47 protein-coding genes and 1 CRISPR repeat array are annotated in these 54722 nt (G+C 36.3%); of the genes, 18 read left to right on the forward strand and 29 right to left on the reverse strand.

Features of this window, described 5'->3' with window-relative positions; translation table 11 throughout:
* Positions 1 to 30: 30 nt before the first annotated feature.
* Positions 31 to 266: a CRISPR direct-repeat array (repeat unit 38 nt; unit sequence GAGCTATGTTTTGAGGGAAGTGCTCGCTCTGCTATAAT).
* 50 nt (positions 267 to 316) lie between these two features.
* From cas2 to cas9, 3 genes are all read right to left on the reverse strand, one after another.
* On the reverse strand, positions 317 to 676 hold the full coding sequence (gene cas2 / locus PLJ10_08465) for a CRISPR-associated endonuclease Cas2 (protein ID HOK09677.1): 360 nt from the start codon (positions 674 to 676) through the stop codon (positions 317 to 319).
* A 90-nt stretch (positions 677 to 766) separates the two neighbouring features.
* On the reverse strand, positions 767 to 1660 hold the full coding sequence (gene cas1 / locus PLJ10_08470) for a type II CRISPR-associated endonuclease Cas1 (protein HOK09678.1): 894 nt from the start codon (positions 1658 to 1660) through the stop codon (positions 767 to 769).
* Positions 1653 to 4835, reverse strand: a complete 3183-nt coding sequence (cas9, locus tag PLJ10_08475) for a type II CRISPR RNA-guided endonuclease Cas9 (GenBank protein HOK09679.1) — start codon at positions 4833 to 4835, stop codon at positions 1653 to 1655. The genes cas1 and cas9 overlap by 8 nt, the downstream gene beginning before the upstream one ends.
* A gap of 424 nt (positions 4836 to 5259) precedes the next feature.
* Here cas9 and gltX point away from each other — a divergent pair, with 424 nt between their 5' ends.
* Genes gltX through PLJ10_08490 form a run of 3 tightly spaced genes read left to right on the forward strand, consistent with a single transcriptional unit; the run spans position 5260 to position 8733 of the window.
* Positions 5260 to 6729: a glutamate--tRNA ligase gene (gene gltX / locus PLJ10_08480; protein HOK09680.1), complete on the forward strand. Its 1470-nt coding sequence runs from the start codon at positions 5260 to 5262 to the stop codon at positions 6727 to 6729.
* Complete coding sequence (locus tag PLJ10_08485) at positions 6722 to 7699, forward strand: ROK family glucokinase (GenBank protein ID HOK09681.1); 978 nt, start codon at positions 6722 to 6724, stop codon at positions 7697 to 7699. Before gltX ends, PLJ10_08485 begins: the two co-directional genes overlap by 8 nt.
* 8 nt (positions 7700 to 7707) lie before the next feature.
* On the forward strand, positions 7708 to 8733 hold the full coding sequence (locus PLJ10_08490; GenBank protein HOK09682.1) for a 1-phosphofructokinase family hexose kinase: 1026 nt from the start codon (positions 7708 to 7710) through the stop codon (positions 8731 to 8733).
* Here PLJ10_08490 and lpxK read toward each other — a convergent pair.
* Both lpxK and ilvC read right to left on the reverse strand, forming a co-directional pair.
* A complete protein-coding gene (lpxK, locus tag PLJ10_08495) occupies positions 8645 to 9715 on the reverse strand; it encodes a tetraacyldisaccharide 4'-kinase (protein HOK09683.1) in 1071 nt (356 codons plus the stop codon). The genes PLJ10_08490 and lpxK overlap by 89 nt on opposite strands.
* Positions 9716 to 9786: 71 nt before the next feature.
* Positions 9787 to 10884 (reverse strand): ketol-acid reductoisomerase, encoded by a 1098-nt coding sequence (gene ilvC, locus PLJ10_08500; protein ID HOK09684.1) that lies wholly within the window; start codon positions 10882 to 10884, stop codon positions 9787 to 9789.
* Between the two features lie 119 nt (positions 10885 to 11003).
* On the opposite strand from ilvC, the gene PLJ10_08505 reads away from it, so the two are divergent.
* The 3 genes from PLJ10_08505 to PLJ10_08515 are packed head-to-tail and all read left to right on the forward strand — an operon-like array spanning position 11004 to position 13516.
* Positions 11004 to 12167, forward strand: coding sequence for a glycosyltransferase family 1 protein (locus PLJ10_08505; GenBank protein HOK09685.1), 1164 nt, complete (start codon positions 11004 to 11006; stop codon positions 12165 to 12167).
* Positions 12167 to 13267: a glycosyltransferase family 1 protein gene (locus tag PLJ10_08510; GenBank protein ID HOK09686.1), complete on the forward strand. Its 1101-nt coding sequence runs from the start codon at positions 12167 to 12169 to the stop codon at positions 13265 to 13267. Before PLJ10_08505 ends, PLJ10_08510 begins: the two co-directional genes overlap by 1 nt.
* 12 nt (positions 13268 to 13279) lie before the next feature.
* Positions 13280 to 13516, forward strand: coding sequence for a DUF2905 family protein (locus PLJ10_08515; GenBank protein HOK09687.1), 237 nt, complete (start codon positions 13280 to 13282; stop codon positions 13514 to 13516).
* Here the strand turns inward: PLJ10_08515 and PLJ10_08520 are convergent.
* The 12 genes from PLJ10_08520 to PLJ10_08575 form a co-directional block, all read right to left on the reverse strand.
* On the reverse strand, positions 13502 to 14182 hold the full coding sequence (locus tag PLJ10_08520) for an HAD family phosphatase (GenBank protein HOK09688.1): 681 nt from the start codon (positions 14180 to 14182) through the stop codon (positions 13502 to 13504). The two genes, PLJ10_08515 and PLJ10_08520, sit on opposite strands and share 15 nt — an antisense overlap.
* A gap of 57 nt (positions 14183 to 14239) precedes the next feature.
* The gene (gene priA, locus PLJ10_08525; protein ID HOK09689.1) at positions 14240 to 16714 is read right to left on the reverse strand and encodes a primosomal protein N'; all 2475 of its coding nucleotides are present in this window, start codon (positions 16712 to 16714) and stop codon (positions 14240 to 14242) included.
* 65 nt (positions 16715 to 16779) lie between these two features.
* Entirely contained in the window at positions 16780 to 17382 is a 603-nt protein-coding gene (locus PLJ10_08530) for an HNH endonuclease (GenBank protein ID HOK09690.1), read from the reverse strand.
* A gap of 89 nt (positions 17383 to 17471) precedes the next feature.
* Entirely contained in the window at positions 17472 to 17876 is a 405-nt protein-coding gene (rplS, locus tag PLJ10_08535) for a 50S ribosomal protein L19 (GenBank protein HOK09691.1), read from the reverse strand.
* A gap of 36 nt (positions 17877 to 17912) precedes the next feature.
* Positions 17913 to 18653 (reverse strand): tRNA (guanosine(37)-N1)-methyltransferase TrmD, encoded by a 741-nt coding sequence (gene trmD, locus PLJ10_08540; protein ID HOK09692.1) that lies wholly within the window; start codon positions 18651 to 18653, stop codon positions 17913 to 17915.
* A gap of 31 nt (positions 18654 to 18684) precedes the next feature.
* Complete coding sequence (locus tag PLJ10_08545) at positions 18685 to 18915, reverse strand: KH domain-containing protein (protein HOK09693.1); 231 nt, start codon at positions 18913 to 18915, stop codon at positions 18685 to 18687.
* A 21-nt stretch (positions 18916 to 18936) separates the two neighbouring features.
* Positions 18937 to 19206 carry a 30S ribosomal protein S16 gene (gene rpsP / locus PLJ10_08550; GenBank protein ID HOK09694.1) on the reverse strand — a complete coding sequence of 90 codons (270 nt, stop codon included), beginning with the start codon at positions 19204 to 19206 and terminating at the stop codon, positions 18937 to 18939.
* Between the two features lie 53 nt (positions 19207 to 19259).
* Entirely contained in the window at positions 19260 to 20609 is a 1350-nt protein-coding gene (gene ffh, locus PLJ10_08555) for a signal recognition particle protein (protein HOK09695.1), read from the reverse strand.
* Between the two features lie 132 nt (positions 20610 to 20741).
* Positions 20742 to 21809 carry a hypothetical protein gene (locus PLJ10_08560; protein HOK09696.1) on the reverse strand — a complete coding sequence of 356 codons (1068 nt, stop codon included), beginning with the start codon at positions 21807 to 21809 and terminating at the stop codon, positions 20742 to 20744.
* Positions 21773 to 23194, reverse strand: coding sequence for a GTPase HflX (gene hflX / locus PLJ10_08565; GenBank protein ID HOK09697.1), 1422 nt, complete (start codon positions 23192 to 23194; stop codon positions 21773 to 21775). The genes PLJ10_08560 and hflX overlap by 37 nt, the downstream gene beginning before the upstream one ends.
* Positions 23195 to 23536: 342 nt before the next feature.
* Entirely contained in the window at positions 23537 to 24205 is a 669-nt protein-coding gene (locus PLJ10_08570) for a M23 family metallopeptidase (protein HOK09698.1), read from the reverse strand.
* A 4-nt stretch (positions 24206 to 24209) separates the two neighbouring features.
* Positions 24210 to 25172, reverse strand: coding sequence for a sugar phosphate isomerase/epimerase (locus PLJ10_08575; GenBank protein HOK09699.1), 963 nt, complete (start codon positions 25170 to 25172; stop codon positions 24210 to 24212).
* A 163-nt stretch (positions 25173 to 25335) separates the two neighbouring features.
* On the opposite strand from PLJ10_08575, the gene PLJ10_08580 reads away from it, so the two are divergent.
* The gene (locus tag PLJ10_08580) at positions 25336 to 26583 is read left to right on the forward strand and encodes a PmoA family protein (GenBank protein HOK09700.1); all 1248 of its coding nucleotides are present in this window, start codon (positions 25336 to 25338) and stop codon (positions 26581 to 26583) included.
* A gap of 68 nt (positions 26584 to 26651) precedes the next feature.
* Here the strand turns inward: PLJ10_08580 and PLJ10_08585 are convergent, their stop codons facing one another.
* The 9 genes from PLJ10_08585 to PLJ10_08625 form a co-directional block, all read right to left on the reverse strand.
* On the reverse strand, positions 26652 to 27284 hold the full coding sequence (locus tag PLJ10_08585) for a V-type ATP synthase subunit D (protein HOK09701.1): 633 nt from the start codon (positions 27282 to 27284) through the stop codon (positions 26652 to 26654).
* A gap of 21 nt (positions 27285 to 27305) precedes the next feature.
* Positions 27306 to 28682: a V-type ATP synthase subunit B gene (locus PLJ10_08590; GenBank protein HOK09702.1), complete on the reverse strand. Its 1377-nt coding sequence runs from the start codon at positions 28680 to 28682 to the stop codon at positions 27306 to 27308.
* Between the two features lie 43 nt (positions 28683 to 28725).
* Positions 28726 to 30486, reverse strand: a complete 1761-nt coding sequence (locus PLJ10_08595) for a V-type ATP synthase subunit A (protein ID HOK09703.1) — start codon at positions 30484 to 30486, stop codon at positions 28726 to 28728.
* Positions 30487 to 30562: 76 nt separating this feature from the next.
* Positions 30563 to 30892 carry a V-type ATP synthase subunit F gene (locus PLJ10_08600; GenBank protein ID HOK09704.1) on the reverse strand — a complete coding sequence of 110 codons (330 nt, stop codon included), beginning with the start codon at positions 30890 to 30892 and terminating at the stop codon, positions 30563 to 30565.
* Positions 30885 to 31877: a V-type ATPase subunit gene (locus PLJ10_08605; GenBank protein ID HOK09705.1), complete on the reverse strand. Its 993-nt coding sequence runs from the start codon at positions 31875 to 31877 to the stop codon at positions 30885 to 30887. The genes PLJ10_08600 and PLJ10_08605 overlap by 8 nt, the downstream gene beginning before the upstream one ends.
* 26 nt (positions 31878 to 31903) lie before the next feature.
* On the reverse strand, positions 31904 to 32500 hold the full coding sequence (locus PLJ10_08610) for a V-type ATP synthase subunit E family protein (GenBank protein HOK09706.1): 597 nt from the start codon (positions 32498 to 32500) through the stop codon (positions 31904 to 31906).
* Positions 32501 to 32538: 38 nt separating this feature from the next.
* Positions 32539 to 33060, reverse strand: a complete 522-nt coding sequence (locus tag PLJ10_08615; GenBank protein ID HOK09707.1) for a V-type ATP synthase subunit K — start codon at positions 33058 to 33060, stop codon at positions 32539 to 32541.
* A gap of 62 nt (positions 33061 to 33122) precedes the next feature.
* Entirely contained in the window at positions 33123 to 35195 is a 2073-nt protein-coding gene (locus tag PLJ10_08620; protein ID HOK09708.1) for a V-type ATP synthase subunit I, read from the reverse strand.
* 18 nt (positions 35196 to 35213) lie between these two features.
* Entirely contained in the window at positions 35214 to 35525 is a 312-nt protein-coding gene (locus PLJ10_08625; GenBank protein HOK09709.1) for a V-type ATPase subunit subunit G family protein, read from the reverse strand.
* Between the two features lie 178 nt (positions 35526 to 35703).
* Between PLJ10_08625 and PLJ10_08630 the strand changes: the two genes are divergently transcribed.
* The 8 genes from PLJ10_08630 to PLJ10_08665 all read left to right on the forward strand — a co-directional run bounded on the left by PLJ10_08630 (position 35704) and on the right by PLJ10_08665 (position 50104).
* On the forward strand, positions 35704 to 36843 hold the full coding sequence (locus tag PLJ10_08630; protein ID HOK09710.1) for an exo-alpha-sialidase: 1140 nt from the start codon (positions 35704 to 35706) through the stop codon (positions 36841 to 36843).
* A 42-nt stretch (positions 36844 to 36885) separates the two neighbouring features.
* Positions 36886 to 37320, forward strand: coding sequence for an arsenate reductase ArsC (locus PLJ10_08635; GenBank protein ID HOK09711.1), 435 nt, complete (start codon positions 36886 to 36888; stop codon positions 37318 to 37320).
* Between the two features lie 290 nt (positions 37321 to 37610).
* On the forward strand, positions 37611 to 41141 hold the full coding sequence (locus PLJ10_08640) for a PhnD/SsuA/transferrin family substrate-binding protein (protein ID HOK09712.1): 3531 nt from the start codon (positions 37611 to 37613) through the stop codon (positions 41139 to 41141).
* A gap of 44 nt (positions 41142 to 41185) precedes the next feature.
* Positions 41186 to 42292: an acyltransferase family protein gene (locus PLJ10_08645; protein HOK09713.1), complete on the forward strand. Its 1107-nt coding sequence runs from the start codon at positions 41186 to 41188 to the stop codon at positions 42290 to 42292.
* Between the two features lie 18 nt (positions 42293 to 42310).
* Positions 42311 to 46864, forward strand: a complete 4554-nt coding sequence (locus PLJ10_08650; protein HOK09714.1) for a response regulator — start codon at positions 42311 to 42313, stop codon at positions 46862 to 46864.
* Positions 46857 to 47792 (forward strand): diguanylate cyclase, encoded by a 936-nt coding sequence (locus PLJ10_08655; protein ID HOK09715.1) that lies wholly within the window; start codon positions 46857 to 46859, stop codon positions 47790 to 47792. Before PLJ10_08650 ends, PLJ10_08655 begins: the two co-directional genes overlap by 8 nt.
* Complete coding sequence (locus PLJ10_08660; GenBank protein HOK09716.1) at positions 47785 to 49191, forward strand: PAS domain-containing protein; 1407 nt, start codon at positions 47785 to 47787, stop codon at positions 49189 to 49191. Before PLJ10_08655 ends, PLJ10_08660 begins: the two co-directional genes overlap by 8 nt.
* Entirely contained in the window at positions 49184 to 50104 is a 921-nt protein-coding gene (locus PLJ10_08665; GenBank protein HOK09717.1) for an ATP-binding protein, read from the forward strand. Before PLJ10_08660 ends, PLJ10_08665 begins: the two co-directional genes overlap by 8 nt.
* 150 nt (positions 50105 to 50254) lie before the next feature.
* Here the strand turns inward: PLJ10_08665 and PLJ10_08670 are convergent, their stop codons facing one another.
* The 3 genes from PLJ10_08670 to PLJ10_08680 are packed head-to-tail and all read right to left on the reverse strand — an operon-like array spanning position 50255 to position 51753.
* Positions 50255 to 50947: an aromatic aminobenezylarsenical efflux permease ArsG family transporter gene (locus tag PLJ10_08670; GenBank protein ID HOK09718.1), complete on the reverse strand. Its 693-nt coding sequence runs from the start codon at positions 50945 to 50947 to the stop codon at positions 50255 to 50257.
* 7 nt (positions 50948 to 50954) lie between these two features.
* Entirely contained in the window at positions 50955 to 51473 is a 519-nt protein-coding gene (locus PLJ10_08675) for a nitrophenyl compound nitroreductase subunit ArsF family protein (protein HOK09719.1), read from the reverse strand.
* Between the two features lie 43 nt (positions 51474 to 51516).
* Positions 51517 to 51753 (reverse strand): thioredoxin family protein, encoded by a 237-nt coding sequence (locus PLJ10_08680; protein ID HOK09720.1) that lies wholly within the window; start codon positions 51751 to 51753, stop codon positions 51517 to 51519.
* A 214-nt stretch (positions 51754 to 51967) separates the two neighbouring features.
* Here PLJ10_08680 and PLJ10_08685 point away from each other — a divergent pair, with 214 nt between their 5' ends.
* Genes PLJ10_08685 through arsB form a run of 3 tightly spaced genes read left to right on the forward strand, consistent with a single transcriptional unit; the run spans position 51968 to position 54710 of the window.
* The gene (locus PLJ10_08685; GenBank protein ID HOK09721.1) at positions 51968 to 52300 is read left to right on the forward strand and encodes a metalloregulator ArsR/SmtB family transcription factor; all 333 of its coding nucleotides are present in this window, start codon (positions 51968 to 51970) and stop codon (positions 52298 to 52300) included.
* A gap of 38 nt (positions 52301 to 52338) precedes the next feature.
* A complete protein-coding gene (locus PLJ10_08690; GenBank protein ID HOK09722.1) occupies positions 52339 to 53637 on the forward strand; it encodes a permease in 1299 nt (432 codons plus the stop codon).
* A gap of 23 nt (positions 53638 to 53660) precedes the next feature.
* A complete protein-coding gene (arsB, locus tag PLJ10_08695) occupies positions 53661 to 54710 on the forward strand; it encodes an ACR3 family arsenite efflux transporter (protein HOK09723.1) in 1050 nt (349 codons plus the stop codon).
* Positions 54711 to 54722: the final 12 nt, after the last annotated feature.

Genomic DNA, 54722 nt, shown 5'->3' on the forward strand with positions numbered 1-54722 from the left:
ATTCATTGTTAATGAAGGTGGGCTTTGAATGAGCTATGTTTTGAGGGAAGTGCTCGCTCTGCTATAATCAAACAATTTGTTTTATGTTAACATCAATAGCTATGTTTTGAGGGAAGTGCTCGCTCTGCTATAATTAATCCGTTCTCATCCGCAGTGCCTTGTGCGCTATGTTTTGAGGGAAGTGCTCGCTCTGCTATAATATCCTCTTTAACGCATCAAGAGTAGATGGAGCTATGTTTTGAGGGAAGTGCTCGCTCTGCTATAATCTAACATTTATAAATCCCTCAAACATAAAGAAAAAGGGAGGATTTTTTTATTAAAAAAGGAGCAATTGAGGGGTAGGTTCTTCTGTTTTTCGTTTCTTTTTTGACATAAAGATTTCCATTTTTTCAAATTGTTTATCGGTAATATAAAGTAGACGGACCTCTCCTTTTGGAGGTATTCCCTGTTTGATTCGTTTTTTATAGGGTTCGCTTGATTCTTCACTGGGGAAATATCTACCGTAAACAGAGAATTGTAGCATAGAGAAACCTTCACGCAAAAGCATATTTCGGAATTGAGATGCATGCTTTCTGTCTTCTGATGTTTCTACTGGCAAATCAAACATAGCAATCATCCACATAGCTTTATACCCTGATATTGCTGGTTCTTTTTTGATGTCTCTTTTCTTGCTCATGTTGTATCTATATCCTAAATAGTTTTTTTTATTCGTGAATTTGTGGTCTTTTTACGTGCCACGGTTGATACACGAATTATTACGATTTATTTATACAATTTCAGGGAGAATAAGTGATTTCCTTTTTCCTTCAAACATTTGAGCAAGGGATACCGCAGTTCGAAAAGTAATATCAAACAGGTTTCGTTCTTCATCATCCATTTTATATTTTTTCATCAAATTTTGTATCAGGAATTGTTTCGCTTCTTTATTCAGTTCTACAAAGGCATCTTTCCCTTTCATAAACTTTACCACTGTATAATCCACAATTGGACGATAAGGCTCCATTAAATCATCTGCAAGACAAAATGGGTTATATCGGTTATGATGATGGATACCGATACATGGGTTTAATCCTGCACTAACGATGGCTCTTGCGGTAATCCCTCGCAATACTGCATACCCATAATTAAGAAGGGCATTAATTCCTCCTGCTTCTGGATTTCTGTGGAATTCAAATTCGGGTGGAAATAAAGAATTCCAATATTTCCTGCTTGCCAGCCCTTCTACATTATCCGGGTCACCGGATTGCACCCGTTCTGCCAGAGGGATTAATCCTCTATCGTCCCCGTAAAGTTCCAGTAATAATCTGCCCTGTGCTCGAATTTTAACTTTAATTATTTGTTGCCACGCCCGTTTTCGAACAGGTAAGGAAGATTCTATCTGATATTGTAATCGTTCCATTTGTAAATGATGTCCCACTAATGGATACATCATACCGATAGGCATTCGTTTCTCATCACAGGTGATAAAGACTGCTCCATGTTTCATCAAACCGGAGAGAACCGGTTGTGTCAAACTTACTGCGGGATGGGAAATAATTACCACAGCCACTTCCGCTAATGGAATATAAAGTTCCTTGTCCCCCTGTGTTATTGCTAATCGTTCCAAATCAATATTTAACCGTCCACCTTCTTCGGACAGGTCTATAATATGTTCAGTCATGTGCTATTTGCACTTCTCCTAATACATTAATAGAACATTTCTTTGCTTCTGATATTTGCAGTGTAGTAGGATATCTTGTCAATCCAACCCAAGACTTAGGTCTTTTAGCTACGAAATGTTGTATAAAAAACATAACCTTTGAACCAGATGCATATTCAGAAACTGTAACTACTGTATAGTATTCGAACTCACCATCACTGTTTTTCATATATACCATATCCCCTTTGCAGAGGCTAAATAGGAATTTTGCATCTTCAACGACTTTTCCGTCTCGGATAAGTTTTCGTTGGATAATTTCCTCTCCGCGTCTTTTCCGTTGCATAGCGGTATACATGCTAACTACATTGGCATCCCAGATGGTTCTCCCTTTTTTGTCTTTCGTTTCGAATATTTCTATATGGTGATTTTCATCGGTTGCGACATAGCGAACCCGTTCATTTTTTCCTACTGGAAATACACTCAATTTCTTTCGAACCCGCACATGGCGGATAGGTATATGCAGTCCCTTTTTATTCGGCATTAGAGGATAATTCGCCGGGTCATTAAATGCTTTTTTCGGGTCTCCTCCTAACTCCTCTAACGTCTTTTTTACAACATCTCGAACAATGGGGTCAACAATTTCTTCTATTTCGCCTTTGGTAATAGAGGCTAATGCTTTTCGCACATGCACTACGGTTTCGCCATTTTTATCCCCAGGTTTAGGTGGGCTGTAGTTTGTTTCTTCATGAAGTCGTCCGCTCACCTTTCGTTCAGGGCGATGTGAGACAATAATATTTAAAACTTTCTCATGTGCTTCGTTAAAAATCGTGTTCCAGGGGGGAGTAATAAACCTCCACCAACGGTCATGTTTGCGAGTGTCTTTTGGTATTTTTTCTGCTTGCTCAGAAATGCTTTTTATCATAGCGGGTGACGTCAGGGCTATAACAATAGCATCAATGGCATGTTGGCGGTGGTCTTCCCTATTTTTCTCCGGACTACCTAAAATTTTATTTAAATCCCACATGCGACGGATAATTGCGGTTGTGGGACCGGAAACAGTAAAGACATGTTTTCTATATTCTTTCCCATAAAGCAAAGCACAGTATAACCTTGCTTCTTTTGCAGAATAACGGGTGTCATTTAACTGTGAACTGGAAAAATTATCAATGAATTCATCCAATTCTTCACCGTGCATTTTAAACCGTCGTAGTTTTTCTGCCACATACCTGGAATTGAATTTTTCAACTCTTCTTAGAATTTCATCCCATTGTGTTTCATTGGTGCCATAGACCTCAAAAGGGGTTCGGTTATGTTTTCTATTTCGATTTTCTTCGTGATAACATAATGTTTTATTTTTGAATGAATTATCGAGACAACGACTAAGTGGAATTATATGCTCTATATCGAATTGAGATTCTTCGAACAAGGCATGGAAACTGATAGACCTGCCCGTATAAGGACAAACCCAATTACATTCCTCTGCTAACATATATCTTTCAATATCATCATTTGTAGGATTGGAAATGCCCTTGCTTATCAGGTCTTTTTTTATTTTTGCACGAACCTCTTCTAATTCTCGATTATTTTTCCATATCTTCTCTCGTTCTTTCTTTGTATTTCTTAAATCTCGGGCTGTTTCAATACGAATATATTTTGGTTTTCCGTATCGTTTTACCAATTCGTTAACAATTTTTCTCATTTCAGACAATGTTCGGGTTACTGTCGGATTCCGAATTTCACCAATAGGTGCGGATTCTAACGGTGGTAGCAGTTCAACTGTTGTATCTATATCATCCATACCATAAATCTCTTTGACTAATGTGGAATATGGTGTTCCGGATTCTAATCCTGGTAGGAATTTATCAATTGCCTGACGGGAAAGATTACAGTATCCATCTTCGATACCCATATCTGACAATTTTTCTGCTTGTTCTTCTGTAAACTTCCAATGATTTATTAATCGTTTCTTTAGTGCTTTATTACTAACAATGGAATATATATCCTCAACAAGTTTATCTTTCGATTCCGCAGACATATTATCCCAAAGGTCACCTATAACTGCTCGAATAGCACCTGCTGTCCTATTTCCGGGAATTTTCTTTTCACCTCCTTCTTCCAGATTGAATTTTATCGTTTTGGGCAATTTCAAAAGTTTCTTCAATTCAGCAAATGTAGCATCTCCATTTTTCTCTAAATAATCTATAACTAATGTTCTCTCATCCTCTGTTAATGCTCGTTTAGTAAATTTATTTTCTATAATTAACAAATCATTCAGTTTTTGCAGGAGGCGGAAGCGTTGTGCTTTGAGAATTACCCATGGAGCACGGCGACGGTTGCGTTGAGCACCACGAGCAATACATTCAAACTGGCAATAGCCAATCTTCTCTTTTTGGGATTTCAAAGGTCGTTGATAAAATATTACATGGAAAACTTGTTTTTTATTTGTATCGTTGAGTATTTCGGGATAATACTTAGATTGGTGTTCCCAGATAGCATAGAATTCCTGTTCATACATATCGCGAGCAGTCCACCTCCCGCGTATTCGTTTTTCAACTGGGTCAATTTTGGCAAAGTACCTACCTAATGTTTCTGCTCCTAATTTTTCCATCTCCTGACGAATTTCAGCGATTCCTTGCTTAACTTTACCCCGTTCTTCATCATCTTGTTTTTGCCCGCGACGATTACTTAAAAAGCCACGTCTCTGTCCTAAATGATACAAGACACGACCTAATGCATACGGTTCTAATTCTTGTTCTACTGCTAAAGAACGAAGGTAGTAAATAAATATTTGATTTAGACGATTTTTTTCTGATTCGGGAAGGTTAGCATCAATATATTTTGAACGCAATTCTTTATCTAAATTGTCCAGAATATTTTGTCTTTCCAAACTATTATTCATATTCCCATCGGGGAGTAATCCTATTTTCTGAAGTAAATTTGCTAATTTCCGATACCTACGAGAACGTCGTTCTATTTGACGTCGAACTAAACGGGCTTCACGTCGCTTTTTATTTCGTGATTCTTCCTTTCCACTTTCATATTGCCCTTCCATTCCTGCTTCAAACACCCGAACCCCTACTTTTTCAATTCCACATAGATTGTCGTTCTCATCCAATTTAATCATTGCCCATCCGATAGAATTAGAACCTAAATCAAGACCCAATACATACGGATTGAAGTTGTTTGAGGTATCCATAATTTTTCTCCATTTTCCGGGTTTAGTTAACAAATAATTAATTGTCAACAATAATCCTTATAATGTACTAAATTCTACTTGACATTTCAAGTTTTTTTTGATATAATTAAATTAGATTATAGCAGAGTGAGCATTTCTCCTCTTAACATAGTAAGGAGTTATGCTCCGTGCGTGTAGCCGTTAAGGTTAAGCGAAGCGCCTCCCAGTGGGGCGCATTAATTTTTTAAACTGCATTATTTTTTAATAAAGAAAAACTAAGGTTTATTAATTTATTCAGCAAAGATTGAGACTCTTTTAGAAGATGGGGAGTATATTGACTTTCTGTTGGGATGTTGTATAGTTATGTGAAAAATTGAGTATGTTCATGGTATTATAAAATCTCTTTATTCTATAAATATAATTGTAAATTGTAGTAAGGAATTCTATGGTTCGAACACGAATAGCTCCTTCTCCCTCAGGTTTTCTACATATAGGAACAGCCAAAACTGCATTGTATAATTGGCTTTTTGCACGAAAGAATAAGGGAACATTTATATTAAGATTGGAAGACACCGATGCGGAGCGAACAGATGAACAGTATGTTCTCGGGATGTGTGAGGGGTTTAAGTGGTTAGGGATAGATTGGGATGAGGGACCTCCCTTTGGTGATGTTCCTGAAAAAGGGAATTATGGTCCATATCGTCAAAGTCAGCGAAAAGAACTTTATCAAAGGATGGCATATCAACTTTTAGAACAGGGTAAGGCTTATAAGTGCTTTTGTTCAAAGGAAAGTCTGGAATCATATAAAGATGATACGGGGAATCTTTACTATCCAGGATTCTGCAGAAATCTCACACCGGAACAAATTCGTGAAAAAGGGGATGCCTCTTATGTGCTTCGTTTCCGTGTGCCTGAAGGGGAAACGGTTGTAAATGACCTTATTCAAGGAACGGTTGTATTTAAAAATAGCCAGTATGATGATTTCATTATTCTTCGTGCTAATGGGGACCCTGTTTTTCATCTTGCAGTTGTAGTAGATGATATTACCATGAAAATAACGCATGTTATCCGTGGTGATGACCATTTAACAAATACTCCCCGTCATATTATGCTATTTAATGCTTTAGGGGCACCTATTCCCCATTATGCTCATCACCCGCTGGTACATGATGAACAGGGCAGAAAGTTCAGTAAAAGACTGCATGGAGCGAATGTTTTGGATTGGCGTGAGGATGGTTATCTCCCTGAAGCAATAGTGAATTATGTGGCTTTATTGGGATGGACATCGGAAGAGGAGAATCGTGAGTTTTTTACCTTACCTGACCTTATTGAACATTTCTCAATCGAACGAATTAACAAATCAGCTGCACGATTTGACCGTAAAAAATTGGAATGGCTCAATGGGTTGCATATCCGTAACTTATCGGTTGAAAATCTCCGAGACCGACTTATACCTATTCTCGAGAAACATGGTTTTGACACATCTTCGAAAAGCAAAGAATGGCTAACTAAACTTGCACAAATTTGTCAGGAAAAATTGCCTACACTTAATCGGATTGTATTCCTCTCCGATTTCTTTTTCAAAGATTTTGATACTTATGAAGCAGAGGCAGAAACAAAACTATGGAAAACACCAGAAACTGTAATTGTGTATCTTCAGAATATTCGTGACAAATTATTCTCTGTATCTACATGGGAACACGATTCATTAAAACATGTTTTTGAAGAGGCATGCACCGAACTTAATGTTAAATTAGGTGCTTTGGTAAATCCTGCCAGACTTGCACTTACGGGGAAATCGGTAGGACCTGGCTTCTTTGAACTTGTTGAATTGTTAGGAAAAGAAAAAACACTGGAACGACTTTCCAGAGCCATTGAATATTTACATAACAAAGGAGGTATAAACCGTGAGTAAATATATTGTCGGTGTTGATTTAGGTGGCACAAACATAAAGTCAGCCATCGTCTCTGAAGAAAAGAAGATTATAGTAAAGACGAGTGTTCCTACCCCTACACAGGAAGGACCTGTAGCCATAATGGATGCTATGGCAAATGTCGTGCATGACCTCATGAATAAGGAAGGTCTTACTACAAAAGATATTCTTGCAGTCGGTATAGGTGCACCAGGACCTATGAATTGGCAAACTGGAGTCGTGTATAGCCCTCCTAATTTGCCAGGTTGGCATAATGTCCCACTGGCAGATAAAATGCAAAAACGATTGAATGTCCCATGTTATATCGAGAATGATGCCAATGCGGCGTGTTTCGGTGAATACTGGTTAGGTGCTGGACAGGGCTGTGATTGTATTGCGGTGCTTACATTAGGCACAGGTGTTGGAGGTGGAATTGTCGTCTTTAAGAAATTGTTACGCGGTATTGATGGGACTGCGGGTGAATTAGGGCATTTGAAAGTCCAGAGAGACGGTAGATTGTGTGGTTGCGGGTCAAAAGGTTGTTTGGAGGCATACGCTTCCGTAACAGGGATGGTCCGAACTGCACAGGAAAAAATTGAAAAAGGTGAGAAAACTATCCTAACTGAAATGTGCAATAATAATATACAAAATATTACGGGAAAAATGATTTTTCAGGCAGTAGAGAAAGGTGATGCTATCGCTAAAGAAGTATTTCATGAAACTGCGGTATGGCTTGGTTTGGGAATTGCCAGCATTGTAAACATGCTAAATCCTGAACGGGTTATTCTTTGCGGGGGAATGATATCTGCAGGAGATGTATTATTTACCCCTGTTCGTGAAACCGTTATGAAAAATGCCTTTGAAGTACCTGCTAAACGATGTGAGATTGTTCCTGCCGGTTTAGGAGAAGATAGTGGTGTTTTTGGCTGTGCTGGTTGTGCCTTAACACGGTATTATGAAGCACACAAATAATTTCGCTTATGTTTCTTACCGTCACACCAAATCCGTGCATTGATAAAACAATCTTTATTCCTAAATTCAAGCCTGGCGATAGAGTTCGCTCGGGCAAGTATACACAAATCTCAGGCGGAAAAGGGAATAATGTCGCACGTGTTTTGGTAACACTTGGTTTTAATGCAGGTGCTTTACTATGGGTAGGTGGTTATACGGGGAAACAAGTAGTCAAAATGCTTCGCGAGAATGATAAGGTTCGATGTTTTCCTGTATGGACAGCAACGGCTACAAGAACAATTACCACCATCCTTGAAGAAGAATATGGTAGGCAAACTGCCTTTTTTGAACCTGGACCCCTAATATCCAACCAAGAATATAGTCATTTTATCGAAAAATTTAATAAAATCATATCTTCTTATAAAGTACCAATAGTTGTTTTATCAGGAACAGTTCCCGACCCTAATGTAGCCTTTTTATATCGAGATTTAATTAAAATAGCAAATGAGAGAAGAATTAAAGTTATCCTTGACACCTATGGAACTGAATTTTCGGAGGGGATTAAAAGCAATCCCTACATGGTAAAACCCAACGTAGAGGAACTATCTAAATTTTTGAATACACCCTTAAAAGATATGAAATTGCGAATAGAAGCGGTTCAATATCTACATAAAAAACATAAAATAACCTTAGTAGTATTATCTATGGGACGAGAAGGAGCACTTGTTTGTTGGAATAACACATATATTCACATAATTCCACCGAAAATAAAAGAAATAAATCCCGTAGGGTCGGGTGATGCTCTTGTTGCTGGTTTTGTAGTTGGTTTATATAAAGGTTTTTCTATAGAAGATACAGGGAGATTAGGTGTCGCATTAGGTACTGCGAATGCTATGAAGTGGGACATCGGTAAATTTAATATAAGAGATTTAATCAATATTTATGAACAGGTAAAGAGTTTTAGAATTAATCCCATAAATAATCGGAAAGTCCAATACAAAGAGCATACACCTCTGCCTGCTCTTCTTCCAAAGTTAAAAGATTCTTCTCCGTAGTTAAAATAATCCTTTTCCCCTTTAATATTTTATTTGGGATTGGGGTATGGTCTCGATATACATAAGTATTTTTCACATTTATTTCTTGCTGTTTCAACACATTTAAAAAAGATTTAGGATTCCCTATCGCACAAAAAGCATCTACCTCTCTTCCCTTAAAATACTCCACGGGGTACCGAATAGTAGAATTTAATCTTGTCCAATATAACGGTTTATGGTATGTCCAACGTATTTTCTTCTCAGGATAAGTACTCATTAGAAAGCTTCTTAATTTCTCCAACAATTCATTGGATACCTGGTCACAGTGGGTTATCCATATTTCTGTTGCTCTATGTATGGCATTCAAAGGTTCTCGTAAGATACCAGCAGGGAAAATAAGTCCATTCCCCCATGGATTTAGGGCACTTATTAATAATATATTTTCATTACGTCCTAACATTAAATACTGATAAGCATCATCCAGAATGACAACATCAAATCCTCTTCGCTCTACCCATTTTACCGCCCTCACTCGGTTCGGGTCTTTAATTACAGTAATATTGTGTAAACGATATAACATTAATGACAGTTCATCCCCTAAAACTTTATATACCTTATTCCATGGTATTAAAGTCTCTTCTTGTGGCGAATAACTTTTTTCAGATTTATAACTTCGTATACATACTTTACCTTCATAATAAACACCCTCAACAATACCCTTATATTTCTGGGCACCATACCCCCTACTTATAACACATACTTTTTTTCTATTTACTACAAGTTCTTTTTCTGCCCTTTCCATTACTGCGGGTGTTTTACCGACCCCTCCAATTGTAATTCCACCAATGCTCACTGTATAAATATTTGGCGTATACATCCTTCTTTTAGAGCGTATCCACATCCCCCATTTTTGGAAATAACTCAGACCTTTTAATAAAGGCAACAAAACATAAGATGGTCCTTTTTCATTATAAATATATTTTTCAATAAATGATTTCTTCATATTTAAATCATTACAAAAAAGTCCGGGAAGTTTCACTTCCCGGACACCTTTTACGACATTTTGTACTTAAACTAATAATTCGTTCTTCCCTGTGTTCCGACTTTAGATTTAATCTGTTTACTTGCTGGTTCTTTAGGTCTTAAAGCACGACAGGCTTTACCTGCAAGCCACATCTCACTGTTTGCCATTTCAGCAAGTTCTTTTTGTAATTGTTCCTTATAATTTGGATTACCTAATGATTTAAGAACACGTTTTGTTTCTGCACCTTCTTTGACTCGTTTATATAATTCGCGGAAAACTGGCAATGTTGCTTTCTTAAACTTAGGCTTCCAATCTAAGGCACCACGTTGGGCAGTAGCAGAACAATTCTGATACATCCAGTCCATACCGTTTTCATCTACAAGACGAATTAAACTTTGGGTAAGCTCTTCTACTGTTTCATTGAAAGCCTCACTAGGAGTATGTCCATTTTCGCGAAGTACTTGATATTGTGCTTCCATAATACCTGCAAGGGCTCCCATCAAAACTCCTCTTTCACCTGTTAAATCACTATAAACTTCGTTCTCAAATGTAGTCGGGAAAAGGAAGCCAGAACCAATACCTATACCTATCGCCAGACAACGTTCTAATGCTCTCCCCGTATAGTCCTGTGCGACTGCATAACTGGAATTAATACCTGCTCCACTCAGGAAATTTCTACGTACAGAAGTACCAGAACCCTTTGGAGCCACCATTATAACATCTACAAATTTAGGGGGAATTACCTTTGTTAAATGTTTATATACAATTGAAAAACCATGCGAAAAATATAAAGCGTCGCCTTCTTTTAAGTGTTTTTTTACATTGGGCCAAATTGCCTTTTGTGCCGCATCGGAAACTAATAGTTGAATTATTGTTCCTCGTTCACACGCTTCTTCAATATCAAATAATGTCTTACCAGGTTTCCAACCATCTTTTACTGCACGGTCCCAATCAGACTTAAATTTTGGGTCCTGACCAATAATTACATTAAAACCGTTATCACGAAGGTTCAAACTTTGTGCAGGACCTTGAACCCCATAACCAATCACTGCTATGACTTCATCTTTTAATACTTTCCTCGCCTTTTGCATAGGAAATTCTTTACGTGTAATAACTTCTTCTTTCGTTCCACCAAAATCAATGAGCATTGAAATACTCCTTCTCTTAAAGTTAATGTTTATTTGAACATCATATTTTAAATTGCATAAACGACCAACAGTATAATATTTTATCGCTAAAATATAATCGATTACAAAAGCGACTATTTATGAACAATACATCACATCTGAAAAACATTTGTGTAACCGTTGATATTACCCCGTTACGTGGCGAAAAGACAGGTATCGGCAATTATATCCATTATACACTAAAATTTTTACTATTAAATTATAAAGACTTAATCATCAATGGTATCTCTTTTGGCGTCCATAAATTCCAAAATGATTCCTATGAAATAGTTCATAAATTGGAAAAGCATATACATATTCCTGTTCCTGTAAGAATACTATACAATTGGTGGAATATCTGTAGGTATCCTAATATAGATACCCTTTTAAAAAACAATTCTATCTTACATTTTACAAATTATTATTTACCACCGATATATCATAATAAAACGGTTTTATCGATTTATGACTTATCTTTTTTGACCTGTCCACAATGGGTCAGTCCTCAAATTATTAACTTATTTAAACCAACTATATTTCCTTCTGCTCAAAGAGCAACTCACATTATTACATGCTCAGAAAAAAGTAAAAAGGATATCGAAACATTATTAAACATCCCATCAGAAAAAATATCTGTTTCATATCCAGGCTATGACGATACCATTTTTCATCCATTAGATAAAGAAAAAGCACAACTTTATATAGAAAAGCATTATCAGATTAAATCTCCCTTTATCTTATTTGTTGGCACCATTGAAGAAAGAAAAAATGTCTCTGGACTATTAAATATATATGAAAAAGTTCAAAATAACATCCCTCATCGGCTTGTTTTAATAGGCAAAAAAGGATTCCATGCAAATGAAATCCTCTCAAAAATGCAACAAATGAAATGCTCGGATAAAATTATTTACTTAAATTATATTAATAACCATAGTGAATTAAAATGGTTTTATAGTTCTGCAGATATGTTTATTTATCCGAGCTTCGACGAAGGTTTTGGCATTCCACCTCTTGAAGCGATGGCTTGTGGTTGTCCTGTAATTGTTTCCAACCAAGGGGCTTTGCCTGAAGTTGTTGGACATAAAGGAATAACGATTCATCCTCAAGATATAGATAATTTTGCAGAAGCTATAACTACACTATTATCAGATAAAAATAAATATAATAATATGATAACAAACAGCATCTTACAGGCAAAAAATTTCAGTTGGTCAAAAAGTGCTAAATCACATTACGAAGTATATAAAAAATTGGATGAAATATAATGCGTATTTTATTAAATGGATTTCAGATAGGTAATTTAAGTGGGACAGGTAGATATACAGAAGAATTAGTAAAAGCCTTTATCCAGATTCCTAATGTAGTACACATTTTTCTCTCGTCTCCCAAGCCTCTGAATATACCTTCTGAAAAACTAACCATTAACCCCTTGCCCAATAATAGGTATATTACAAGATTGCTTCAAAAGCATCTATTAAAAAAGCACTTTCAAAAATCACAACCTGACATCGTTCATTTCCCAGCAACTTATGGATATAAATTAGGGGATATCCCGCATATTACGACTGTTCATGACCTTGCTTTTCTGAATAATCCAAATTGGTTTCCACCTCATTATCGGTGGTTTTATAAAAGAAGAGTTGAAGAAACAATAAAATTTTCTCAACGATTCATTACCGACTCTTACTTTTCTAAAAGAGAACTACAAAAATATTACAACATTGACAAAGATAAGATTGATGTAATCTACCTTGGGGTAAGTGATTTTTTTAAGCCCCACACCCAACAACAGATAGAAACAATCAGAAACAAATACAAACTCCCCCCCAAATACGTTTTATATGCTGGCACTTTGGAACCCAGAAAAAATATTCCTTATCTGATTGAAGCATGGTCATACATCGCAGATAAAATTCCCCATCATCTTGTAATTATAGGACGCACAGGATGGAACACATACCCTATTGAAGAAGCGATAAAAAAATCAAAATTCAACGAACGTATTCACAGATTAGGGTATATCTCGGATATTGATTTACCCGTTATTATAAGTGGAGCAGAAATCTTTATCTATCTTAGTTTTTACGAAGGTTTTGGACTACCACCTCTTGAAGCTATGAGTTGCGGGACACCTGTCATTGCTTCTAACTGTGGAAGCCTTAATGAAATACTTGAAGATACGGCTTTATTGGTTGAGCCATCCGATATTCAGCAAATTGCTGAAGCAATCTATAATCTCTGTGAAGATAATACAAAAAGGCAGGTAATGAGTCATAATGGAATTATCCATGCTCAAAAATTTACATGGGAGAAAACTGCACAAAAAACTATCGAGGCATATAAGAAATGTTTAGGCAAATATTAACGGAGAATTAAAATGAATAGCCTTGCAAAATATTTTTTCATATTCGGTCTTATATTTTTATTTATTAGTGGGATAATATGGTTATCTGGTTTTCTGCCATTTAAGTTGGGGAAACTCCCTGGCGATATAAATATAGAATGGGAAAAAGGTAACTTTTATTTTCCAATAGCAACGTCTATTATTTTAAGTTTACTACTTACAATTATTATTAACCTGATTCTGTTTGCTCTGAGTCTACTCAATCGCTGAACATTTTTTCTGACATGTTTGTTTTAACAATTCAAGAGAAAATTGACTCAAATCTGGTAAAATAAGGTCTGCTAAAGAAATATCTTGTTTAGGTCGGTCATGTCTTGCCAAAGCCACACAATACATTCCTGCAGTTTTGGCTGCTGTGACACCAACAGTAGAGTCTTCAAATGCAACACAATTATCAGGTTTCACATTCAGAAGTTCTACCGCTTTCAAATATCCTGCGGGATGCGGTTTTCCTGGGAAGTAATCTTCTTTACCAAGATATAATGACACATACTCACTTATATCTAATCTACGAATTGCTTCTTCTACATCCCGCCGATACGAACCCGAAACAATAGCACATGTATAGTTTTGGCTTAAATTCTTTAGCAGTTGGATTGAACCAGGAATTTCCAATTGCATTCTTTCTGCATACTTATCAAAATATGGGTAAACATTATCAATAAAATATGGCATTTCATTTTTCAGAACAGGATAATTTTTTTCTAACTCTTCATATATATACTCCCATGAGTTCCCATACACCAATTGTTCTGCCTCCTCATAGTTCATAGGGATTCCCTTATCGTTCAAGTAATCATGAACTGCATAAACCCATATTATTTCAGAGTCCATCAAAGTCCCATCCAAATCAAAAACAAATACCTTAATTTCCATTAACAACTCCTTTTCTTTATATTTATCAATATTAAGATTAAAATTAAAGACTGTATTTTAATATATTTCATAGGGGTCAACGTCAACTTGCAAAAGAATTTTACTACTCCTCTTTTGCTCATGGAACTTTGCATAAACCTCTCTTGCAATATTATTTAGTTTCTTAGTTGCTTTACCCAACAGAGCAAACTGCCATCGGTATCTGCCCGTCACTCTTCGAATCACTCCCGGTGCCGGACCTAATATGAAATAGTCTCTCTCTTTTTCGTTTATGTCATTACGGATGAATCTCGTCAAAAGATACACCATCTCTTTAACTTCTTTTTCATCTTCTGATTCTACTCCAAATTGGATCATCCTATTATATGGTGGATATCCAATCTTTTGACGGAGTCTAAGTTCATAATCAACGAACATTTCATAATCGTGGTTTTGAACTGCCTTCATCACATAATGATTTGGCATATAGGTTTGAATAATTACCTCCCCTGGACGTTCTCTTCTTCCTGAACGACCTGCAACCTGCATTAATAACTGAAAAACGAACTCAGGTGCACGGAAATTGGGCAAAGTTAATCCTAAATCTGCGTTCATAACACCCACTAATGTTACTTTTGGGTAATCATGTCCTTTCGCTATCATCTGGGTACCTATAATAATATCTATCTTATGTTCAGCAAAATTTTTTAAGACTGAATACCCACGAATTTTTGAATTTGTAATATCGGTATCCATTCTTGCTATTCTCGCCTGTGGAAAACTCTGGATTAGTAAATCCTCAATCCGTTGTGTTCCAACACCCAATAATATTAATGGAGAACTTCCACATTCCTCACACTGAACAGGCCTTTGTTTTTTGAAATTACAATAATGGCAATGAACATACCCATCATAACGATGGTAGTTTAGGCTGGTCTGGCAATTCGGACACGGAAGCACCCAACCACAGGAAGGACACATCACTACAGGGGCAAAACCTCTTCGATTGATAAGCAGAATAACCTGTTCTTCCCGTTCAAGTCTCTCATGTATTTTGTCTTTTAATACCTGAGAAAGAAGTGGCTCACCTACTGTTTTATTCGATTCAGATTTTAAATCAACAATGTGAATAAGTGGTAAAGACCCTGAAGCAACTCGTTTTGTCAAGCGGAGCAAACAATATTTTGAATTGAGCGCATGTACATACGACTCCAGAGAAGGTGTTGCAGAACCTAAAATACAAACTGCTGAATTAATTTGTGCTCTCATCACAGCCACATCACGGGCATGATATTTCGGTGTCTCTTCTTGTTTATAAGTATGTTCATGCTCTTCATCAACGATAATAAGTCCCAATTTCTGAAATGGTGCAAAAATGGCTGAACGGACACCTACAACAACATCGACACGTCCTTCCTGTATTTTTCGCCACTCCTCAAATCGTTCTCGGTCTGTTAAACCACTATGTAATATTGCCACTTTATCTTTAAATCGTGAATATAACCTTGACAATGTTTGTGGTGTTAAGGCTATCTCTGGAACAAGCATTAAAGACTGATACCCACATTGTATGGCTGTTTGAATACATTGTAAATATACCTCTGTCTTCCCAGAACCAGTAATTCCATACAACAAATATGTATTAAATTGGTGGCATTGTATTGCCTTTGAAATCTGTTCTACTGCCAATATTTGTTCTTCTGTCAGCGTTATATCTTGTATTTCTGTAAAAGAATCTGAAACGTGATACATAGAGGGATATTTATAACTCTCCCTTTCCCATAACTTCACCCATCCTTTTCTGTAAAGACTTGTAATAGTACTTTTCTTTATACCTAATCTTTTTATTAGTTCTGCTACTGGATATTCCTTTCCTTCATGAAGTAAAAACAGGTATGTTTTAATCTGAAGAGGTGCTTTTTTCTGCCATGCAAGTATATCCTCTTGTGGAAGTACTTTTTCACTATTTATTTGAACCCATAATTCTTTTTTGATTTTTTCTTGTATTCTTGGGGCTTCAACAATAACCTTTACAATTCTCTCTTTGAGAAGTAAAGTTATTTCTTCATCTATATGTTGATTTTTTATCTTCCTTTTTATTTCTTTAAGGGATAACGGTTGCTGCTTCAATACTTCGATGATTTCATAAGGAAGACTGCATGGAAGGTAATTACAGCTAACTCCAACATTTAATGTATACTTTGCATTTACTATGGAACGAAGGAAATGAGGCACTGCCAATTGAAATGTTTGTCCTGGAGGTGATATGTAGTACTCTGAAATCCATTGACACAATTTTATTATTTCTTCGTTAAGAATTGGTGATGTATCGGGAATGTCTATGACTTCCTTTAATTCTGAGATAGATGTTCCATTCTCCGTTTTATCACTTTCTTGAACATTTAAAATCACTCCCATCTCTATTGAGTTCCTCACAGGTACGAGAACCCTTACTCCTCTTTTTGCTTTTTTGAGCAGGTGTTCTGGAACCGAATATGTTAAGAGATGCTCAATTGGCAAAAAAACAGCAACATGTACAATTGTTCCACTCATTAGTTCAAATAAAAAGTTTATTGTTTAGATTTTATCAGAAAAAAAGCACCCCATTAAGTAATACGCTACTCGGAAATTTCTGTATGCCAATACGCAAAATCAACAAATTTTTGCCAAGTTGAAAGTTGCTCCTTTCGAACCCGAATCCCCAATTTTGGTAGCCAACGGGGAGAAATAGGCTTACGGAGCAAATTCATATTAGCCTCTTCTGGAGTCTTGTTCCCTTTTTTCAGATTACATGCTAAACATGCAAGTACTAAATTTTCCCATGTATCCTCTCCGCCTCGAGAACGCGGTATAACGTGGTCTATAGTTAATTCATGCTTCGGTAATATCTTTCCACAATATTGACATTGACATCGGTCCCGCTCAAAAATATTTTTCCTGCATAGACGAACTTCACGAAGTACAAAGCCATTATAAACCGTAAGTAAGATGACATCAGGCAGTAAAATCTTCACATTAGGGGTTACAATATATTTGCCATTCTGAAAATTTTCCTTTTGCTGTGATAGTTCACACCACGAATTAAAATCATAAAGGGTATAATCTCTTGGGTGAACAACACACGCATGCCCTTGAAAAAGCAAAACCATAGCCCTCTTAACGGTGGTTATATTCACCGCTATCCACGAACGATTTAAAACAAGAACATCCCCATTCAACATTGTTATAATCCAATATTTTTATTAATATAGTCCTATTCCACCCCATTTTTCAAATTAAAATCTTATTTTTTATTGAAAGATTTTCTCGTTTATTGTTGTTCTTCTGCTGAATTTTCTTGTTGTGGTATATCTTCAGAGATTAGCCGTTGTCTTGCTTTTACTTTTGCATGCTTACCTATTCTCTCTCTAAGGTAATACAATTTTGCTCTCCTCACCTTACCTTCACGAACAACTTCAACTTTTGCAATTCGTGGGGAATGTAAAGGAAACACACGTTCTACACCTTCACCATAGGTAACGCGTCGTACGGTGAATGTGGCATTTGGACTTACACCGTGTTTGCGTCCAATAACGACACCTTCAAAAATTTGGATTCGTTCCTTTCCCCCTTCAACAATTTTAAAATGCACGCGAACAGTATCTCCAATATTAAACGTTGGCAACTGTTCAGGGGGCTTTTTGTACTTTGCTGAATACTCAGTAACAACATCCATTGGGAATATCTCCTTTTTATTGTTTTGGTTTATTACTTATATATCATTTGTTTTATTTATTTCATCGGTGCTATTTCTCTTCTGTCTTTCCTGATATTTCACATACAAGTCGGGTCTTTTCCGTTTTGTCCTTTCGATAGCTTGCAATTCACGCCATTTTTTTATCTCAATGTGATTTCCTGACAATAACACTTCTGGAACTTTCATACCACGATATTCTGGTGGTTTCGTATATTGTGGATATGAAAGTAAACCATTATACAAGGAATCACTGGTCACAGATTCCCATTCACCGACAACACCTGGCAACATTCGACTTACCGCCTCTATAACTACAAGTGCTGGTAATTCACCGCCACTTAAAACATAATCTCCTATAGATAATTCTTCGGTTATAAGACCATCAACAACTCGTTCATCTACTCCTTCATATCTACCACATATCAATACAAAATCTTTCCATTGAGCCATTTCTTTCAGTTTATCCTGAGTTAAAACCTGACCAGCAGGAGAGAGAAGAATCACATGTTCCAGAGTATTTTGTTCTCTCAAACTTTCCACTGCTGTAAAAATTGGTTCACACTTCATCACCATGCCAGGACCACCCCCATAAGGAGTATCGTCTACTGACTTATGTTTATCCGTTGCAAAATCTCTTATATTATGTACGTTCACTTTAATAATTTCCTCTTGAATCGCTTTTCCTAACAAACTATGATGAAGCGGAACGGTAAAGAACTCAGGGAATATTGTTAATACATCTATTTGCAATGTCATGTTTTCTCAATACTGTTTTCACCAACCTTAATTATTCAAGGACTTCCAGATTTACTCTTTTCAATAATTTTATTGACGCTATATTTAATAGTGTCCGAATGGCTTTAATTGTTTTACCATTCCTTCCAATAACTCTTCCCATATCTTCTTTGTTCACCTTTAATTGAAGGATAATCTTATCTTCTGATTCTATTGAAGATATGGTAACTTCTTCTGGATTTTTAACCAGTTTTTTTACAATAAATTCGACCAACTCTTTCACAACTCAACTCCATACATTTAATTATACATTACTATTTTTAGTATTCGTTGTCACACCTGTCTTTCGCATTAATGTCTTTACAGTGTCCGATGGAAGTGCACCTTTCTCTAACCATGCTTTCAATTTTTCACCATCGATTTGGGTTATTGGATTTGGACGTGCCTTTGGTTGATAATAACCAATAATGTCTATTTCTTTGCCTTGTCTTCTTTCTCTTGAATCCATAACCACAATCCGATAATAGGGGTCATGTGTTCTACCACCTTTTTTTAATCGTATTACCGTTGCCATAATTTTCCTTTCCTTTATATGTTAATGTTTTATTTTAATTGCTTTTATTTTCATCACATCATGCCTCCTGGCATAAATGGACCAATCCCTTTGGGAATCTTCCCTTTGGGTCCTTTTACCATGTCTTTCATCATCTTACGCATCTTTTCAAAATCTTTCAAAAGTGCATTCACCTCTTGAACAGAGGTGCCACTGCCTTCTGCTATCCTTCTACGTCGACTTCCATTAATAATCTTTGGATTTCTCCGTTCTTCTTTTGTCATCGATAATATAATGGCCTCTGTATGCTTTAATTCATCTTCTGGCAAATCCATTCCAGCAGGAAGCATTTTCCCAACACCAGGAATTTTTTTCAATAAGTCCCCAAAACTACCCATTTTTTTAACCTGCCTCATCTGTTCAAGGAAATCTTCCAAATCCCAACTGGCTTTTCGGACTTTTTCCTGAAATTTCAAGGCTTGCTCTTTATCAACAACCTCTTGTGCCTTTTCGACTAATGATACAATATCCCCCATTCCCAATATCTGGTCTGCCATTCGTCTGGGATGAAACTGTTCTAATGCATCAATCTTTTCGCCAGTCCCGATAAATTTTATCGGACAGTTCGTCACCTCGATAATACTTAACGCTGCACCACCACGAGCATCACCATCCATCTGCGTCAACACTACTCCCGTAAGCGGAACATTATCGTGAAACTGTTTTGCTGAACGGACTGCATCTTGACCCATCATTGCATTCGCAACAAAAAGAATTTCATGAGGCTTTACTTGCTGGGCTATTTGTCGCACTTCCGCCATCATTTCAGTATCTATATGAAGTCTACCTGCAGTATCCAAAATGACAGTGTCACAACCTCGCAAATTTGCCTCACCTATTGACATCAATGCAATATCCACGGGGTTCATATCTGAACCTAACGAGAAATACTCAACTTCCGCTTGCTGTGCTAATATTTCCAACTGTTTGATTGCCGCAGGTCTATAAATATCACCCGCAACTAACATCGGTTTCTGACCTTTTTTCTTCTTTAGGTAATACGCCAACTTTGCCGCAGAGGTTGTTTTCCCTTGTCCTTGTAATCCAACCATCATAATAATTGTAGGTGGTGTTACTGCTTTCACAAGGTCTTTATTTTCACCACCCATAATTTCAACAAGTTCATCATAAACAATCTTTATAAGTTGTTGGGTCGGATTAATATTGTCTAAAACATTCTTTCCCAACGCTTTTTGCTGAACATCGTCAATAAACTTTTTAACAACTTTGTAGTTGACATCGGCTTCCAGAAGGGCTACACGAATAATCTGCAACCCTTCTTTCATGTTCTCTTCTGTTAGCCGAAGTTGACCACGAAAGAACTTAAAAGCACTTTCTAATTTTTTTGATAAGGTTTCAAACATATCTATTTTTCTTCACGTTTTAATGGAAATTCTTACAGAAATGCACCATATTATATCATATTTTTATTAATATCACAAGTTTAATTAGTATCTGTATACCCCAAACTAATCTATAATCATATACTCTTCGATTTAATCGTTTCTAAAAATTAATGGCGGAGAGGTTTTCTCCATCCCTTTCTGTTTCATATTGATAATTTCATCTACTACTTTTTTAATATTTGGTTGGTCGGGATTTTGTTGCAAAGACATGGAAAGGGCTCTTTCTGCATCTTTCAAGTATCCCATCTGCAAAAAGATGCTCCCCAGAAAATTCCATCCTTCCCAATACTTATCATTCAAAAACAGAGCATGTGTACCAGTAGCAATAGCATCTTCTATTCTTCCTGCCCGATATAAAATATGACTATATGCCATGTATTCATCAAAAGAATCTTTTATATTTTTGTTCGTTTCTTCGAAAATTTTTAGTGACTCCCGCATTCTTAAACGCACAGGGACATCATAAGGTTGAAGTTCCTTTCCTAACTCTGTTAACTTCTTTTCCGCATCAGACATATTCCCTCGTGCAACATCAATACCTGATAAGCCTACTTTTGACCACAAATCAGAATGTTTTGCTACTGCTTTCTGATATGATTCTTCGGCTGATTCTAATAAATGCAATTCCCAATAAATATCTCCCAAGCATCTCCACATTCTAACCGCCTCTTTATCAGAAACTTTTTTTCTGATTGCCATTTGAAAACATTGGAATGCAGGTTTTAACCAATTTTCCCCTTTTTTCATATTATTAAATCCTAACCGAACCCATAGGTCACCGTTTTCAGGATGTTTTTTTACAATATCTTCCAGAACTTCTGCAGATAAATCATAATCCCCTTGAAGTTCAAGAACATCTAAATAAACAAATATCCCCTCCTGAATATCTGTATTTCGAATATTCACCTGCTCTAACATATTTCTTGCATCACTCAAAAGAGAATTTCTTTTAATTTTCAATTCGGCTAATCGGCTTTGTGCAGAAGGATTCTGGACTAAACTCTGTATTTGTTTTTGAACCTCATGATATTCTCCAACCTTAGCCTTTGCAAGAGTAATGGTAGTTGCAATATCACCACTTTTTAAACAACCCAATATAATAAATGGCAATATAACAATAATTATCTCTGGGTACCAAATAAAACATTTCTGTCCCAAATTAACATCTCCATTCGTTCCAACAAAGGGCTAAAAGTTGAAGGATTTAGTGCACACACAGGCACACCATCATACTGTTGAATAAGTCCCTGAACTATCTCGGAATTGGCTTTGTCAATTTTATTTAAAACATTAATCCGTGGTTTGGTATCCAACTCCAAATCTCGTAATAGTTTAACAACCGTATCATGTTTTTCTTCCACATCTTCTGATGATACATCCAGCACATGCAATAACAAATCAGCATCATTTATTTCTTCAAACGTGGTTCGAAATGCTGACATTAAATCTTTCGGCAAATTTCTTATAAAACCTACGGTATCAATAATAATTACCTCTCGTTCTCGTGGAAATCGTAATCGCCTTGAAACAGGGTTTAATGTAGCAAATAAGAAATCCTCAGCTATGACAGAACTATTGGTTAGATTATTTAACAACGTTGATTTTCCAGCATTTGTATATCCTACAATTGCAACAGTTGGTACTTGACGAACTGTTCGAACCTGTCTACGGAGTTCTCTTCTTCTGCCTAATTCCTTCACCTCTTGTTCTAAATGAGCAATTCGGTCTCTTGCACGTCTTCTATCAATTTCGAGTTTTGTTTCCCCAGGTCCTCTACCTCCAATCCCACCAGTTAACCTGGAAAGGGCTGTTTGTTTTATACCCAAAAATGGGAATAGATATTTCAATTGAGCCAGTTCAACCTGAATTTTACCTTCACGAGTTACTGCGTGTTGAGCAAAAATATCTAATATGACTTGTGTCCGATCTAATATTTTTAAGTCTGTAAAATCTGATAGTGCCTTCACATGTGATGGTGTTAAATTTTGGTCGAAAACGAGCATATCAGCCCCTAATTGAACAGCACGTATTAATATATATTTCAGTTTGCCCTGTCCCATTACATATTTAGGGTCTGGTGGTCTCCTTTGGATTACTTTGTCTAATACTTTAATTCCTGCACTTTTTGCCAATTCTGTAAGTTCTTGAACTGAATCTTCTATCACCGACAACGGTTGAGTAGAAACGTGAATTAAAATAGCGTTATCACCCTTTAAGTTCGCTTTTACAAATATACGATTTCGTTCCAATTCTTCTTCGAGCGAACGGATTAATTCTAAAAAATCATCTTTTAACTCATATACCGTAGTTGGGGGATAAATTCGCCACGGTTTATTCTCATCGTTTGCAGGTAATAAATGTGCAAAATGTATCTTTCTTGGTAGTGCATTTTCATCCACTTCGAGCACTGCAACTCCATCAAGCCGATAAATTGCCAAATAACTTAAATCTTCATCATCCAAACCCGAGTTTGTTTTAAGATGGGTATGCACAAGACGAACTTCAGATAACCTGTTTAGAGCACGTCTTTCGACATTGGGCATCGGTATTGATTGAGCATTTCCTACACAGACATGAACAATATGCCCTCTACGGTCAATTAAAATACCTATTTGCCGTTCTATCTCATGGGATAATTCACATAACGTTCTACTTATTTCAACCGAGATAATACGTGATGGAACAGGCTTTCTATTTTTCAGGGATTCAAGTTTTTTAATTTGACTTGCTTTTAAACCATGAATATTACCAGTTATCAGAATATTCGACCTCCTTCAATAACAACGCTCATAATGTATTAATACACTTATATTATACTCTCTCAAATAATTATTTTTTCAATACTTATAACGTATTCAGGACTTGGAAAATTACTTCTATAAAACCTACTCATCCACTGCAGGCAGAAACCATACTGGATTAATGGCGGTATCTTCCTTTCTTATTTCATAATGCAAATGTGCAGTGGTTACCCTGCCTGTTGCCCCAGACAGCCCAATCACATCACCTTCTTTAACTTCATCTCCTTCTTTAACACATATTTTACTCAGATGAGCATAGGCACTATTAATTCCGTCTGCATGCTCTACTACAATTAATAAACCATACCCATGCATTGTACATGCTAAACGAACAACACCATCTGCTGTTGCTACCACTGGTGTTCCTGTTGGAACTATAATATCAATACCCTTATGAACTCTTGAGCCACTTCCACCCCTACTCCTCACACTACCGAACCATGAACTTATATGACCAGAGCCATCTTTTATAGGCCAAATATGCGGAATCTCCTTTGTAAAATCAATGCCTTCGGGTGGTGTTGAATTATTTTCTACTGTATTCTCAATCTCTGACGAACCTTCCACGTGCTCCTCTTCTTCGTTCATAAAAACACGATATAATAGAGATGAAGGAACACACTCTTCTTCTGGTTTATTTAACGACACACTGGAAGTATCTTTTTCACATTCTTTTAAGTGTTGACAGCCATAAAACCCAAATACCAATACAGACATAACAATAACCGTTTTTAAAGGAAGTTTCAAACCCATAATCTTACACTCCACTCCCCTGTATGCAATCTTGCATTTTTTTAAGTCCTGTTTCTGCAACTATTTTTAAGTCCTGTTTCCAATATTCTCTATTGAATATCTCTAAAGACAAACAGCCTGTATATCCTATTTTCTTTAACGTTTTCAAAACATCCTTCAAAGGCAAAATTCCATCCCCTGGATAAATACGATGTGCATCGCCTTGTTCCTCCCTTGGAACATCTCCAGGAACATCATTCCAATGGAAATGCCCAATAAGATTGCCCTGAACCAATTCAAGACCTGAGAACCCAGAACCACCACGAAATAGGTGGAATGTATCCGCAATAATACAAGCCCTCGGGTCATCTGCATCAATTGCAATGGCACACGCTTGGCCAAAACGATATACCCCTTTAAAAAATCCCACAAATTCGACCGCTACACGAATTCCAAACTCCTCTTCACCTATTTTTAGTAATTCTTTATAACAACGGGCACACCATTTCAAATCGATATTCTCCCTATCAGGTGCAGGAATAGAAGCAACATGTTTTGACCCTACTGCTGATGCCATCCTCATTCGATTTCGTGTAACTTCTAACGATGCCTTAAAATTATCCTCTCCATCTGGCATGGAATCCCATAAGCCAATCACATTAGGGACAATCAATCCCAAATCTTCTATCTCTTTCCCTAAATCTTTCAAATTTCCGCCCTGTTTCTCATATTCCTCGAGTTCACTAATCCATGGCTCTATACCGTCCCACTTTGTCTCATGGGCAATCCTGATTTTATCCTTCAACGTAGCTGGACGTATCGTGCTGGTATTTAGAACAACTGGCCACGGACTTATACCTCCTTGGAAACGCTTTTCTTCTTTGATTTCTTTTTGAGATGATGTATCAGTATGTCCCTTTTGATGTACCGCAAGAGCACCTAAACCTAATGCACATGTTTTTATAAAATCTCTTCTTATTGTTTTCATAATTGTTCCTCTTCAAAATTTCTCTTTATATTTCTAAAAGCATACTAAAAAATCCACTTAAAATCCAAACCAAAATCCCTTTTGAAAGATAAATAGAAATCCAATTATAATAACCCTATTAAAACCTATAACTTTTATCTATAATAGTACTAGGAGATATAACATGAATTCAAAAATATTTGTTTGTTTAATAACTTTTGCCCTATGTTCAATTACAGTTGCAACGAGCACACATTCTGAGTCATTAGATAAAATGAAAATCTTGGTGAAATCCAGTGATTATCAAATGGTAAACCCTGTGATTTCCTTACCGTGCAAAGAAACATTACCCGATAATAAAATTGTAACGGTACTTCATCCAAAAACAGGAAAAGAATTCCCTGCTACCATTCACAATGGAGAGTTCACGTTTATCCCTGATGACATAGCTCCAAATTCAGAATGTATTTATGAGGTTCGCGTAAAAGATAAAACTCCAGATTATGTTTATCATGTTCAGATTACTCCTGGAGAGAAACCCGACACTATTAAGGTAGAAATTGACAAAAAACTGTTTACAGTCTACCATTACGGGAAGGAGTGGAAAAAGCCTTTTCTCTGGCCATTACTTTCTGAAAATCAGGTTACCATTACAAGAGATTACCCGATGAACCCTGAAGGCACTCCAAAATTCGCTCAGGACCATCCACATCATAAATCTTTTTGGACTGCTTACGGCAATATAAATGATGTTAATCTCTGGACAGAAGAAGAGGGAACTGGGATACAACGCGTTGAAAACGTAAGTTATCGCTCTGGCGATGCCTATGGATGGATAATTAGCAACAATAAATGGTGCGATAAAGACGGAAATTATGTAATTACAGAAAATCGAGAATATCGATTTTATACAACTCCCGAGAAAGGTCGTCTTTTTGATGCCTTCGTCTCATTTACAGCGGAAGAAAAAGATGCGGTATTCAAAGATACCAAGGAAGGAGGTATCGTTTCTGCAAGAATGCACCCAGATATCTCTACAAAAGGTATAATCACAATCGCAAGTGGTGAGACTGGAGAAGATAAAGTTTGGGGAAAACCAACGCCATGGTGTGATTATTCCGCAGAACTCAAAGATATTGGCTGGAGAGGTTTGGCAATCTTTGATAATCCTTCAAACCTCCGCTATCCGACAAGCTGGCATGTACGTAAGTATGGCTTGTTCGCTGCAAATTGCTTTGGCTATTCCAATTTCCGCGATAAAGATTATAATAAACCTCTTCTACCCGAAAACGGTGATTATACAATTAAAAAAGGAGATACATTATCTTTTCGTTATAGGATGTATGTCCATTCTGGTAACGTGACTGATTCTATGGTAAAAGAACACGCACGGAATTTTCAGGAGACTATAAAAGCAGAGTGGACAAAATAAAACTATTTTGCTTCATTAGAAATGTCCAATAGGTCAGACTCCCGTGTGAAACGTACCCGTTATACCCCTTATTTATTCGCCTCTTGTGCTAAACGTTGGGCTTTAATCCTCATTAATTGACTGGTCGTTGAACGTTCCATCTCATCTAATTTATTCTTAATAAACTTAATAGTCTCTTTCATTCTCGGTATTAATGTATGTTCCAATGCATTAACTCTCCTACGCGTCTTCTCTATTTCCTGACATAGCCTACGAACAGTTTCTTCCAATTCTGCCATTTTTAACAGTTTTGGCAAAAATTCCTTCATCTGGGTAATTGCTTTGTCTAATTCTGATGAGGTGTGGATTAATGAATAGCCCCCTTCACTTTTCCCAAATGTAATTTCCAATTTCGGAATCTGAACACTCATTAATCTTTGTGTTTTTATCTCAATTTTCATCTCTTGACGTGTTGATTCCAGAGCATCTTCGACAATCAATCGTGATGAGGTTGCCTCTGCCAACACGAATAATTTCAGAACTTGAGGCAATTCATCATCAACCTCTAATCTTGCCTTTTTATATTCAGCGGTAATACGCCCGAAATCCTTCATTAAACCATCTAACTTATCTTTTAATAACTTATGACCACGTTGAGCAACAACAAGTCTCTTACGTAGCCTAAGTAATTCCATTCGTGTTGGGTTAACTGCTAATCGCATACGACAACCTTATTAGAAACTTTATTTGTTTTCTGGATAGTATTTTTCTATAAATTCAGGTTTTACTCGTTTCAATTCAGATTTTGGTAACATCCCGAGTAATTCCCATCCGATTCGCAAACTATCTTCAATACTACGGTTCTCGTCTTCACCTTGCCTTATGAACCTATCCTCAAACGCATCTGCGAACTTCACATACAATAAATCAATATCGCTCAATGCCGATTCCCCTAAAACTACGGCTAATTCTTTTGCATTTTTACCGCGTGCATACGCCGCATATAACTGATTCATGACATTAGCATGGTCTTCACGTGTCTTTCCTACACCGATACCTTTATCCTTCAAACGTGATAGTGAAGGCAAAACATCCACAGGTGGGTAAATCCCTTGTGCATGTAAGGAACGACTTAAAATAATCTGCCCTTCTGTAATATACCCTGTTAAGTCAGGGATAGGATGAGTTTTATCATCCTCAGGCATGGTTAACACAGGCAATTGTGTAATAGAACCATTTTTCCCCTTTATTCTGCCTGCTCGTTCATAAATCGTACTCAAGTCTGTGTATAAATAACCAGGATAACCACGCCTACCTGGCACCTCTTTTCGTGCCGCGGAGATTTCACGTAAGGCTTCACAATAATTTGTAAGGTCAGTTAATATAACCAACACATGCATATCTTTTTCAAAGGCTAAGAATTCCGCCACAGTTAACGCCATACGTGGGACTGCGATACGTTCAATAGCAGGGTCATCTGCAAGGTTAATAAACAAAACTGCCCGTTCAAGAGCCCCTGTTCTACGAAAGTCATTAATGAAAAATTCGGATTCTTCGAAGGTAATACCCATTGTAGCGAATATAACGGCGAACTTCTCGCCTGTCTTCAATACTCTTGCTTGTCGTGCTACCTGTGCCGCCATTCTTGAATGTGGCAAACCTGAACCTGAGAAGAAGGGCAATTTCTGCCCACGAACCAGCGGATTTAGTAAATCGATAGTTGAAATACCCGTTTGAATAAACTCGTTAGGATAGTCACGAGCAAAAGGATTCATTGGATTACCATTAACATTTAACCATTTTTCGGGAATAATTGGAGGCCCGTCATCAATGGGTCTTCCGAATCCATCAAAAACTCTACCCAACATATCTTCAGATACACCTAACTCTACACCTTTACCCAAAAACTTCACAGTTACTCCCTGGGGAGCCAAACCACTGGTTCCTTCAAACACCTGAACCACTGCTTTATCTTTATTAACCTCTAATACCTGACCCCGTCGGGTAGTCCCATCGTCCAGACGAATATCTGTTAGTTCACCGAAGGTAATGCCTTCAACACCTTCTACCAACATTAATGGACCGATTATTTCTTTTACTGTGCGATATTCTTTTGTAATCACGGTCGTTCACCTCACTCTGTTTGAGTTAATTTCCATTTTATTAAGATAACAATGCTTTAACTTGTTCCGAAATTTTATTTCGTAAACCATCAAACTGGTCTAACTTATCTTCACGTATCATCTTTGCCTTTGAAATTTCCTCTAATACAGGCAAATTCAATAACTTTGTTAATGGCACACCTTTTTGCAATGCAGGACGAACTTCATCGTAGTAGTATAAAATGGTATATAACAGTTGAAATTGTTTTAACATGGAGGAATATGTATCGATTTCATCAAATGCATTCTGATGTAAAAAGTCTTCTCTTATCATTTTTGCCGCCTGCATAAGTAAGCGGTCTTCCGCAGGTAATGCATCCATACCTACCAAACGAACTAATTCTTCTAATTCAGCTTCCCTCTGTAAAATTGCCATTGCTCGTCTACGAACTTCAGACCATTTGGGATTATAGTTCTCATTTGCATACTTATCAACAACTTCCTGATATAGTGAATAAGAGGTTAACCAGTTAATAGCAGGGAAATGTCTTGCAAACGCTAATTTATCATCTAACCCCCAAAAAACCTTCACTACACGCAAGGTAGCCTGCACAACAGGTTCGGAGAAATCACCGCCTGGGGGAGAAACTGCACCAATTAAAGATAGTGTTCCATTTCTTTTATCTGAGCCTAAACAAATCACATTTCCCGACCGTTCATAGAAACTCGCAATCCGTGTCCCTAAGTATGCAGGATAACCTTCTTCACCTGGCATTTCTTCTAAACGTCCTGACATTTCACGCATGGCTTCTGCCCACCGACTTGTTGAGTCAGCCATCAAAGCCACACTATATCCCATATCGCGGAAATATTCCGCAATTGTGATTCCCGTGAATACACTCGCTTCACGAGCAGCCACAGGCATGTTTGATGTATTAGCTATTAACACCGTTCGTTCCATAAGTGGTTCGCCCGATTCAGGGTCTTTTAACTCGGGGAATTCCATAAGCACGTCTGTCATTTCATTTCCGCGTTCACCGCAACCTACATACACCACAATACTTGCATTAGCCCATTTTGCTAACTGATGTTGAACCACGGTCTTTCCACTACCGAATGGACCAGGAACGCATGCAGTTCCTCCTTTCGTCATCGGGAAAAACATATCCAATACCCGTTGCCCTGTGGTCAAGGGTTCTAATGGCGGGAGTTTCTTTGCTACTGGTCTCGGCTGACGAACAGGCCAACGTTGAACCATAGTTAATTCACGTAGACCTTTCTCAGTTTCAATAACCGCTATTACCGTATCTACATTACCTTCTACGGGTCCTATCTTCTTTACTGTTCCTTCTACACCATGAGGAACCATTATTTTATGAACAACCAACTTTGTCTCACGAACAGTCCCCAAAATATCGCCAGGTACAACGTGGTCACCTACCTTAGCCACTGGTTCAAATTTCCAAATCATGGTACGGTCTAAGGAAGGACTTTCTGCCCCACGGACAATATACTCACCAAATTGTGCTGCTATTTTATCTAAGGGACGCTGTACTCCATCATAAATAGACCGAATCAATCCGGGTCCTAATTCTACGCTTAATGCTTCTCCTGTCCTGAATACAGGTTGTCCCGGACCAATACCTCCGGTCTCTTCATACACCTGTATGGAATAATCTTCTCCACGTATTTCAATAATTTCGCCAAACAATTTGGCATTTCCGACCCGAACCATTTCATACATACGTGCACCGGACAAACCACGCGCAACTACTAACGGTCCGGATACTTTAACAACTTCACCCTGAATGTTTGTGCTCATATTCTATTTCCCTAATGTTCCTTATTTTTATTCATCATATAATTTATTTCACATATATTTTTATTATTTATTTTCATCAGGATTGTTCCTCTTTACCGAGCATATCTACTCCAATGGAATACTCTATCTGACGCTTCAACTCTTTAAAGCCCAGATGGATACTTCCTTTATGTGTAGGTATTGTCGTAATAACAGCATTGCTAATTAAACGATAATCCTGAATAAGTTCTTTCGATTCCTGAGCAAGTTCTTCTGTAATCAAGATAATTTCTGCCCCACCATCTTGTTGTATTTGCTGAAATGCCCTCTGCAGGTCGTTCGGCGTCAAGGCATGAAATACTTCAAAACCTGCGGATTTAAATCCTTGAATTAAACTTTTTTCACCTATAACATACGCTTTATACATACGTTTGCCTTATCCTATCTTTCAACATTGCTGAGGGCAAGCCATTCAGCTTCCCACTAATAAGCAGTTTTAAGTTAAATGCCTCAACATGCATTCCCCAACAAAAAGCTCCAACTCGCTCAGGACCCATTGTTTGTAATTTTGCATGTTTAACATAGTTCGTAAGTAAATCTGAGGTCATTTGTTCAAACTTCGGAATTTGTTCATCCTCACTTAAGTCTAAACATTCACGCCATATATCTCCTACAATTCCTGGGATAACTCCACCCCAAGACCGAAGTTCATTTATACTACACAACTCACCGACAAGATGATTAAATGGCTCAATAGGCAGAAGATATTGTTGAAACATTTTCAAGTTATGCCCTGCCTTCAATGCACGCCACAATACAACTATTAATTTCGACAAAATTCTAAGTTCAGACCAATCTTTTAATAGTGGACAATCTAATTGTGAAATAAGATCTAAATAATGCCTCAAATAACTACCATCTAAAACAATGTCTGTAATCAGCGGATTTTCAGATTGAACCCCTGCAGGATTACATATCGCCGTTATTGCTGGACGGATAACCTCTGGGAATAACGATGGATTAGCGGAAGCAATTTCTGCAAGTCGTGATTCGGTAAAAATATTTTTAGGGAAAAGAGGATTTTTGCCGTTTATTGCTCGTTTTAGGTTTACATAATCTTCACTTAATAAAAATACATCCGTAATCTCTGGTGAAGGACATGCTTTCTTTAATTCATATATCTGAGCATGAACATAATTATCAATTATCGTGCTCCAGTCCTCCCACGTCTCTGCCCCAGGAACCATAAACTCACGTAATGTTGTCTCTTGAAGACGATGTAATACGTCCTCTGGCTTCTCGATACTTCCAAGATTCATAAAAAAGTCATAGGACATTAACCGCCCTTCTAATACGCTGATTTGTCCACATACAAATCCCCAACGATGTTGTCCTTTCGAAAGGGCTTTCAAACACCTACTCCTTCTTGTTTCCTAAATTAAGTGTTCTCACTAAATAACTTCTGTGCAATGACTGGGACTAATTCCCGTTGTAAATCTGCCAAAAGAGTATCTATCGTCTGGTCAATCTGGAAGCCTTTACCGATAAACAAAAAACCTCCACGTGCAGGGAGATAATTTTGTTCATCAATTGTAATGGCACCTGCTCCCTTTTGAGCATTCCAGTTAGTAACCAAGGTTTTAAATATATTCAAATCGTCTTTATGGACTCGAAGAATGCCGTTAGACTCATTGGCAATGGCACGTTCCATTAACTTCTGCATTAATTGCTGATATTCATTTCCAGGGATACGAAGTATTTCCTGCTTCGCTTTTTGAAACACTTGATTTATTATCTGATTCTTTTCTTTTAGAATCTCTTTATTGATTTGTCCCTGAACCTGAACTAATTTACGTGCCATCTCTTCATCAATATTGCGAATAGCAGTTTGATACTGCCGTTCCGCTTTTTCCTCGGCATTTCTCTGAGCAGATTTCTTTTTTTCGTCGGCTTCTTTTTGTGCGGCTTTTATAATCAATTCCGCTTCATGCTGAACTGATTCTAATACCGCTTTATTAATTTCTTCTAATGCCATTGTTTTTTCCTTACAATGGATACAGTAAGATGTTATTCTTATTGTCCACGAATATATGCAGTTACATTATTATCAGCAGTTAACCAGTTAATAGCAAGGATAGCCACTAACAATGCTACCACAGCATACGTTTCTACCATAGCAGGCAATATAACAGAGCGACCAAATGCCTCGGGTCTTCGTGCAACTAATGAAATACTTGCCGCTGACGCTTCACCCTGCCATTGGGCGGAGAAATACAATGCAAGTCCAACTCCTAATCCCAAAACGAACAGGGCTAACCCTGTCCCAGGTGTGATTATCATCTGTCCGGAGATTAAACCTGAACGGACAAAGATAAGTATGGCAGTAATAAATCCATAGAACCCTTGCGTTCCAGGCAATGCCAGTAGCACCAATAGTCTTCCAAAAAGGTCCGGTTTTTCGCTTAACACGCCACCTACCGCTTGAGAAGCGATACCAATTCCTTTTCCGGACCCGGAGCATCCTAAACCTACGGCTAAACCTGCTCCTGCGATTGCTAATCCACGACCAATTTCGATTGCAAGTGCGTTATCCATACACTTATCTCCATGTTTTAACGGTTATCAGTTGATTTATTCCATTTACATTTATTTTCATTTTATTTTTTCTCATCAGAACTTACTAAAATTGCATTTTCAGAGTTAAAACCTAACGGTTCGAACGCCTTTCCACCACCTTCGTAGAAGCGACCAAAGAATTCAACTAAAATAAGACGCATTGAGTGCACAAAAGCACCCATTACGCTAATCAGGAAATTAAACATGTGTCCAATAACCAAAGCAAAAATAAATATGAAAAACCCTACATAAGGGATGGGGCGTACAAGATTCGCAATCATGTTGAAAGACATAGCCACTATAGAGGTAGTTAATCCTAATGCCAATAAACGGCAATACGACATCGTGTCACCAATAAATGCGGTGATACCATAACTACCTACAATACCGTAAAGACTAATTAACCCTGTAATAAATCGGGCAATTGGGTTTGTCTGGTCGCGTCCCTGAGTTAAGACTAACCCTAATGCTCCTAACCCAAATAATGCGATACCAAGCCAATTCAACCACACTGGTGGAGTAATAAACATACCACTAACGATGATAATAAAGCCAGGCAAAGCGATAAGCCATAATAATCCGTCCATAATTGCTCCTGCTTTATCACCTCGCTTTGCCATACCATACATTTTCAAACCGATGCCAAAAAATTGATTTACAATCCCAATAAACAAAGCAAAAAGCAATAATACTACTGGCTGGTCCATTGGATTTAGTATTGTCGTTTTTTCAATTACCCTCTGGAAAATATTATTTTCACCTAAATATTCAGGTTTATATAAATCACCAAAAAAAGAACCTAATAGAAAACCGAATAAAATTGTCGGTAAGGAGGCAAAAAATAGTAATTTTGAAAAATTATATATACCTTCATAAGGTTTGGTTCGTCTCATAAGGTAAAGACTTGCTAATAACAAAATCAGCCCATAAGCCACATCGCCGAAGCATATCCCAAAAAATAAGTAAAACCCCCACATCAAATAAGGTGATGGGTCAAAGAAATCATAAGGAGGTAAACCATACATATTAATTAACATCTGGACAGGACGTACTAATGGGGGTAATGTAATACTTATTGGAACATCTTCCCCTGGTGCAGGGTCATCTACTAATATCGAAACTTCCGGCATCTCAGACTTCAATGTCTGACTTAATTTTTCCAAGTCCCTTTCACGAACATAACCTGTTAATATCTGGATATACTTTCCCTCAACTGCTAATGTTTTGGACATAACCATCCGTTTTTTATTGTCCCAATAAGCCTTCAATACCTCGACTGTCCGACGGTGAACAGACAGTTTATGTGCTTTATTTGCAATTTCTTGGGCTTGCACACGTAACCCTGCCAGATCTGCCTTAAGTTCTCGGATATGGTCACGAACAGTTCCAAAAATTTCTGGTAATACAATCTCTTCGAAGCCATTTTCCCTTAAAACTTTTTGAACTTCTTCAATATCCATAGGTAAACATGCTACAAGTACCCAAACCTCATCCTTGGCTGTGTATTTTGGAATATCATTAACTTCCCCTGTTTGCCGATAACACGTTCCATGATGTACCAATTCTATTGCCGTTTTTTTGTTTAACGAACCCTTATTAATCAATTCCAAATAAGAAGCATAAGAAATCTTGCCAAATAAAAGTTTTACCCTTTTTGTGCTCTTAAAATCGCGAATGGTAAACGGTAAATCTTCAAACGGTTCTAATTCCACAATTTGATTTTCAATTGTGGATATAGCCCTCTCCACCTTCCGATATTCTACATCAAGGTCTTGTGCTACACGAAAAACTTCTTCTAAATTAAACTTATGAAGAGCATTATCCAATTCCTCTTTGGTAATTAATAACGGAACAGGTGCCAAACCCTGAATAAATCCTTTTACTACAGGAGCAAAAATATCCAACAAAGATAAAATCGTTTGTATTTTCTGTAAATTTGTATCAATTTCTTCTGTTACAATATCAGGCCGTTTTAAGCACTCTTTCAATTCAGGATAATTAGTTAGAACATCCGTTACTTCATAAATGCCCAAACTGTGCAACGTTTTAAGCAACCGCTGTGATGCCTTCTTTGGCGATAATAATGTAACTTTTTTCATTCGGTCTATAGCCATAGCCCGTACTTTCTTTCCCTAAAACTGTTTGAGCCTATTCACAACAAATTTTACTTGCTCTTCAATTTTACTCTGCGGAACTTCACGTACCTTTCTTATTTCTGATTCACCTTCAATCTTTAATTTTTCTTCTTCTTGCTTTTCTTTCTGTTCAGCACTTTCACGATACTTCTTAATCTTTTCTTCATTACTTTTTTCTATTTCTTCTACAATCTTTTTGGCTTCTTCTTCAGCACGTTCAACAATCTTTTTGGCTTCTTGTCGAGCCTCTTCTAATATTCTTTCAGCCTTTCCCTCTATATCTAAAATTTGCTTAATAAGTATAGACATATCCCTTACCTTCTATAAAATTTCTACCATTTATACCAAAACCGAAGTATAAAAGTCAAATTACCTATATTTACTTATCGTTAGGTATATTAAAACCTTGAATTATATCTTTCATAACTCATATAATCCCTTTCGAATATGTTTTATATTAAACCAGTTCATAAAAAGGAATCCATTTATGGTACCCTACTTTATCATGACCTTGTCCATTGCCCTATATTTTGCTGAACTTCCACCAGGGACTATTGTCGCATATTCTCCTGCAAATTCTGGGATATATATAGGTTCGCCAGGTATTATTAGTCTTCGGGAATGTGTATATCTTGCGAAACATGATGAATTTGGTCCGATGTCTACCGAACATACACTTGCAGTAACTCATGTTTATCGTTCTGATGATTCTGGTAACTCATGGAGGCGAATTTCCACTGTCAGAGGGATGTTCTGGGCAAGCATTTTTGTTCACAACAACTCTGTTTATCTCTTAGGCACAGATAAACATCATGGGAACATTGTTATTCGCAAATCCGTTGACGAGGGCTATATATGGACTGAACCATCTACGCGGAATTTCGGCATTTTAGAGATTGGCCAATATCACACTGCACCTGTACCTATTATTGAGTTTAATGGCAAACTATGGCGAGCCTTTGAAGACGCCATGGGGAGTGAGCGTTGGGGTGACCGTTATAGGGCAATAGTGATGAGTGCTCCTATTGATTCCAACCTGTTAGATTCAAGAAACTGGACTTTTAGCAATTATATCGCAAAATCCAAAGATTGGCTTAATGGTGAATTTTATGCCTGGTTAGAAGGAAATATTGTACCAACAAAAAATAATACTTTAGTAAACATTTTGAGAGTGGATACTCGTAAGGGCGGAAAATGTGCAATGGTAGAGATTGATAATGATGGTAAAACAATCCATTTTGACCCTGAAAAAGGTTTCATAAATTTTAATGGTGGATCCACCAAATTCACAATCCGTTATGATGAAAAAACACAAAAATATTGGACATTGTGTAATTGGCCTACAGAAGAGGAGGTAAAAAAACAACATTCTGCAAAAATTAGAAATACATTAGTGTTAGCATATAGTCCCGACCTATTTCAGTGGACGCCGTGTAAAATGATACTACATCACCAAGATACTGAAAAACATGGTTTTCAATATGCAGATTGGGTATTTGAAAATGACGACATTATCGCTGTTGTAAGAACCGCATACGATGACTTTTTAGGCGGTGCTAACAACTTCCATGACGCTAATTATCTTACGTTCCACCGTATTAAAAATTTTAGAGACTCTTGTAATTAACAATAAGGCATACATTTTTAAGAATGAAAGGAGTGTAATAAAATGTCTAAAAATATAAAGAAAAACGTTTTGTTCTTATGTACAGGTAATTCATGCAGAAGCCAGATGGCTGAAGCCTGGACACGACACTTTTGGGCTGATATTATTGAAGCCTTTTCCGCTGGAGTCGAAAAACATGGTTTAAACTCCTATGCGGTTTATGTCATGAAAGAATCAGGCATAGATATGTCTGGGCAGTATTCAAAAACTATTAATGAATTGCCAATAAAAGATTTCGACCTCGTTATCACAGTTTGTGATAATGCAAGAGAAAAGTGTCCCTTATTTCCAGGAAAAGTCAAAGTTATCCATATCGGCTTTGATGACCCTCCATATTTAGCTCAATTTGCAAAAACAGATGAAGAAAAACTGAATATTTACCGTAGAGTTCGAGATGAAATAAGAGATTTTGTTAAAAATTTAACAAAATACCTCTAAATACAATAAATTTATATAAAACCTCTATGCTAAAAAAAATGAACAAATAATTTTTAAACTGAAACAGATAAAAATAAAATTAAACGGATGAAAATAAACGTTTCATTTTCTTCGAGATTTTATCTTGTAATTACATACATAATTTATCCTAAAACAACCCATCTCCTTTGTTCAGAGGCCTTATTTAATAGAAAAATTAAATTGTAAAATTACATATTCTTACTTGCATAATCAGTGCAAATAACATATCATTTTTATTATAATGAACTAACAACATAAGATATGCAAACATGTTAACACTATTATTCAACATTTTTATTCTTACAAATACGATTTTTAACAATGCTGATACAGCCACGCTAACTACTAAAAAAGTAATTACATTTGGCTACCAAAAATTTACAGAACAACTTTCCAATCCTGACTACATCAAACCCTTCACAGACTATTTATCTGCGGAACTTCCTGAATTTGAAATAAAATTTTTAACTCTTTCTGATGAACAGCTTCTTCAAATCATTCCATGGGGTGAACTCGACTTTATAATATGTAATCCTTACATATTCATTTATGCAGAGAATATGGCTAATTATTCTGTCATCTCAACAATCTCGCGCAAAGGACCTAATAAAAATATTGAACATCAAGCAGGGGTCATCTTTTGTAAAGCAAACCGCACCGATATTAATGATTTAGAACAACTGAAAGGTAAATCTGTCTCCGCCCCAGGTAAATATTTCTTCTCTGGTTGGATACTTCCTCTATATGAATTCAAGGTTCACGGAATAGACCCATATCAAGATTTATCATCATTAATTTTTACTGGCAGTCATGATGCAGTTGTTCGTTCGGTTCTATCAGACACTACCGATGCAGGATGTATAAGCGCATTCTACCTCCAAAAATTTATTAATGATGGAATCATACAATCCAAAGACATAAAAATATTAAATCCAAAAGATGACCGTACTATCACATTTCCACATAGTACCGATGCCTATCCCGAATCGTGTTGTATTGTCCATAACACCGTTCCAGAAGAAGTCAAAAAAAAGGTTATCATAGCACTTATAAAAATCTCCCCTGATAGCATAGAGGCACAATGTTTCGATTCAGCAGGCTGGACAACACCACAAAATTATCTCGGTGTTAAAGCATTAATAAGTAAACTCAAGCTTCCACCTTTTGACAAAGCAGAAACGGAAACCATTTCTTATTTCCTTAAACAACATCCTTACCTGATTGCTTCACTTCTTATCATCTGGACTTTGCTTATTATCTCTATTATATCCATCATATCCGCATATCGTAATATTAAAACCAATATTAAATTAGAATCACTCCTCCAACAATCAAAAATAGCCCAGAAAAAATTAGAAGAGAGTGAACGAAGATACCGCGTCTTAACAGAGCAATTTCCTGGTGTCGTCTATATATGCAAGAACGACGAAAACTATACAATGTTTTATATTACTGACGGTATCTTTGACCTTACTGGATATTCAAAAGAGGATTTACTTACATCACGCATCACATATGCCCAACTGATACACCCAGAAGATTTAGATTATGTTTACAATGAAATTAACGAAAAAATTGCTCAAAGACAAACTTTCCATCTTTTCTACCGTGTTCTACATCATGATGGATACTTCAAATGGGTTGAAGAAATTGGGACAGGTGTCTGGGATAATGATACGTTCCTTTATCTCCAGGGATACATCTTTGATATAGATGAAAAGAAAAAAAGAGAGGAAAAAGAGAAAGAAAAAACAAACCGTGTAATTCTCGAACGGGAAATCATTTCATATATTCTCACACGTCCTGAAGTCGCCGAAGGCAACTTTAACGAATTAGCACGAATCACTACCGAAGAAATTGGTAAAAAATTAAAAATTCCACGCGTTAATATCTGGCTCTTCAATGAAAATGCTACAAAATTAATCTGCATTGACCATTATGAATATTCCATTAATATCCACTCCTCTGGATTCGTATTAACGGAAGAAGATTTTGCTAATGAGTTTAAAGAATTGAAAAATACAAAATACATAGACGCACATAATGCATTAGAAGACCCACGAACCTGTGGATATGGCAAAAATTACTTAATACCCCTCGATATTAAATCTATGTTAGATGTAGGTATTCGTGTCGGTGGAAAAAATGTTGGTCTTATCTGTTTTGAATACACAAATAACAAACATACATGGGACGATGATGAAATAAATTTCGCATGTCAGGTTGCTGACCAATTAGCATTAGCAATTATCAATCAAGAAAAAAGAAAAATAGAACAACAAAGAGATTTGCTCATCAAAACTATCGAATCTACCGATGAAGGGGTTATTATTACGGATTTGGAAGGCATCATTATTTATGCAAATCCCGCAGTAACTAAAATTTCTGGAATTGAACTAAACACTATTGTAAAAAAACATATATCAACTTTCTTCAGCGAATATTTTTATCAGGAAAAAATAATTAAAAAATTAAATATACTCAAATCTGGCAAGGTAATCCGGGGTGAATATGAGCTATCAAGGCAAGAGCATATCTTCTATACCGTAGAATATGCTATCTCTCCCCTATTCAGTGAAAATGGAGAATTATTTAACCTTGTAATTACTTTTAGAGATATTACCCAAGAATTAACTATTCTTAATGACTTAAAGCAGTCCCAAAAAATGGAAAGTATCGGACAATTGGCAGGTGGTGTTGCTCACGACCTTAACAATCACCTTCTCGTAATGATGGGCTATGCAGAATTAGCAGAGAGAGAATTACCTCCTGACTCACCTGTACTTACCTATATCAAAGAAATTGAATCCTCAAATCAAAAAGCAAGCACATTAGTCCGACAGCTATTAGCTTTTGCAAGAAAACAAATTCTTAAAAAAATGGTCATAAATATTAATGATATTGTTAAAAATATATTAGGTATGATACAACGACTTATTCAAGAAAATGTCGAGATTACGACTTTATATGACCCATCAATTCCTCAGATTGAAGCAGACCCCAATGCTATTGAAGTTATACTCATGAATCTTTGTACCAATGCCAATGATGCTATGCCAGATGGCGGAAAACTTATCATCGAAACTAAAAGTATCTACCTATCAGAAGAACAAACACGAGGTATCCCATGGGCAGACCCAGGAAAGTATGTCTTAATATCTGTTACAGATACAGGTGTGGGAATGGACAAAGATGTTTTGGAACATTGTTTCGACCCATTTTTCACGACTAAAGACCCAGGCAAAGGAACAGGATTAGGGCTATCTACCGTATACGGGCTGGTTCAACAACATCGTGGGATTATCCATGCCTATTCTGAAGAACATAAAGGAACAACTTTTAAAGTTTACCTACCAGCTGTTATGGATGAGATAGAAATCAAGAAAGGTGATAAAGAGGAAGAAAGTGAAGTTCCTCTTACTGGAAATGAGACCATTCTTTTAGCAGAAGATGACTCTGCTGTCCGTTCTGTGGCTACACGTATTCTTGAGCAGGCTGGTTATCGTGTTTTCTCCGCTGAAAATGGCGAAGAAGCTCTCAATATCTTTTTCAAACACATTCAGGAAATTGACCTCGCAATCTTAGATGTTATCATGCCCGTATTAGGTGGAAAAGAGGTTTATAATAGAATTAAAAACATCAAACCCCAATTACCCGTTATTCTATCCACAGGTTATACAGAAAATTCGATACACACAAACTTCATACTCGATGAAGGACTAAATTTGCTCAATAAACCCTTTGGAAGAAAAGATTTATTAAAAATGGTACGCAAAACTTTAGACCAAAAGAAAAGTTAGCACAGTATTACAAACATTACAAACACCTTTTACATTACTGAAATATGCAAACTCCTCCATTTTCAGGGTTCGACAGAAAAAGATATATCGATTGGCTACGAATTATTGCTGTACTGCTTCTAATTCCGTTTCATACCGCAATGGTCTTCTTTGAATATGAATCCTTTTATGTTAAAGGTTCAGAAACACATCCATTGATAAATATATTTGTCTTTCTTCTCTCTCCGTGGCATATGCCCCTTTTATTCCTATTAGCAGGTATGTCTTCCTACTACGCTACCTTAAAAAGGACTGACAAAGAATATTTTATTGAACGGACACGACGCCTTCTAATCCCTCTTATTTTCGGCATCTTCATTATTGTTCCACCACAACCTTATTTTGCCTACTTAAAACACGAACCAAATACTTCATTCCTACAATTTATTTCTCAATACTTCACAAGTATTAAGGATAACTTCACAGGATACAACGGTTCATTTACCCCTGCCCATCTCTGGTTCATTCTTTATCTTTATATATTCAGTATCCTATCGATACCTTTATTTTCCATATTGAGAAAACGTTCCGAATCAATAGATAAAAAAATATCTAAACATAGTTTATTACTCCTATACCCTATCATCTCAGGATTAGCAGAGCAAATACCCTTTTTTAGTGATAAGAACCCCTTCTACTACTACACCTATTTCATTATTGGGTTCTTCATTGCATCTCACGAATCCATCGAACATGCAATCTACAAAGAAAAAGACTTATCCCTATACCTCGGCATTATAACCATGTCAACCTATATTATCATAATTTCCATTTTCCCTCCATTTGCAAAGTACTCAACTATGGATGTTCTATTTTATATCCTGCGTCGGTTTAATTCATGGTTCTGGCTTATTTGGATATTAAGTTACAGCAAAAAATACCTACACTGCACCTCAAAAGGGCTACAATATCTTACCGAAGCCTCGTATCCTATATATCTTATTCATCAAACAATCATTGTTGTTGTTGCCTATTATGTAATTCAATGGAACATAAATATATGGCATCAATTTTTCATTATTATTTTATTTTCTGTCATTCTTATATTTGTTATTTACCACTTTATTATAGGAAAATATAAAATATTGCGGTTCCTCTTTGGAATGCGTTAAAACCGTGGAGGTTCAGATATGCAAAATTATCTTCGTTGGCTATCTCGGTGGTATGTTCTATCCTTCCTGACTATTACCATAATATGTGGGGCATTCTGGACTTATAGAGTCTACCATTCGAGCGACCAATGGCTCCGAAAACTTGTCCTTGCTCAAACAACAAACATTGCGGAAAGTATTGACACTGATGTCATCAAAAATTTTACGGGTTCAGAACAAGATTTTGATAATCTACAATATAACTCTATATTAAAGAGACTTTACATCTTGAAGTCCCTTATCCCTGATTGCAAATACATTTATCTTATGGGCAGAAATGAACAAAATCAGGTATTTTTTTACCTTGATACCCAAGAAGGTACAGAACAAGAAATACCACCTGCAAAACCTGGAGAGATATACGAGGAAGCGTCTGATGAACTTATCAACTGTTTTGATACAGGTGAACCCTTCGTTGAAGGACCTTTACCTGATGAATGGGGTATCTGGATAAGTGGAATTGCACCTATTCACGATAAGGCTTCTAATAAAATAGTAGCTGTTCTTGGAATGGACATTGACGCAAAAAATTGGAAAATCCTTGTTTGGAAACACACGTATCCTACCGTTACTTTCACTTCACTCATCATCATTTTTATCCTTCTATCTGGAATAGGTTTTAGCCAGAGAAATTCAAAAAAGGATTCTTCCACCCGTCATGCTGAAGCAATCTTAGCCTTCCTTGTATCATTAACCATCGTCCTATCTATAACATGGACCGTCTATACAAATAACAAAAAACACAACTGGGAAAACTTTTTTATTACGACAAAAATAAAAATAACTAAACTAAAAGAGGATATACGAGATATACAAAAATTAAAACTGCTTACTATTGCCACTTTCTTCCAAAGTAGTGAAGAGATAACACAAGAAGAGTTCTTAAACTTCACAAAACCGTTATTAAAAGATACAAACTTTTCCTTGCTTTGGATACCTATTGTAAAACACGAACAAAGAAAAGATTTCGAAACATTAATAAAACAAAAAAGTCAAGATGATTTTTTTATTTGGGAGTTTGACACAAATGGGTCAAAAATCCCTGTGAAAGAAAAAGATGAATATCTACCCGTCTTGTATATTTCAAGTCCACAAAATATATCCCACTTAAAGGGAATGGATATAAGTTCTTACCCCTTACTTGTAAACACAGCGAGACATTCCTTAAAAACACTACGAGCATCCATGACATCACCGATAATACCAAGCTTTTTGAATGCTAATAATGAATATACAATTCTATTTCAACCTGTTTTAAAAGGGAATGAACCACAAGGCTACGTATCTATAATCATAGATATCCGCACCTTTATCTACTCTTCATTATATTATGAAGAGCTAACCTTAAAAAATGTCTGGCATAAGTTCTCATTTCTGCAAATATTTAGTCCAGACAAAATCTCCGAAATCTTTTCTTCATTTACAATAAATGATTTATCAGACGCTTTAAGGCTATCCAATGCCAATTACCTTTTCTTTCCTCTTTTGGCATTCCAAAATTTATATGGCATATTAATCACCCCTGCTAATTTGTTAGGCTACTACTCTATTTATAGCATTATCACAACTTTTAGTATAGGACTATTCCTATCTATTTTATTAACAATTACTATTTCTCTTCTTGTAAATTATAATCAATCTCTTAAAAATCTTGTAAATCAAAGGACATCAGAACTTTATCACAGCAGGGGACTTATTAAAGCAACCTTGCACTCCATCGGTGACGCTGTCATTAGTGTAGATATTACTGGAAATATTGTTGAAATAAATCGTCCTGCTCAACTTCTTTTAGGTCAAACCGACACCGAAGTTATTGGCAAGCCTATTAAAGATGTTGTTCATCTTAAAGATTACACCACAAAACAGGTAATAGAAAATCCAGTTGAAAAAACACTAAAAACAGGTAAAGAAGTAGATATCGGGAATAATACATTATTAATCTCCAGAAATGGTAAGGAATATAACATCGCCGATAGCTGTACTCCCATTCATGATTCAGAAGGTAACATGGTTGGAGCTGTACTTATTTTTCGTGATGTAACAGAAGAATACCATCAGAAACAAAAACTTATAGAAAGCGAACTATTCCAGCGAACACTTATGGAAAGTGTTCAGGCAGGTGTTATCTTGATTGATGCAGAAACCCATATTATTGAGTATATCAATCCAGCAGGGGCACAAATGTTTGGAGCGGAAAGAGAATGTATTGTTGGACATGTTTGCCATAAATTTCTATGTCCCACCGACGTTGGAAAATGCCCAATGAACAAGCCTGGGACTGAAATAATCAATGAAGAGAAAATAATACTAACAGCAAAAGGGGAGCAATTACCCGTTTTGAAATCTGCGAAAATTATAAGTGTTGGTGGGAAAAATAAAATCTTAGATTGTTTTATCGACATTTCAAAAGAAAAGAAGAATGAACAGGCATTAAAAGAAGCAAATCAAAAGCTTCAAGACGCAGTTAAAATAGCCCATGACCTTGCCATGAAAGCAGAGATGGCAAGTATTGCAAAAAGTGAATTTTTATCTAATATGAGTCATGAAATTCGCACACCGATGAATGCTATCATCGGTATGACCAGCCTCCTCTTAGATACAGACCTCAACCCCGAACAACGTTATTATGCAGAAACTATACAATCCAGTAGCGATTCTCTCCTTGCATTGATTAATGATATTTTAGACTTCTCAAAAATCGAAGCCCAAAAATTAGATTTAGAACATATTAACTTTGACCTCATAAGTCTTTTAGAAGATTTCTCTCGACTCATGGCAATAAAAGCGAGTGAAAAGGATTTAGAACTTATTCTCTCTATCGATGAAAACGTGCCCTCTTCCCTTATTGGCGACCCAGGTCGTCTACGACAGATTCTAACAAATCTTGTCGGCAATGCAATAAAATTTACTCACCAAGGGGAAGTAACAATTAAAGTGCAATGTTTAGAAACTACAGAAGAAGAGGCTTTCCTAAAATTTATTGTGAGAGATACAGGCATTGGAATTCCAAAGGATAAAATTAATCTTCTATTTGAAAAGTTTACTCAGATTGATTCCTCCACATCGCGGAAATATGGAGGGACAGGTCTGGGTCTTGCTATATCAAAACAACTTGTTGAACTTATGCGTGGTAGTATCGGCGTTGAAAGTGAATATGGCAAAGGTTCTACCTTCTGGTTCACGGTAAGACTTAAAAAACAAAAAGAGGAGAACAAACCTAAATATATCTTCCCAGAAGATTTACAAAATGTTCGTATTCTTATTGTTGATGATAACGCAAGTAATCGAGAAATCCTTCATATCCGTCTTAAATCATGGGGTGCTCGACCAGATGAAGCACCTAATGCCTTTATTGCCCTTCAAAAACTTAAAACAGCCCAAAAAGAAAATGACCCGTTCATTATCTGCATCACAGATATGCAAATGCCAGAAATTGATGGCGAGGCATTAGGAAGGATTATTCTCAGCGATGAAAAACTAAAAGATACAATACTTATCCTACTCACTTCCATCGGTGCACGCGGTGATGCAAAAAAATTTGAAGACATTGGATTTTCCGCATACCTGACCAAACCTGTTCGCCATTTAGAATTATTTGAAGTCTTAACTACATTATTGAGTTTACGAAAATCATGGCAACAAGGTGAGAAAAAACCATTCTATAATCCATTTATCTTAACACGACATAGCATTCGCGAACTTCAAAAACAGCGAAAACAATTCAATGCCAATGTGCTATTGGTTGAGGATAATGTGGTAAATCAAAAAGTTGCGGTCGGAATGTTAAATAAATTAGGAATAACACCTGATACCGCTAATAATGGCAAAGAAGCCTTGGAAATGTTGAGCAAAAAAGATTATGACATCGTTTTTATGGATATCCAGATGCCAGAGATGGATGGTTTTCAAACAACTCAAATTATTAGAGACCCTCTTTCACCAGTCTTAAATCATAATGTTCCCATTATTGCTATGACCGCTCACGCATTTGAGGAAGATAGAACAAAATGTCTGCAAGTAGGTATGGATAATTATATAGCCAAACCTATCTCTATGGAATCAATAATTGATATTTTGGAAAAATATCTACCCGATAAAACACAGAAAGATACTGAGCAAAATATTATCGTTACCGCACCTAAAGAAGATGCAAAGGAAAAAGCCTCACCCGTCTCAACCTCCTTCTTCCAAAAGGAGACCCTTTTCGATTATAAATCCTTCATGAAACGGGTTATGGATGATAAAAACTTGGCAAATACGGTTATACTCAGTTTTTTGGAAGACATACCTAAACAAATAGATACCCTAAAAACATCCATCTCAGAAAATAGAATTAATGATGCGGAACGGCAAGCTCATTCGATTAAGGGTGCTTCTGCAAATATCGGGGCTGAAAGACTTCGTGAAATTGCATCTCAGATTGAAAAATTATGTAAAGAAGGAAAAGAAAATGATGCTAAAAAATACATACCACAATTGGAATCACAATTTGAAGAACTGAGAACATACTTAAAGGAACTATTCAATGAGTGAGAATCATGCAGAAATAAACATTTTGGTAGCCGAAGATGATACTGTATCCCGATTAATCCTTACTTCCGTTTTAAAAAAATGGGGGTATAATCCTATTGATGTAACAAATGGCAAAGAAGCCCTCGAATTATTGACTAAAGACCCTCCTTTGCTTGCAATACTCGATTGGGTCATGCCTGAATTAGATGGTATTGACGTTGTAAAAATGTTTCGTAAAGCAAATAAGGAAGCATCAACATACATCATTATCCTAACCACAAAAACAGATAAAGAAGATGTTATTGCTGGATTGGAAGCGGGTGCCGATGACTATATCTGTAAACCATTTGATAATGACGAATTATGGGCACGGATACGAGTCGGACTACGAACAGCCACCTTACAAAAAAAACTAATTGAAACACAAAAAGCCCTTGAATACGAGGCTGTTCATGACCCACTCACCAGCGTCTTAAATAGACGTGGCGTATTTGAGCGACTTCAAGAAGAATTGGAACGTGCTGAAAGAAACAACCTCCAAACATGCATTGCAATGTGCGACTTAGACTATTTCAAAAAAATAAATGATACGTATGGACATCAAACAGGCGATGACGTATTAAAAGGATTTGTAAAACTCATCCGCAGTCAATTAAGACCTTATGACTTATTAGGCAGAATCGGTGGTGAAGAATTTCTTATCGTTATACCAAATATTAACAAACAAGACGCAATAAATACATTAAAACGACTTAACACCACTATCCAAGAAAATGAAATTGACACAATTACAGGGAAGCATAAAATCACAGTAAGCATAGGGGGTATACTCATTCAGGGTAAAGATACAATAGACAGTATAATTAAATATACGGATGAAATGTTATATTTAGCAAAAGAAAAAGGAAGAAACCAGGTTTGTTTTAAGGAGTTAACAAACTATGAGTAATTCAAAAAAAAGCAATCATAAAAACAATAACATAGAGAATCCTGAGTGTTCTCAAATAACATTAGCATATATATTGGACTTATTACCAACGGGGATCTTTATTAAAGACAAAAATCTAAAATATATAAAAGTAAACAAAACATATGCATGTTTCTTTAATAAACAACCGAATGAAATCATACAGCTCACCGACTCTGACCTTTTTGATAAAGAAACCCATAAACTTTTTGTAGATGCATGTAATATTGCCCTTCAAGGAAGTGCATTCCAAAATCCCGATTTTGTCCTCCAAATTAATGGGGAGAGGCGACATTTCATTGCATATATTGCCCCTTTGAAGGCTACTGATGGTTCAATTGATGTTATTTTTGGGTCTATGCTTGATGTTACTGAATTTCGAGAAACTCAAACAAATTTCAAGAACCTATTCTACTCAATGCAAGAAGCCTTTGCAGAACATGAAATGATATATGATGAAGAAGGAAATCCAGTGGATTACCGATTCATTATTGTAAATCCAGCCTTTGAGAATATGACTGGACTTAAAATAGAAAATGTCATTGGAAAACGAGTAAAAGAGGTATTACCCGACTTGGAACCCTTCTGGATTAACACGTATGCTCATGTGGTCAAAACAGGTAAACCTATCACCTTTGTAAATTTAACAAAGAGTTTAAACAGATATTATTTAGTCTATGCATATAAAACAGGTCCCAAACACTTTGCATGTATATTCACAGATATTACAGAACAAAAAAGATTTGAAGAAGAAATAAAAAGATTAAATCGTGAATGGGAAAAGGCTTACCAAAACATCAACAGTGTTATCTGGTTTTTAGATGAGGAATTCAAAATTACACGCACCAATAGTATTGTTAAGGAAATTTTAAATCTCGCCCCTGAAGAGGTATTAGGTAAAAGATGTTGGGAAATCATTCACCACACAAAGGAACCACCTTCCTTCTGCCCAGTAATAAAATTAATGAAAACAAAAAGAAGAGAACGAGCGCTATTCCAACAGAATAATAAATGGTATGAAGTGGTCGCAGACCCTGTATTTAATGATGATAACCAGATTATAGGAGTGATACATATCCTTTCAGACATTACTGAACAAAAACAATTAGAACAAGAAAAAGAAGAACTACAAAAACAACTTATACACTCCCAAAAATTAGAGGCATTAGGACGACTTGCTGGAGGTATTGCCCATGACTTCAATAATATGTTAAGTGTTATTATGGGAAATATCGAACTGGCACTTTTCAAAGAGAAGGAAATACAACCAATTAAAAACTATCTCATAGAAATTCGCAATGCTGTTGAACGTTCAGCAAATCTGACACAAAAAAATCCTTGCCTTTGCAAGGAAGCAATCTACTCAACCCAAAGTGATTAATATTAACAAAGAAATACAACAAAATCTACAACTCTTAAAAAGAATTATTCCTGAAAGAATCCTCATTGAATTCCAACCCGCTGATAATTTATGGGATGTGTTTGCGGATTCTGCCCATATCGATACAATTATACTTAACTTGTGCGTTAACGCTCGTGATGCAATTCCTAATGATGGAAAAATTACTATCAAAACGGAGAACATAACGATAGATTCAGAATTCACTAAAAAATACATTGAAGCCACCACAGGCGATTACGTACTTATCAAAATATCCGATACTGGGACAGGTATACATCCCGACATCCTGCCGCATATTTTTGAACCATTCTTTACAACCAAAAAACAGGGCGAGGGCACAGGTTTAGGTTTAGCAACTGTGTATGGAACCGTTAAACAAAATAATGGTTTTATAACTGTAGAAAGCACTGTGGGCAAGGGAACTACGTTCACTATTTATCTGCCAAGATATAAAGAAGAAACAAGCGAAAATAAAAATGACACAAAAGACTGGATACCAGAACTTGATGTAATACCCGAAGAAAAAAGAGGAGCAGTTCTAATTATAGATGATGAAAAAAGCGTCTTAGACACGTTAAGTTATATTATTTCTCGAATGGGCTTTGAACCTATCTTGACAACTGACCCAATAGAGGCTATAAAATTAGCCAAAGAAAATAAAGGTAAGATAAAGTTACTCATTTCTGATGTTATTTTACCTGTAATGAACGGCTTTGATTTATCTAAAAGAATAGAAGAATTTATCCCATCCTTAAAAACACTGTTTATCTCAGGTTATGCAGAAGAACTTATAACTCATGAACTTCAACCTTTACAAGAAGTGCATTTGCTCAACAAACCTTTCTCTATTCAAATATTAACCCAGAAAATAAAAGAACTATTAGAACTGTAATATCATCTACACGTTTATGTAAATACATATTAAACCCAATACTACACTTCATTCCCATTTTTGCATTCGCCTGATTTACGAATATTTAATCTTGTATATAACTTGCAGGGGAAACAATTACTCCTCCAGACAGCAATACCTGCACTATTTTCAGGAAAGACTTATCTTGAATATATTAATGAGGGTTAAATAAATACCCACAAGGATAAAAATTATCCCTGTAATCCTTCGTGCCCAGAGTTCGGCAGATGATAAAAAATTATATGCTTTACTAACTTTGGATGTGCTAAATGAAATAAGAAAAGCAAAAATAATAACGGGAATACCCGTGCTAATTCCATAGAAAAATGGGACTGTAAAATCAGAGCCTGTTTTTGTAGCCAACGGTATTAATCCACCAAAAAATAATGCAGCGGAGGTTGGACAAAAGGATAAGGCAAAAAGTAATCCAAGTAGAAAAGCCCCTAACAATCCCCACTCTTCAACTTTCTTATTAAAGTTTTCCATCTTAAAAGATATATTGAGATTAATTTTTATAAGGTCGAGAAGAAACATCCCTACGATGATAAGAAGAGGTCCAATAACTTTATTCATATATTTCTGCAGGAAATGTGAAAGAAACGGCATATCTAACAAACTTTTCACAAGTATAAAACTGAGTATAATATAGGCAATAGTTCTACCTATGGAATAAACAAACCCATTCAATAGAACGAAACCGGGGTGCGTTATTTTCTTAGATATATAGGAGATAGCAACAATATTTGTTGCAAGAGGGCAGGGACTGATAGATGTTAGGAGACCCAGATATACCGCAGATGAGAGAGCCAATAAAAATTGCATTCCGTATTTATCCCTTCAAATAGTGACGGACATTTTCCTGTATGTAGTCATAATATTTTACTTTATCTCCATGAACCAGTTCCCAGACCCTCTCTAAACGTTTCCAGTCTTGAGGTTTTCCATTTACATTCCATTCTACAACAACACAACGTGTAGATAGTTGAAAGTCCTGTATAAAATGCTCATTTTGCGGTTCCTCAACATTTACACTTCGGAATTCCAACTTCCCTGTTTCCAATTCCGTCTTGAAGGCATTTTCAACTGCTTCTTTTGCATACTTTTCAATTGCTCGACATGTAGGACAACGAGCAGTTCCATGAAAATAATACACAATAACCTTTTCATTAATTTTTGAATTAGTGGCAGTATCTTTTGAAGAAGTGCTATCCTCTTGTGGAACCTCTTCTTTAACTTGTTTCTTCACATCAGAAACAATAACTCGATTGTTTCTGACTTCTGAATATACAAGATAACCTAATGAAACACAAACAAAAAGAATTAGTAAAGCAGAGATAATATTTTTCATATCTTCTTCCTCTAAATTATAATTATAATGTAATATCGTAGGATTATGATGCTAATATCTTTTTTATTTCTTCAACGGAAGGGACTTTCCCTGCTGTCTTTACTTCACCATCAACAACCAGTGCGGGTGTCATCATAACTCCATAGTCCATGATTTTCTGGATGTCGGAAACTTTTTCAATATCACATTCCATTTTAAGTTCATCTACTGCGGTTTTTGCGTTGTTATATAATTGAACGCATTTCATACAACCGGGACCTAACACTTTAATTTCTTTCATATTTATTCTCCTTTAGCATGGGTTGTTAATATTCTTATTTTACCAAATTACCAAATATATTTTCAAATAGATATTCGGGTATAATATATCTCTGTTATTTTTAACGAATATTAGATATATTAGGTAATATTTTTATAAAAAATTCAAGTTGAATTTTATTTGGCTATTTTGCTATAATTTCAAATAGCCAATAATTTGTTATAAGGAAATCATTATGAACAAAAAATTAAAAGACAAATATGAATTACATGCTCAGGTACTAAAGGCTCTATCTCATTCAACACGACTTTTCATCGTCAATGAATTAGCCCAAAATGAAAAATGCGTCTGCGAACTACAAGAATTGATTGAAGATGACATATCTACAATTTCAAAACATCTATCTGTATTAAAACAGGCAGGTATTATCGAAGACCGAAAAGAAGGTTTACGGGTATATTATCGGTTAAAGTTAAAATGTCTCCCTATGTTTTTATCATGCATAGAAAACATAATTATTGAAAAAGCAAAAATGCAATTTGAGATTTTAAATCTATCCCAAGAATAACGTCTCCAAACTTAAATTAATTCAGAAGGAATCAAATTATGAATTTCAAACAAGAGTGGAAAATTTTATTTCTGATTGTCTTAATATTTTTTGTCTGTTATTTTCTCCCTGTTGGGACACCTCGTTTTGATAATGCAGTAATGGAAGCACTTTATCTGATTAAATGGTATGCACGGGAACATGTATTACTATGCCTTGTTCCTGCTTTTTTTATTGCGGGTGCTATCGGTGTGTTTATCAGTCAGAACTCCGTTATGAAATATCTCGGAGCCGATGCCAATAAGTTTATCGCTTATGGAGTAGCATCGGTATCAGGAACGATTCTGGCTGTCTGTTCCTGCACCGTGTTACCTCTTTTTAGTGGTATATACAAAATGGGTGCAGGATTAGGACCTGCCACTGCGTTTCTCTACTCCGGGCCAGCAATTAATGTATTAGCCATTATCCTTACAGCCCGTATATTAGGTTTAGAATTAGGGCTTGCTCGTGCTATAGGAGCAGTTTTATTTAGTATTATTATTGGACTGTTAATGTTTCTAATCTTTCGCAAGGAGGAAATCCAGCGAACTCAAAGGCATGCAAACATGCCTGTTTCAGAACCTACACGACCTCTATGGAAAACTGCCGTTTTCTTTGCATCCATGATAGCAATACTTGTATTTGCAAATTGGGGAAAACCCGAAAGTAATACAGGGTTCTGGTATTTTATGTTTCAATATAAATGGATATTTACTTCTCTTTCCGGAGTTATTTTAGGGATTATTCTTGGATTATGGTTTGAAATTCAATGGTGGAAAATTATTGTTACTGCTATGGCATGTATTATCGTTGCAATTCTTTTTCCACATGAACCCGTAGTAGCATTTTCTGTTGGTTTTATCGGTCTTTCAATTATCACACTGACAGGAACAGATGAAACAAAGGAGTGGTTCTCCTCCACATGGAATTTTGCTAAACAGATACTTCCTCTTTTACTCGCTGGTGTATTTATAGCAGGCTTTTTATTAGGCAGACCGGGTAATGAAGGGGTAATTCCCAATGCATGGGTCTATACCGCAGTAGGAGGAAATTCCATCCGTGCCAATTTCCTCGCATCTATAGTTGGCGCTTTCATGTATTTTGCCACACTCACGGAAGTCCCCATATTGCAGGGGTTAATCGGTTCCGGTATGGGCAAAGGACCTGCATTAGCACTTTTATTAGCAGGTCCTGCATTATCTCTTCCCAGCATGATAGTTATATACAATATTTTAGGATTGAAAAAAACAGTAACCTATATTTCCCTTGTTGTCATTATGGCAACTATCACAGGCATTCTGTTTGGAGTTATCGTTTAATAATTAAAAATAAGGATTTTTTTATGAATAACTCAACAGTAAAAAGATTATCATTTTTAGAAAGGTTTCTAACCTTATGGATTTTCATTGCTATTTTTGTAGGTATTGGTATAGGTTTCTTCCTTCCATTCATTACCCAGATTATTACAAAGATGCAAGTAGGGACTACATCTATTCCTATTGCCATCGGACTGATTCTTATGATGTATCCGCCACTTGCACGGGTTAAATACGAAGAAATGGGTAGGGTTTTCCAAAATAAACGGTTATTAACCTTATCATTAATTATGAACTGGATTATAGGTCCTGTGGTAATGTTTTTTCTGGCAATCATCTTTTTACGAAATTATCCAGGATATATGATAGGGGTTATTCTCGTTGGATTGGCAAGATGTATAGCAATGGTTATTGTCTGGAATGAATTAGCAGAAGGAGACCGAGAATTAGCAGTGGGTCTGGTCGCCTTTAATGCTGTATTTCAGGTGCTTTTTTATGCAGTGTATATTTATATTTTTATTACCATCTTCTTGAATTTATTGGGATTGGCAAGCGGTTTGAATATAAACATTTCTATAGTTGACTCCGCTAAAACGGTGTTCATCTATCTTGGCATACCTTTCCTCGCCGGAATATCTACCCGTTTTGGACTAATTCGTCTCAAAGGGAAAGAATGGTATGAGAATTCGTTTATTCCCAAAATAAATCCGATTACATTGGTAGCATTATTATTCACAATTGTCGTTATGTTTTCATTAAAAGGTGAATATATCATTAAACTACCGTTAGATGTAATACGAATATCCATTCCACTGGTGATATACTTCTTTTTTATGTGGTTTGTTACTTTCTTTATATCTAAAAAAATGGGGGTAGAATATTCTAAAACAGCCACTGTAGCCTTCACTGCCGCAAGTAATGACTTTGAATTAGCAATAGCAGTAGCAGTTGCAATTTTTGGAGTGCATTCTGAACAAGCCTTAGCTACCGTAATTGGACCCCTGCTGGAAGTTCCTATCTTAATTAGTCTGGTAAATATCTCATTAAAATTAAAAGAAAAGTTTGCAAATAAATAACAGGCTTTTTAA

This window comes from Candidatus Hydrogenedens sp., assembly GCA_035361075.1.
Taxonomy (GTDB): domain Bacteria; phylum Hydrogenedentota; class Hydrogenedentia; order Hydrogenedentales; family Hydrogenedentaceae; genus Hydrogenedens.

Bases quoted from the DNA above. Each gene is read 5' to 3' on its own strand.
- lpxK (HOK09683.1), bottom strand. From the start codon at position 9,715: ATGAAGAAATCATTTATTGAAAAATATATTTATAATGAAAAAGGACCA.
- PLJ10_08520 (HOK09688.1), bottom strand. From the start codon at position 14,182: ATGGAAATTAAGGTATTTGTTTTTGATTTGGATGGGACTTTGATGGAC.
- arsB (HOK09723.1), top strand. From the start codon at position 53,661: ATGAATAACTCAACAGTAAAAAGATTATCATTTTTAGAAAGGTTTCTA.
- PLJ10_08645 (HOK09713.1), top strand. From the start codon at position 41,186: ATGCAAACTCCTCCATTTTCAGGGTTCGACAGAAAAAGATATATCGAT.
- ilvC (HOK09684.1), bottom strand. From the start codon at position 10,884: ATGCTCATTGATTTTGGTGGAACGAAAGAAGAAGTTATTACACGTAAA.
- PLJ10_08625 (HOK09709.1), bottom strand. From the start codon at position 35,525: ATGTCTATACTTATTAAGCAAATTTTAGATATAGAGGGAAAGGCTGAA.
- trmD (HOK09692.1), bottom strand. From the start codon at position 18,653: ATGACATTGCAAATAGATGTATTAACAATATTCCCTGAGTTCTTTACC.
- PLJ10_08635 (HOK09711.1), top strand. From the start codon at position 36,886: ATGTCTAAAAATATAAAGAAAAACGTTTTGTTCTTATGTACAGGTAAT.
- PLJ10_08610 (HOK09706.1), bottom strand. From the start codon at position 32,500: ATGGCATTAGAAGAAATTAATAAAGCGGTATTAGAATCAGTTCAGCAT.
- PLJ10_08615 (HOK09707.1), bottom strand. From the start codon at position 33,060: ATGGATAACGCACTTGCAATCGAAATTGGTCGTGGATTAGCAATCGCA.
- rpsP (HOK09694.1), bottom strand. From the start codon at position 19,206: ATGGCAACGGTAATACGATTAAAAAAAGGTGGTAGAACACATGACCCC.
- PLJ10_08690 (HOK09722.1), top strand. From the start codon at position 52,339: ATGAATTTCAAACAAGAGTGGAAAATTTTATTTCTGATTGTCTTAATA.
- PLJ10_08585 (HOK09701.1), bottom strand. From the start codon at position 27,284: ATGCGATTAGCAGTTAACCCAACACGAATGGAATTACTTAGGCTACGT.
- PLJ10_08670 (HOK09718.1), bottom strand. From the start codon at position 50,947: ATGCAATTTTTATTGGCTCTCTCATCTGCGGTATATCTGGGTCTCCTA.
- hflX (HOK09697.1), bottom strand. From the start codon at position 23,194: ATGCCCAATGTCGAAAGACGTGCTCTAAACAGGTTATCTGAAGTTCGT.
- PLJ10_08640 (HOK09712.1), top strand. From the start codon at position 37,611: ATGTTAACACTATTATTCAACATTTTTATTCTTACAAATACGATTTTT.
- cas9 (HOK09679.1), bottom strand. From the start codon at position 4,835: ATGGATACCTCAAACAACTTCAATCCGTATGTATTGGGTCTTGATTTA.
- PLJ10_08650 (HOK09714.1), top strand. From the start codon at position 42,311: ATGCAAAATTATCTTCGTTGGCTATCTCGGTGGTATGTTCTATCCTTC.
- PLJ10_08530 (HOK09690.1), bottom strand. From the start codon at position 17,382: ATGTTGAATGGGGATGTTCTTGTTTTAAATCGTTCGTGGATAGCGGTG.
- PLJ10_08675 (HOK09719.1), bottom strand. From the start codon at position 51,473: ATGAAAAATATTATCTCTGCTTTACTAATTCTTTTTGTTTGTGTTTCA.
- PLJ10_08655 (HOK09715.1), top strand. From the start codon at position 46,857: ATGAGTGAGAATCATGCAGAAATAAACATTTTGGTAGCCGAAGATGAT.
- PLJ10_08505 (HOK09685.1), top strand. From the start codon at position 11,004: ATGAACAATACATCACATCTGAAAAACATTTGTGTAACCGTTGATATT.
- cas1 (HOK09678.1), bottom strand. From the start codon at position 1,660: ATGACTGAACATATTATAGACCTGTCCGAAGAAGGTGGACGGTTAAAT.
- PLJ10_08595 (HOK09703.1), bottom strand. From the start codon at position 30,486: ATGAGCACAAACATTCAGGGTGAAGTTGTTAAAGTATCCGGACCGTTA.
- PLJ10_08490 (HOK09682.1), top strand. From the start codon at position 7,708: ATGTTTCTTACCGTCACACCAAATCCGTGCATTGATAAAACAATCTTT.
- ffh (HOK09695.1), bottom strand. From the start codon at position 20,609: ATGTTTGAAACCTTATCAAAAAAATTAGAAAGTGCTTTTAAGTTCTTT.
- rplS (HOK09691.1), bottom strand. From the start codon at position 17,876: ATGGATGTTGTTACTGAGTATTCAGCAAAGTACAAAAAGCCCCCTGAA.
- PLJ10_08630 (HOK09710.1), top strand. From the start codon at position 35,704: ATGGTACCCTACTTTATCATGACCTTGTCCATTGCCCTATATTTTGCT.
- PLJ10_08510 (HOK09686.1), top strand. From the start codon at position 12,167: ATGCGTATTTTATTAAATGGATTTCAGATAGGTAATTTAAGTGGGACA.
- PLJ10_08685 (HOK09721.1), top strand. From the start codon at position 51,968: ATGAACAAAAAATTAAAAGACAAATATGAATTACATGCTCAGGTACTA.
- PLJ10_08570 (HOK09698.1), bottom strand. From the start codon at position 24,205: ATGGGTTTGAAACTTCCTTTAAAAACGGTTATTGTTATGTCTGTATTG.
- PLJ10_08680 (HOK09720.1), bottom strand. From the start codon at position 51,753: ATGAAAGAAATTAAAGTGTTAGGTCCCGGTTGTATGAAATGCGTTCAA.
- PLJ10_08660 (HOK09716.1), top strand. From the start codon at position 47,785: ATGAGTAATTCAAAAAAAAGCAATCATAAAAACAATAACATAGAGAAT.
- PLJ10_08515 (HOK09687.1), top strand. From the start codon at position 13,280: ATGAATAGCCTTGCAAAATATTTTTTCATATTCGGTCTTATATTTTTA.
- PLJ10_08575 (HOK09699.1), bottom strand. From the start codon at position 25,172: ATGAAAACAATAAGAAGAGATTTTATAAAAACATGTGCATTAGGTTTA.
- priA (HOK09689.1), bottom strand. From the start codon at position 16,714: ATGAGTGGAACAATTGTACATGTTGCTGTTTTTTTGCCAATTGAGCAT.
- PLJ10_08600 (HOK09704.1), bottom strand. From the start codon at position 30,892: ATGTATAAAGCGTATGTTATAGGTGAAAAAAGTTTAATTCAAGGATTT.
- cas2 (HOK09677.1), bottom strand. From the start codon at position 676: ATGAGCAAGAAAAGAGACATCAAAAAAGAACCAGCAATATCAGGGTAT.
- PLJ10_08620 (HOK09708.1), bottom strand. From the start codon at position 35,195: ATGGCTATAGACCGAATGAAAAAAGTTACATTATTATCGCCAAAGAAG.
- gltX (HOK09680.1), top strand. From the start codon at position 5,260: ATGGTTCGAACACGAATAGCTCCTTCTCCCTCAGGTTTTCTACATATA.
- PLJ10_08580 (HOK09700.1), top strand. From the start codon at position 25,336: ATGAATTCAAAAATATTTGTTTGTTTAATAACTTTTGCCCTATGTTCA.